This is a genomic window from Arthrobacter sp. 001422645, from assembly GCF_059816125.1.
The window spans coordinates 1-56,922 of the sequence record NZ_JCBANT010000001.1; the positions used below are offsets into that span (position 1 = coordinate 1).

Annotated in this window: 57 protein-coding genes, 1 other RNA gene and 1 riboswitch (1 of these 59 only partly in view); of the genes, 23 read left to right on the forward strand and 35 right to left on the reverse strand. The window is 66.9% G+C overall.

Features of this window, described 5'->3' with window-relative positions; genetic code table 11:
* On the forward strand, positions 1-1,017 hold a 1,017-nt coding region (locus AC6EUH_RS00005), incomplete at its 5' end, for an HNH endonuclease (protein WP_499737467.1).
* Positions 1,018-1,124: 107 nt separating this feature from the next.
* Here AC6EUH_RS00005 and AC6EUH_RS00010 read toward each other — a convergent pair.
* The gene (locus tag AC6EUH_RS00010; RefSeq protein ID WP_499737468.1) at positions 1,125-2,054 is read right to left on the reverse strand and encodes a sulfurtransferase; all 930 of its coding nucleotides are present in this window, start codon (positions 2,052-2,054) and stop codon (positions 1,125-1,127) included.
* 49 nt (positions 2,055-2,103) lie between these two features.
* Here AC6EUH_RS00010 and AC6EUH_RS00015 point away from each other — a divergent pair, with 49 nt between their 5' ends.
* Complete coding sequence (locus AC6EUH_RS00015; protein WP_499737469.1) at positions 2,104-3,210, forward strand: PLP-dependent cysteine synthase family protein; 1,107 nt, start codon at positions 2,104-2,106, stop codon at positions 3,208-3,210.
* 12 nt (positions 3,211-3,222) lie between these two features.
* On the opposite strand, the gene AC6EUH_RS00020 is transcribed toward AC6EUH_RS00015, so the two are convergent.
* On the reverse strand, positions 3,223-3,879 hold the full coding sequence (locus tag AC6EUH_RS00020; protein WP_056426027.1) for an MBL fold metallo-hydrolase: 657 nt from the start codon (positions 3,877-3,879) through the stop codon (positions 3,223-3,225).
* 104 nt (positions 3,880-3,983) lie between these two features.
* Here AC6EUH_RS00020 and AC6EUH_RS00025 point away from each other — a divergent pair, with 104 nt between their 5' ends.
* A complete protein-coding gene (locus AC6EUH_RS00025; protein ID WP_056426025.1) occupies positions 3,984-4,442 on the forward strand; it encodes a Fur family transcriptional regulator in 459 nt (152 codons plus the stop codon).
* On the opposite strand, the gene AC6EUH_RS00030 is transcribed toward AC6EUH_RS00025, so the two are convergent.
* The 8 genes from AC6EUH_RS00030 to AC6EUH_RS00065 all read right to left on the reverse strand — a co-directional run bounded on the left by AC6EUH_RS00030 (position 4,439) and on the right by AC6EUH_RS00065 (position 13,971).
* On the reverse strand, positions 4,439-6,064 hold the full coding sequence (locus tag AC6EUH_RS00030; protein WP_056426022.1) for an MDR family MFS transporter: 1,626 nt from the start codon (positions 6,062-6,064) through the stop codon (positions 4,439-4,441). The two genes, AC6EUH_RS00025 and AC6EUH_RS00030, sit on opposite strands and share 4 nt — an antisense overlap.
* Entirely contained in the window at positions 6,061-6,690 is a 630-nt protein-coding gene (locus tag AC6EUH_RS00035; protein ID WP_082492546.1) for a TetR/AcrR family transcriptional regulator, read from the reverse strand. The genes AC6EUH_RS00030 and AC6EUH_RS00035 overlap by 4 nt, the downstream gene beginning before the upstream one ends.
* A gap of 84 nt (positions 6,691-6,774) precedes the next feature.
* A complete protein-coding gene (locus tag AC6EUH_RS00040; RefSeq protein WP_056426017.1) occupies positions 6,775-7,665 on the reverse strand; it encodes a metal ABC transporter permease in 891 nt (296 codons plus the stop codon).
* Positions 7,666-8,481, reverse strand: coding sequence for a metal ABC transporter ATP-binding protein (locus AC6EUH_RS00045; protein WP_200912975.1), 816 nt, complete (start codon positions 8,479-8,481; stop codon positions 7,666-7,668).
* A gap of 141 nt (positions 8,482-8,622) precedes the next feature.
* Positions 8,623-9,588, reverse strand: a complete 966-nt coding sequence (locus AC6EUH_RS00050; protein ID WP_056426011.1) for a metal ABC transporter solute-binding protein, Zn/Mn family — start codon at positions 9,586-9,588, stop codon at positions 8,623-8,625.
* 109 nt (positions 9,589-9,697) lie between these two features.
* Positions 9,698-10,762 (reverse strand): hemolysin family protein, encoded by a 1,065-nt coding sequence (locus AC6EUH_RS00055; protein ID WP_056426007.1) that lies wholly within the window; start codon positions 10,760-10,762, stop codon positions 9,698-9,700.
* The gene (locus AC6EUH_RS00060; RefSeq protein ID WP_056426003.1) at positions 10,759-12,096 is read right to left on the reverse strand and encodes a hemolysin family protein; all 1,338 of its coding nucleotides are present in this window, start codon (positions 12,094-12,096) and stop codon (positions 10,759-10,761) included. Before AC6EUH_RS00060 ends, AC6EUH_RS00055 begins: the two co-directional genes overlap by 4 nt.
* A 384-nt stretch (positions 12,097-12,480) precedes the next feature.
* Positions 12,481-13,971: a GuaB1 family IMP dehydrogenase-related protein gene (locus AC6EUH_RS00065; protein WP_499737470.1), complete on the reverse strand. Its 1,491-nt coding sequence runs from the start codon at positions 13,969-13,971 to the stop codon at positions 12,481-12,483.
* Between the two features lie 336 nt (positions 13,972-14,307).
* On the opposite strand from AC6EUH_RS00065, the gene AC6EUH_RS00070 reads away from it, so the two are divergent.
* From AC6EUH_RS00070 to AC6EUH_RS00090, 5 genes are all read left to right on the forward strand, one after another.
* Positions 14,308-18,105, forward strand: coding sequence for a multifunctional oxoglutarate decarboxylase/oxoglutarate dehydrogenase thiamine pyrophosphate-binding subunit/dihydrolipoyllysine-residue succinyltransferase subunit (locus AC6EUH_RS00070; protein WP_056425998.1), 3,798 nt, complete (start codon positions 14,308-14,310; stop codon positions 18,103-18,105).
* A 132-nt stretch (positions 18,106-18,237) separates the two neighbouring features.
* Positions 18,238-18,837, forward strand: coding sequence for a GDSL-type esterase/lipase family protein (locus AC6EUH_RS00075; protein ID WP_082492545.1), 600 nt, complete (start codon positions 18,238-18,240; stop codon positions 18,835-18,837).
* Positions 18,838-18,966: 129 nt separating this feature from the next.
* A complete protein-coding gene (locus AC6EUH_RS00080; RefSeq protein WP_056425989.1) occupies positions 18,967-19,809 on the forward strand; it encodes a DUF4097 family beta strand repeat-containing protein in 843 nt (280 codons plus the stop codon).
* Positions 19,809-20,429, forward strand: coding sequence for a PadR family transcriptional regulator (locus AC6EUH_RS00085; RefSeq protein ID WP_056425986.1), 621 nt, complete (start codon positions 19,809-19,811; stop codon positions 20,427-20,429). The genes AC6EUH_RS00080 and AC6EUH_RS00085 overlap by 1 nt, the downstream gene beginning before the upstream one ends.
* A 100-nt stretch (positions 20,430-20,529) precedes the next feature.
* Positions 20,530-20,604 (forward strand): 50S ribosomal protein bL37, encoded by a 75-nt coding sequence (locus AC6EUH_RS00090; RefSeq protein ID WP_369299106.1) that lies wholly within the window; start codon positions 20,530-20,532, stop codon positions 20,602-20,604.
* 101 nt (positions 20,605-20,705) lie between these two features.
* Here the strand turns inward: AC6EUH_RS00090 and rsrA are convergent, their stop codons facing one another.
* Together rsrA and AC6EUH_RS00100 are read right to left on the reverse strand one after the other, a co-directional pair.
* Positions 20,706-20,966, reverse strand: coding sequence for a mycothiol system anti-sigma-R factor (rsrA, locus tag AC6EUH_RS00095; protein WP_056425983.1), 261 nt, complete (start codon positions 20,964-20,966; stop codon positions 20,706-20,708).
* A complete protein-coding gene (locus AC6EUH_RS00100; RefSeq protein WP_056426664.1) occupies positions 20,963-21,736 on the reverse strand; it encodes a sigma-70 family RNA polymerase sigma factor in 774 nt (257 codons plus the stop codon). Before AC6EUH_RS00100 ends, rsrA begins: the two co-directional genes overlap by 4 nt.
* Positions 21,737-21,991: 255 nt before the next feature.
* Here AC6EUH_RS00100 and AC6EUH_RS00105 point away from each other — a divergent pair, with 255 nt between their 5' ends.
* The 12 genes from AC6EUH_RS00105 (at position 21,992) to AC6EUH_RS00160 (ending at position 32,247) form a co-directional block, all read left to right on the forward strand.
* Complete coding sequence (locus tag AC6EUH_RS00105; RefSeq protein WP_056425980.1) at positions 21,992-22,540, forward strand: DoxX family protein; 549 nt, start codon at positions 21,992-21,994, stop codon at positions 22,538-22,540.
* A 7-nt stretch (positions 22,541-22,547) separates the two neighbouring features.
* Positions 22,548-23,951, forward strand: a complete 1,404-nt coding sequence (gene aroA, locus AC6EUH_RS00110; protein ID WP_499737471.1) for a 3-phosphoshikimate 1-carboxyvinyltransferase — start codon at positions 22,548-22,550, stop codon at positions 23,949-23,951.
* Positions 23,935-25,050 (forward strand): ribosome small subunit-dependent GTPase A, encoded by a 1,116-nt coding sequence (gene rsgA / locus AC6EUH_RS00115; protein ID WP_499737472.1) that lies wholly within the window; start codon positions 23,935-23,937, stop codon positions 25,048-25,050. Before aroA ends, rsgA begins: the two co-directional genes overlap by 17 nt.
* A 55-nt stretch (positions 25,051-25,105) precedes the next feature.
* The gene (hisN, locus tag AC6EUH_RS00120; RefSeq protein ID WP_056425973.1) at positions 25,106-25,918 is read left to right on the forward strand and encodes a histidinol-phosphatase; all 813 of its coding nucleotides are present in this window, start codon (positions 25,106-25,108) and stop codon (positions 25,916-25,918) included.
* Between the two features lie 104 nt (positions 25,919-26,022).
* Positions 26,023-27,561, forward strand: coding sequence for a glutamyl-tRNA reductase (locus AC6EUH_RS00125; protein WP_499737473.1), 1,539 nt, complete (start codon positions 26,023-26,025; stop codon positions 27,559-27,561).
* 64 nt (positions 27,562-27,625) lie between these two features.
* A riboswitch (SAM riboswitch) is annotated at positions 27,626-27,739 on the forward strand.
* 34 nt (positions 27,740-27,773) lie between these two features.
* Positions 27,774-29,240, forward strand: a complete 1,467-nt coding sequence (locus AC6EUH_RS00130; protein ID WP_056425971.1) for an aminotransferase class V-fold PLP-dependent enzyme — start codon at positions 27,774-27,776, stop codon at positions 29,238-29,240.
* 82 nt (positions 29,241-29,322) lie between these two features.
* Complete coding sequence (locus tag AC6EUH_RS00135) at positions 29,323-30,081, forward strand: class I SAM-dependent methyltransferase (protein ID WP_499737474.1); 759 nt, start codon at positions 29,323-29,325, stop codon at positions 30,079-30,081.
* A 35-nt stretch (positions 30,082-30,116) separates the two neighbouring features.
* Positions 30,117-30,830 carry a metal-dependent transcriptional regulator gene (locus AC6EUH_RS00140; protein WP_056425963.1) on the forward strand — a complete coding sequence of 238 codons (714 nt, stop codon included), beginning with the start codon at positions 30,117-30,119 and terminating at the stop codon, positions 30,828-30,830.
* Complete coding sequence (locus tag AC6EUH_RS00145; protein ID WP_499737475.1) at positions 30,831-31,259, forward strand: fluoride efflux transporter FluC; 429 nt, start codon at positions 30,831-30,833, stop codon at positions 31,257-31,259.
* Entirely contained in the window at positions 31,256-31,630 is a 375-nt protein-coding gene (locus AC6EUH_RS00150) for a fluoride efflux transporter FluC (RefSeq protein WP_056425957.1), read from the forward strand. The genes AC6EUH_RS00145 and AC6EUH_RS00150 overlap by 4 nt, the downstream gene beginning before the upstream one ends.
* A gap of 61 nt (positions 31,631-31,691) precedes the next feature.
* The gene (locus tag AC6EUH_RS00155; protein WP_056425954.1) at positions 31,692-32,063 is read left to right on the forward strand and encodes a hypothetical protein; all 372 of its coding nucleotides are present in this window, start codon (positions 31,692-31,694) and stop codon (positions 32,061-32,063) included.
* Positions 32,064-32,112: 49 nt separating this feature from the next.
* Positions 32,113-32,247 (forward strand): hypothetical protein, encoded by a 135-nt coding sequence (locus tag AC6EUH_RS00160; RefSeq protein ID WP_260982379.1) that lies wholly within the window; start codon positions 32,113-32,115, stop codon positions 32,245-32,247.
* Positions 32,248-32,341: 94 nt separating this feature from the next.
* On the opposite strand, the gene ssrA is transcribed toward AC6EUH_RS00160, so the two are convergent.
* The 15 genes from ssrA to AC6EUH_RS00235 form a co-directional block, all read right to left on the reverse strand.
* Positions 32,342-32,710: a transfer-messenger RNA gene (gene ssrA, locus AC6EUH_RS00165) on the reverse strand.
* A 139-nt stretch (positions 32,711-32,849) separates the two neighbouring features.
* Positions 32,850-33,320 (reverse strand): SsrA-binding protein SmpB, encoded by a 471-nt coding sequence (smpB, locus tag AC6EUH_RS00170; RefSeq protein WP_024367797.1) that lies wholly within the window; start codon positions 33,318-33,320, stop codon positions 32,850-32,852.
* A gap of 108 nt (positions 33,321-33,428) precedes the next feature.
* Complete coding sequence (locus AC6EUH_RS00175) at positions 33,429-34,844, reverse strand: peptidoglycan DD-metalloendopeptidase family protein (protein ID WP_499737789.1); 1,416 nt, start codon at positions 34,842-34,844, stop codon at positions 33,429-33,431.
* A 34-nt stretch (positions 34,845-34,878) separates the two neighbouring features.
* Positions 34,879-35,793: a permease-like cell division protein FtsX gene (gene ftsX / locus AC6EUH_RS00180; RefSeq protein WP_056425951.1), complete on the reverse strand. Its 915-nt coding sequence runs from the start codon at positions 35,791-35,793 to the stop codon at positions 34,879-34,881.
* Entirely contained in the window at positions 35,790-36,581 is a 792-nt protein-coding gene (gene ftsE / locus AC6EUH_RS00185; protein ID WP_056425948.1) for a cell division ATP-binding protein FtsE, read from the reverse strand. The genes ftsX and ftsE overlap by 4 nt, the downstream gene beginning before the upstream one ends.
* A 190-nt stretch (positions 36,582-36,771) precedes the next feature.
* Complete coding sequence (gene prfB, locus AC6EUH_RS00190) at positions 36,772-37,887, reverse strand: peptide chain release factor 2 (protein ID WP_499737476.1); 1,116 nt, start codon at positions 37,885-37,887, stop codon at positions 36,772-36,774.
* Between the two features lie 121 nt (positions 37,888-38,008).
* Positions 38,009-38,419, reverse strand: a complete 411-nt coding sequence (locus AC6EUH_RS00195; protein WP_499737790.1) for a pilus assembly protein TadG-related protein — start codon at positions 38,417-38,419, stop codon at positions 38,009-38,011.
* 56 nt (positions 38,420-38,475) lie between these two features.
* Positions 38,476-38,919: a hypothetical protein gene (locus tag AC6EUH_RS00200; RefSeq protein WP_499737477.1), complete on the reverse strand. Its 444-nt coding sequence runs from the start codon at positions 38,917-38,919 to the stop codon at positions 38,476-38,478.
* Positions 38,900-39,244, reverse strand: a complete 345-nt coding sequence (locus AC6EUH_RS00205; RefSeq protein WP_200912988.1) for a TadE family protein — start codon at positions 39,242-39,244, stop codon at positions 38,900-38,902. Before AC6EUH_RS00205 ends, AC6EUH_RS00200 begins: the two co-directional genes overlap by 20 nt.
* A gap of 57 nt (positions 39,245-39,301) precedes the next feature.
* Positions 39,302-39,550: a hypothetical protein gene (locus tag AC6EUH_RS00210; protein WP_499737478.1), complete on the reverse strand. Its 249-nt coding sequence runs from the start codon at positions 39,548-39,550 to the stop codon at positions 39,302-39,304.
* An 85-nt stretch (positions 39,551-39,635) separates the two neighbouring features.
* Positions 39,636-40,577 (reverse strand): type II secretion system F family protein, encoded by a 942-nt coding sequence (locus AC6EUH_RS00215; protein ID WP_056425933.1) that lies wholly within the window; start codon positions 40,575-40,577, stop codon positions 39,636-39,638.
* Positions 40,574-41,428, reverse strand: coding sequence for a type II secretion system F family protein (locus AC6EUH_RS00220; RefSeq protein WP_499737479.1), 855 nt, complete (start codon positions 41,426-41,428; stop codon positions 40,574-40,576). Before AC6EUH_RS00220 ends, AC6EUH_RS00215 begins: the two co-directional genes overlap by 4 nt.
* On the reverse strand, positions 41,428-42,651 hold the full coding sequence (locus AC6EUH_RS00225) for a TadA family conjugal transfer-associated ATPase (protein ID WP_499737480.1): 1,224 nt from the start codon (positions 42,649-42,651) through the stop codon (positions 41,428-41,430). Before AC6EUH_RS00225 ends, AC6EUH_RS00220 begins: the two co-directional genes overlap by 1 nt.
* Positions 42,652-42,807: 156 nt before the next feature.
* Positions 42,808-43,851 (reverse strand): UDP-glucose 4-epimerase GalE, encoded by a 1,044-nt coding sequence (gene galE, locus AC6EUH_RS00230; protein ID WP_499737481.1) that lies wholly within the window; start codon positions 43,849-43,851, stop codon positions 42,808-42,810.
* A 186-nt stretch (positions 43,852-44,037) separates the two neighbouring features.
* Positions 44,038-44,370, reverse strand: coding sequence for a hypothetical protein (locus tag AC6EUH_RS00235; protein ID WP_499737482.1), 333 nt, complete (start codon positions 44,368-44,370; stop codon positions 44,038-44,040).
* Between the two features lie 19 nt (positions 44,371-44,389).
* Between AC6EUH_RS00235 and AC6EUH_RS00240 the strand changes: the two genes are divergently transcribed.
* Positions 44,390-46,783: a GH25 family lysozyme gene (locus tag AC6EUH_RS00240; protein ID WP_499737483.1), complete on the forward strand. Its 2,394-nt coding sequence runs from the start codon at positions 44,390-44,392 to the stop codon at positions 46,781-46,783.
* A 45-nt stretch (positions 46,784-46,828) separates the two neighbouring features.
* Here the strand turns inward: AC6EUH_RS00240 and AC6EUH_RS00245 are convergent, their stop codons facing one another.
* From AC6EUH_RS00245 to AC6EUH_RS00275, 7 genes are all read right to left on the reverse strand, one after another.
* Positions 46,829-47,974: a glycosyltransferase family protein gene (locus tag AC6EUH_RS00245; protein WP_499737484.1), complete on the reverse strand. Its 1,146-nt coding sequence runs from the start codon at positions 47,972-47,974 to the stop codon at positions 46,829-46,831.
* Positions 47,975-48,053: 79 nt separating this feature from the next.
* Positions 48,054-49,145, reverse strand: a complete 1,092-nt coding sequence (locus AC6EUH_RS00250) for an acyltransferase (protein WP_499737485.1) — start codon at positions 49,143-49,145, stop codon at positions 48,054-48,056.
* Complete coding sequence (locus AC6EUH_RS00255) at positions 49,142-49,540, reverse strand: DUF2304 domain-containing protein (RefSeq protein WP_056425911.1); 399 nt, start codon at positions 49,538-49,540, stop codon at positions 49,142-49,144. The genes AC6EUH_RS00250 and AC6EUH_RS00255 overlap by 4 nt, the downstream gene beginning before the upstream one ends.
* A gap of 4 nt (positions 49,541-49,544) precedes the next feature.
* The gene (locus tag AC6EUH_RS00260) at positions 49,545-50,183 is read right to left on the reverse strand and encodes a glycosyltransferase family 2 protein (protein WP_056425908.1); all 639 of its coding nucleotides are present in this window, start codon (positions 50,181-50,183) and stop codon (positions 49,545-49,547) included.
* 68 nt (positions 50,184-50,251) lie between these two features.
* Positions 50,252-50,746 carry a hypothetical protein gene (locus AC6EUH_RS00265; RefSeq protein ID WP_499737486.1) on the reverse strand — a complete coding sequence of 165 codons (495 nt, stop codon included), beginning with the start codon at positions 50,744-50,746 and terminating at the stop codon, positions 50,252-50,254.
* Positions 50,747-50,748: 2 nt separating this feature from the next.
* The gene (locus AC6EUH_RS00270; protein WP_056425905.1) at positions 50,749-52,086 is read right to left on the reverse strand and encodes a glycosyltransferase; all 1,338 of its coding nucleotides are present in this window, start codon (positions 52,084-52,086) and stop codon (positions 50,749-50,751) included.
* Entirely contained in the window at positions 52,083-53,051 is a 969-nt protein-coding gene (locus AC6EUH_RS00275) for a glycosyltransferase family protein (RefSeq protein ID WP_499737487.1), read from the reverse strand. The genes AC6EUH_RS00270 and AC6EUH_RS00275 overlap by 4 nt, the downstream gene beginning before the upstream one ends.
* A 124-nt stretch (positions 53,052-53,175) precedes the next feature.
* Between AC6EUH_RS00275 and AC6EUH_RS00280 the strand changes: the two genes are divergently transcribed.
* Complete coding sequence (locus tag AC6EUH_RS00280; RefSeq protein WP_235500089.1) at positions 53,176-55,053, forward strand: ABC transporter ATP-binding protein; 1,878 nt, start codon at positions 53,176-53,178, stop codon at positions 55,051-55,053.
* 43 nt (positions 55,054-55,096) lie between these two features.
* On the opposite strand, the gene AC6EUH_RS00285 is transcribed toward AC6EUH_RS00280, so the two are convergent.
* A complete protein-coding gene (locus AC6EUH_RS00285) occupies positions 55,097-56,170 on the reverse strand; it encodes a glycosyltransferase family protein (RefSeq protein WP_499737488.1) in 1,074 nt (357 codons plus the stop codon).
* A gap of 55 nt (positions 56,171-56,225) precedes the next feature.
* Between AC6EUH_RS00285 and AC6EUH_RS00290 the strand changes: the two genes are divergently transcribed.
* Positions 56,226-56,922, forward strand: partial view of a glycosyltransferase family A protein gene (locus tag AC6EUH_RS00290; protein ID WP_056425899.1) — the 5' portion only. Its footprint extends 449 nt past the window's final position; only the first 697 of its 1,146 coding nucleotides appear in the window; it begins with the start codon at positions 56,226-56,228; its stop codon lies off the right edge, out of view.

The window sequence follows — 56,922 nt, forward strand, 5'->3', positions numbered from 1 at the left end:
GACACCGGGACGTTCGACGGCGCCGGGGACCGGCGCATCATCGCCGCGGCCCGGGCCGCGGCCTACCGCCGGGACCCGCGAACCGTCACGCAGCGGGCCAGCCACGCCGCCACCGACCGGCACGTCAGTCTCCGCCCGGCCCCGGACACCATGTGCTACTTCACCGCCCTGCTCCCCGTCTCCGCCGGCGTCGCCGTGCAGGCCGCCCTCACCCGTCACGCCGACACCGCCCGCGCCGCCGGAGACCCGAGGACCCTCGGGCAGCTCAAAGCCGACGCCCTGGTCGAACGCATCACCGGCACCCCCGGCGGGATCACCGGCATCGAAATCCAGCTCGTTCTGACCGACCACACCCTCCTCCAAGGCCACAGCGAACCCGCCAGGCTGCCCGGCTACGGCATTGTTCCCGCCGGTTGGGCCCGGCAACTGCTCAAAAGCGGGGGAAAGGCAGCCGGCACAGGCCCCCTGACAACGGATGCGGGAAAGGAACCGGGAACGGAAACAGGCCCCGATACCGACCCGCACGAGGACCTGCGCATCTGGCTCCGGCGGCTCTACACCGCCCCCGGCACCGGGGACCTGGTCGCGATGGACTCCCGCGCCCGTATCTTCCCGCCGGGGTTGCGCCGTTTCGTGACCGTCCGCGACGCCACCTGCCGCACCCCCTACTGCGACGCCCCTATCCGGCACCTGGACCACATCAACCCCTGGCACAACGGCGGCCACACCACCGGCACCAACGGCGCCGGACTCTGCGAAGCCTGCAACCACACCAAAGAAACCCCCGGCTGGACCACCAAATCCCGGCCCGGCCCCAGACACACCCTCGAAACCACCACCCCCACCGGCCACACCTACCACTCCACTGCCCCACCACTGCCCGGCACCCAACTGACCGGCTCGCCACCGCTGCCAAACACAGCCGCGGCCACCGACACCAACCACCACCGCCGCAAACTTAGACACCACGCCAAAACCCTCAAACGCGCACGACTGGCAGAGTTTCCGGCCGCATGAGCGAGCCGTCATTCCGGAGGCTGCGTCCGAAGGCCTTGGATCACACGAAGCGTCCTACCAATCGGGGTGGGCGGTTCACAGGACCTTCCGAAGAACGGGCGGCGCCTCTATGGTGCAGCGGCCTCATCCGGATCAGTTGCGGCTCCTGCCCCGTCCGGATACGGCGCAGCCCCGGTCACGACTTCGTTGGCGTCGTTATTAGACCACTCGGAGAACGACCCGGGATAGAGAGCGGCAGGGAATCCGGCGATTTCCAGGGCCGCAATTTCGTGGGCCGCCGTGACGCCGGATCCGCAGTAGACGGCGGTGGGGACATCGGCGCGCACTCCGAGACTCGTAAAGCGTTCGCGCAACGCCTCCGGTGAGAGGAACCTGCCGTCCACACCAACGTTCGCCGTCGTCGGGGCGCTCACGGCCCCCGGGATGTGGCCCGCCCGCGGGTCCACTGGTTCGAACTCGCCGCGGTAGCGCTCCCCCGCCCGGGCGTCCAGCAACAGCCCGCGCCGGCCCCACGCGGCAGCCTGTCCGGCGTCGATCACGGGCAGGGCGCCTCCCGTCAGGGCTCCTCCCGTCAGGGCGTCGTCAGTCAACTCAACGTCGCCAGGTTCCGCCTGCCGCTCGCCGCTTTCGACTTTGAAGCCCGCGTCGCGCCAGGCGGCCAGACCGCCGTCGAGCAGGTAGACATCCGGAAAACCCGCATTCCGCAGCATCCACCAGAGTCTCGCGGCGGCTAGATTGCCACTGTCGTCATAGGCCACCACGACGTCTCCGCCGCGAATGCCCCAGGCACGCGCTGACGCCTGGAACTGTTCCAGGGTAGGGAGCGGGTGGCGGCCGCGGCTGGGGTCCGCCGGGCCGGCGAGTTCAGTGGCGAGGTCCACGAAGACGGCGCCGGGGAGGTGCTCCGCGAGGTAGTGCTCCCGGCCGTGCGGGTCCCCGAGCGCCCAACGCACATCGAGCAACACCGTCCGTGGGCCAGCCGTGCCGGCGGCGTCCAGCCGGTCCTTCAAGGTGACAACGTCCATGAGGGTCTTCATCCGCCCACTCTATCGATGCGGAACCTGCCCCCGCCGGTAGGCTGGTGCGGTGATCAGAGAACGACAGCAGGACAGGGCCTGGGCCGACGAGGCCATCCGGAGAATCAACGCCGAGAACAACCGGTCCGCGGACACGCATTTGTACTCCGTCCCCCTTCCGGAACACTGGGGCGTCCAGCTGTACCTCAAGGACGAGTCCACGCACCGGACTGGCAGCCTGAAGCACCGGCTGGCCCGCTCCCTGTTCCTTTTTGGGCTGGTCAACGGCTGGATCTCGGAAGGCACCACCATCGTGGAGGCATCCAGCGGCAGCACGGCCGTGTCGGAAGCCTATTTCGCCCAATTGCTCGGGCTGCCGTTCATTGCGGTGATGGCCCGGAGCACCAGCCGGGAGAAGATCGCCCTGATCGAGCAGTTCGGCGGCTCGTGCCTGCTCGTGGACCACGCTTCAGAGGTCTATGAGGCCGCCGGAGACCTCGCCCGGCGCACCAACGGCCACTACATGGACCAGTTCACCTATGCCGAGCGGGCTACGGACTGGCGCGGCAACAACAACATCGCCGAATCGATTTTCGGACAGCTTGCCCTTGAGGAGCACCCGATTCCGCGCTGGATCGTCGTGGGCGCCGGCACCGGCGGCACCAGTGCCACCATCGGCCGCTACCTCCGGTACCACCGCCACAACACGGAGCTCGCAGTGGTGGATCCGGAGAACTCCGCGTTCTACCCCGGCTGGCTGGAGAGCCGCCGGACGGGAGCCACAACTCACGCGGCCCCGGGTGCCAGCGGCATGCCCTCGCGGATCGAGGGTATCGGCCGGGCGCGGCTGGAACCCAGCTTTGTCCCGGCCGTCATTGACCATATGGTCCCGGTCCCGGACGCTGCCTCGGTAGCGGCCATGCGCCATCTCAAGGACTACGCCGGCCTGCACGCCGGCCCCTCTACCGGCACCAACCTGTGGGGCGTCTGGCAGCTCATCGCCGGGATGATCGCCGAGGGCCGCCGCGGCAGCGTGGTATCGCTGATGTGCGACGGCGGTGACCGCTACGCCGGCAACTACTACAACCCGGACTGGCTGCGGTCCCAGGGCCTGGATCCCGAACCGCATGAAGCGACCATCCGGGATTTCTTCGCCAGCGGGACATGGCCCGCCTAACCGGGTGCGCTCCTATACCTCCACGGTGTCTCCGCTGGACAGGTGCCGGTATTCGGTCCCGTACCTGGCGCCGAACCGGGTCACATGCCCTTCCACCAGGCCGCGCCCGTTCTCATTGAGCAGGGCGTCGTGGATCGGGAAGGCCTTGGGGGCGCGGACACCGATCACGAAGTCCACTACCTCCCCCACCTTGTTCCAAGGTGCGTGGATCGGCACCAGCAGCGTCCGCACGGTCACGCCGTCGGGAACTGTGAAGGAATCGCCGGGGTGGTAGACGTTGGCGTCGACGAAATAGCCGATATTGGCCACCACCGGGATCTGCGGATGGATCACCGCGTGCTGTCCGCCAAAAGTCCGGATGGAGAATCCGGCCGCCTCGAAGTCCTCGCCCGGGGCCACCGCATGGACCCGGTGACCGGCGTCGGGTGCTTTCTCCCGCAGTTGCGCCGCGACCCCGGCCGGGGCAAAGAGCTGCAGCGCATCATCGGCCAACAGGGCGGCGGTGACGGCGTCGGCGTCGATGTGGTCGGGATGCTCATGCGTGATCAGCACGGCATCGGCGCCGGCGAGGGCCAGGTCCGTCTCCGAGAAGTTCCCCGGATCGAACACCAGCGCCTTGCCGTCCTTCTCCAGTCGGACACAGGCATGCGTGAATTTGGTCAGCATCATCCGGCCAGCCTAGGGTTCTAGCAAAGCGCTGTCCACGTGCCGGCTGGTAATCTGGGACCTTGCCACAACCCCTTATCAAGCCCACCACTGAAGCGAGTTCCACGATGTCCCAGGGCGCCACAGCCAACGGCAGCCGGACAACGGCGGCGCCTCCCGCCGCGGCCAAAGAACAGCGTGTCACCAAGCAGCGCGTTGCGGTCAGCGCGGTCCTGGACGAGCTGACCGACTTCGTCAGCACCCAGGAGCTGCACCGCATCCTGCAGGAGCGCGGCACGTCGGTGTCCCTCGCCACCTCCTACCGGATTCTGCAGTCCCTCGCTGATGACGGCCTGGTGGACGTCCTCCGGAATACCGACGGCGAGGCCGTGTACCGCCGCTGCGCCGTCACCGGCCATCATCACCATTTGCTGTGCCGCAGCTGCGGCAAGGCCGTCGAAGTCGAGGCACCCGCGGTGGAGTCCTGGGCCGCGCGAACGGCAACCGAGCACGGCTTCACCGCAGTGGAGCACACCGTCGAGATATTCGGGCTGTGCCCGGAGTGCACGGCCCGGAATACCGCCTAGCTCTTGGACCCCGGGGCCGACACGAGAGCCTCGTCGTCGGCGTCGTCGGCCGTAATCAGGATGTTGCCCTCCGCAATGGATTCGGACAGAACATCGTGCTCGATGGCGGTGGCCAGCGGCTTCTGCTTGACGAAGCACATCAGCACCGCGGCCGCCAGCGCAAGCGGCACCATCCAGACGAAGATGGGCGTCAGCGCGTCGTTGTAGGAGGAGATGATGGCGTCCTTGATTGGCGCCGGCAGCTGGCTGACCACTGCCGGAGTCAGTGAGTTCGATCCGCCCGGAGCGCCTCCCCCGGTTGCCGCGGCCGGCAGGCGCTCGGCGAGCAGCTCGGCCAACCGGCTCGCAAAGAGGCTACCCACCACCGCGGAGCCCAGGGTGGCCCCGATCTGCCGGAAGAAGTTGTTCGACGCCGTTGCGGTCCCGACTTCGCGCAGTGGGAAGGAGTTCTGCACGATCAGCACCATGATCTGCATACTCAGGCCCAGCCCCAGCCCCATCACGGCCAAGTAGGCGCAAATTTCCCAGAGCGGCGCTTCCGGCTTGAGGGTGGAGAGCAGCACCAAGGCGATCGCGACCAGGACGCCGCCGGCAATTGGCATCCACTTGTAGCGGCCTGTGCGGCTGACCAGCTGCCCGGACACGACGGAGGCGACCAGCAGGGCGCCCATCATCGGGATCATCAGCAGCCCCGATTCGGTGGCGTTGACGCTGAAGGCCATCTGCAGATAAGTGGGCAGGTAGCCGATCGCGCCGAACATGGCCACGCCGATCAGCAGCCCGGCAATGGTCGAGAGGTTGAAGTTGAGGTCCTTGAACAGGTGCAGCGGAATGATCGGCTCGGCTGTGCGCCGCTCCACCAGGACGAAGGCAACCGCACTGGCAATCGTGCCGGCGATGAGGCCCAGGATGATCGGATCATTCCATTCGTACTTGCCGCCACCCCAGGTCGCGAACAGCACGAGGCAGGTCGTTGCGATCGCGAGCAGCACCATGCCGCCGAGGTCCAGGCGCGGTTTGCCGCGGTGCTTGGGCAGCTTCAGGAAGAAGACGGCTCCGGCCAGGGCCAGCAGGCCGAGGGGGATATTGATCCAGAACACCCAGCGCCAGCCGGGACCTTCAGTGAACCAACCGCCCAGCAGCGGGCCGGCGACCGAGGCGATGGCGAAGACGCCACCCATCATCCCCATGTATTTACCGCGTTCGCGGGGCGGCACGACGTCCGCGATGACGGCCTGGGAGAGGATCATCAGACCGCCGCCGCCGAGGCCCTGGACCACGCGGGCGGTGATGAGCACACCCATGTCGTTGGCCATGCCGCCGATGACGGAACCGATCATGAACAGGATGATCGCGGCGATCAGCAGGGCTTTGCGTCCCATGAGGTCGCCGAGTTTGCCGTAGATGGGCATGGTGATGGTGGACGCGAGAATAAAGGCGGTGATGACCCACAGCATGTCGCTGACGCCATGGAGTTCTCCCACGATGGTGGGCAGTGCCGTACTGAGCACGGTCTGGTTCAGTGCCGCCAGAAGCATCGAGAGCATCAGGCCCACGAACATCAGCACCATGTGCTGCTTTTCCCCGGCCGGTCCCGTGACGGGGACAGCTTGCATGGTCATGAGAGTTTCCTTAGTAAATGGTGAAGTAGGGCCAACGACGGTTGGAGCGTTTCCGCGGAGATCCCCTCGACGGGGTCGAAATCGGCGGAAGTGAGTTTGAAGCGGATGGGGACGCCGGCGATCATGACCACCATGCGTGCGGACTCCCCGGGGCCGAAGCCTTCGACGCCGTCCGCCCAGTCGGAATCCTCCGCCAACAGGCCGGCGAGCCCCTGGCAGACAAGCGTCTCGGCTTTCACCATGTAGTCCATATGCCGGCGGCCCAGATGGGGATACCGGGCAATCAGCTGGCGGCGCCGCGCGCGGTCTGTGCCTCCGATTGCCGTCCAGGCAACGGTCATCAGCAGACGCGACACCTGGCCCACCAGGTCATCGGCGGTGACGGAGATTTCGGCGAGCAGCGAGGCTTCCAGTACGGGCTCACGCAGGCCAAGGATGGCGTCTTCCTTCGCCTGGAAATAGTTGAAGAACGTTCGCGGGGACACACCGGCACTGGCCGCGATGGCCTCTACCGTGGTCTGTTCGACACCGTGTTGCAGGGCAAGCGACGCGGCCGCCTCGTGGAGGGCCATCCAGGTCTCAGCCTTTTTGCGCGCACGCAGGGGCATCGACACGTCTTCAATCATGGGCTAAATAATTGCACGAGTGCAACGATTGCACAAATGCATACTTGCAGTGATGCACACTTTGGGTTCCCGGGCTGCGGCGTCTTAGGCCGCCGGCACCGCCGAATCACTCAGCACCCGGCCGTTCAACCCGCGCCGGGCACGTACGCCGCCGATCACCCGGCACACGACATAGATAAGGAAGGACAGTGTGGTCACGTACGGACTGATCGGGATCCGGCCGCCGAGGGCCAGCAGGATACCGCCCACCGTCGCCGTCACGGCGAACACGACGCTCAGGATCACCACCAGCCGCGGCGACGACGTCACCCGCATGGCGGCCGCAGCGGGAGTGATCAGCAGCGCCAGCACCAGCAGGGCGCCGACAATCTGGATGGAGAGCGCCACGCTGACGCCGAGCAGCAGCATGAACCCGATGGCCAAGGCCCGCACGGGCACGCCGCGGGCCGACGCCACGTCGGGGTCCACGCTGGCAAAGGTCAGCGGACGCCAGATCGCCACCAGGGCGATCATCACAACGACGGCGGCCACCGCCAGCACCTGCAGCTGGACGGTGCCGACCGAGACGATCTGCCCGGTGAGCAGGCCAAACTTGTTGGCAGCCCGCCCCTCGTACAGCGACAGGAACAGGATGCCCAGGCCCAGGCCGAACGGCATGATGACGCCGATGATCGAGTTCTTGTCCCGGGCACGGACGCCCAGCAGGCCCAGCAGCAGCGCCGCCACGACGGACCCTGCCAGCGAGCCCAGGACAATGTCCGCCCCGATCAGCAGGGCGAAGGCCGCACCGGCGAATGAAAGTTCAGAGATCCCGTGCACGGCGAAGGCCAGGTCACGCTTCATCACGAATGTTCCTATCAGCCCGCCGAGCAGGCCCAGCACCGCGCCCGCCCAGAGGGAGTTCTGGACCAGCACGAGGAGTTCGCCGTAGTTTTCGAAATTGAAGATTGAGTTGAGCAGGTTGTCCAGGTCCATCTAGCCCATCTCCCCCGCCACTGCGTGGGCGTCCTCGTGGTGATGAGTCGTGGCGTCGGGGAGCCCGACGACGATCAGGCGCCCGTTGGCGTTGATCACTTCGACGTGGCTGCCATAGAGGTCGGACAGCACCTCAGTGGTCATGACCTCCTCCGGAGGCCCCACCCGGAACCGTCCGCCGGCCAAGTACAGGACCCGGTCAACATAGTCCATGATCGGGTTGATCTCGTGCGTGACGAAGACCACGGCGCTGTCCCGGTCGTGGCACTGCTTGTTGATCAGGGCACTGACCGCCTGCTGGTGCTGCAGGTCGAGGGACAGCAGGGGTTCGTCGCAGAGCAGCACCTTGGGGTCGGCAGCCAGAGCCTGGGCCACCCGCAACCGCTGTTGCTCCCCGCCGGAGAGCTGGCCCACGGGAACCTTTGCGTATTCGGCGGCTCCTACGAGCTCGAGCAGTTCATCGATTCTGCGGTTAACTTTCGCGCCGCCCAGCCGCACGCCCCAGCGGTGGCCGTCGACGCCGAGGCCCACGAGGTCGCGGGCGCGCAGCGGCGTGTCAGGGTCGAAGGACTTCTGCTGCGGGACATAGCCGATCCCCCGGCTGCCCCGCTCCACGGGCCGGCCGGCAAGCGTGGCTGAACCGGAACTCAGCTCCTGCAGGCCCAGCAGAACCTTGAGGAAGGTTGTTTTGCCGCTGCCGTTGGGGCCAAGGACAGCGAAAAATTCACCCGCATTGATGTCCAGATCAAGGCCCTCCCACAGAGTGCGCTTGCCGAACGCCAGGGAGGCTCCACGGAGGCTCACTACGGGTGTCAACTTGGGTTTCCTCGAATTCTGCGCAAACCGCGGCTCGCGCGCTGCGCCTGGGGTGTCCGGCTGGAGTGTCTGGCTGGTTTGCGCTGGTCCGTCCGACGGGTCTACCTCGCGGGGCGGTCGGCCCACACTGTCCCGCTAATCTTAGGCCAGTGCCTTGCCAATGTTGTCGACATTCCCGGTCATCCACTGCAGGTAGGTCTTACCCTCCGGCAGGGTCTCGCTGAAATTCACCACCGGGACGCCGGCAGCAGTTGCCGCATCCTTGACGTCGACCGTTTGCGGGCCTTCGGTCTGCTGGTTGTAGGCAAGGAGCCTGATCCGGCCCGACTTCATAAGGTCGGTGGTCGCCTGCAGGACTGCCGGCGGAACGTCGGTGTCTTCTTCGATCGCCGCGGTGTACTCATCCGGGGTCTGGTTGTCCAGGCCGGCGGCCTCGAGCAGGTAGAGCGGCACCGGTTCCGTCACGGCGACAGGCGCCGCGCCGGCCGAGGCCTTGATGCCCGCCAGCTTTGCTTCGAGGCCGCCGAGCGACTCCTTGAAGGCCTCGGCATTGCTGCGGAACGTCCCGGCGGAGGAGGGTTCAAGCTCGCCCAGCTTGGCCGCGACGGCGTCAGCCAGCCGGGCCATGGCCGGCAGGCTGTACCAGACGTGCTCGTTGAATCCCGCATGTTCGTGGCCGTGGCCGTGGCCGTCAGCTCCGGCGGATGCGCCGGGAGTTTCTGCCGGGGCCAGCCCGGAAACTTCCACGGCGTTCAGGACGCTGCCCTCGTCGAGCCCCGTGTCTTCGGCCAGCTTGTGGATGAAATCGTCATAGCCGCCGCCGTTTTCCACCAGCAGCTCTGCCTTGGACACCGCCAGCTTGTCCTGGGTGGTCGCCTCGTAGGAGTGCGGGTCCTGGCTGGTCCGATTGATGATGGAGCTGACACGCACCTTGTCGCCGCCGATGGTGCCGACGATGTCCCCGTAAACACTGGTGGAGGCGACGACGTCGACAATGCCGTCGTCGGCGCTTCCCCCGGGGTTCTCCGACGTCGGACCGCAGGCCGTCAGGAGCACGCTCAGGCCGGCAAAAGCGGCAACGATGGCATGGGCAGCAGGACGACGCACGGGAAACCTCGGATCTGTTATTGAGAATCAGGAGCAATAGCAACAGCTTTGAGTGTAGCCCTAAATAGGAATGATTCCTATTTAGGGCTACCTCCGAGCCTGAACGCTGCTACTGGTCCTGCCCGAGCCTGCGGTAACCGGTGGCCTGCGTGGCGTCCCTGATCTCGCCGACGAGCTCCTCGATGACATCCTCGAGGAACAGCACGCCCTGGGTGTTGCCGTCCGGGCCGATCACGCGGGCCAGGTGCGATCCGGTCCGCTGCATCACGGACATGGCCTTCTCGATTTCGTCGTCCATGGACAGGTTCGCCAGGGACCGGATGTGGCTCTCGGCGATCGGCTGGTGGTACGCCGCATCCGGAATGGAGAGCACATCCTTGATGTGGAGGTAGCCGGAGAGCATTCCGTCATCGTCCAGCATCGGGAAGCGCGAGAACCCGGTCCGGCTCACGGCCTTTTCAAATTCCACCGGTGTGGTGGCTGACTTCATCATCACCAGCTTGTCCAACGGCACCATCACGCGCGACGCCGTGTGTTCGGAGAACTCCAGCGCACCGGTAATGAGTCCGGCGTCGTCGTCCACCAGCCCGTGGCGGGTGGATTCCTGCACGATCGACTGGACTTCTTCGAGCGTGAAGGAGGAGGTGACTTCATCCTTGGGCTCGATCCGCATCAGTTTCAGGATGTGGTTCGCGGACCAGTTGAGCGCCACAATCACCGGCTTCACCAGCCGGGCGATGAACATCAGCGGCGGGGCCAGCAGCAGTGCTGCCTTGTCCGCCACGGAGACCGAAATGTTCTTCGGCACCATCTCGCCGATCGTGACGTGCAGGAACGTGACCAGCAACAGGGCCACGGCGAACGCCGCAACGTCCGCGACCTCGGCCGGAACGCCGACTGCCTCCAGCGGCACCACCATCAGGTGGTGGATGGCCGGTTCCGCGACCTGCAGGATCAGCAGCGAACAAACGGTAATGCCCAACTGGGCGCAGGCCAGCATGAGGGAAACGTTTTCCATCGCCCGCAGGGTGGTTTGCGCGCGCTTGGAGCCTGCCTCGGCGAGAGGCTCGATCTGGCTCCGGCGAGCGGACATGACCGCAAACTCGGCGCCAACGAAGAAGGCGTTGCCCAGCAGCAGGACAACAAGCCAGAGGATTCCTGCCCAGTCACTCATGCGGCACCGACCTGGCCGTTGGAGCGCTCATCGTGGTGTACCCGAACGGGTTTGAAGCAGATCCGGTCGATCCTGCGCCCGTCCATCCGGGTGACGGCCAGGGTGCCGCCATGGACGTCCACGGTGTCCCCCACCGCGGCGATCCGGCCCAACTTGCTCATGACGTAGCCTCCCACCGTTTCGTAGGCAGACTCGTCGGGCACGGTCAGGCCCGGGATCTGTTCGGAGAGTTCGTCCGGGCGGAGCAGGCCCGGGAAATACCAGTCGCCGGAAGCGCTCTGCAGCAGGCCGGGCCGGACCTTGTCGTGTTCATCGGCCACTTCGCCAACGATTTCCTCGACCAGGTCCTCCAGGGTGGCGATGCCGGCGGTTCCGCCGTACTCGTCCAGGACCACGGCCAGCTGCAGGTTTCCTTCGCGCAATTCCGCCAGCAGGGCGTCGAGGTGGATGGTTTCGGGGACCCGGAGCACATCGGTCATGATGGCACCGGCTTCCAGCTTGGCGCGCCGGTCCGATGGAACCGCGATGGCCTTCTTGATGTGCACCACGCCGCGGATATCGTCCGAGGATTCCCCGATCACCGGGAACCGCGAATAGCCGGTGCGGCGTGCGGCCTCCACAATGTCGGACACCGGTTGGTCGCCGTCGATGGTCTCAACCCGGATGCGGGGCGTCATGACATCCGCTGCTGTCCGGCCCGAGAACTTGAGCGTCCGGGCGATGAAGTTGGCGGTGCCGGCGTCGAGGGTCCCCATCGCCGCCGAACGGCGCACGAGGGACGCCAGCTCGGCCGGAGTCCGCGCCCCCGAAATCTCTTCCTTGGCCTCGAGGCCGAAGATGTTGAGCACCTTGTTGGAGAAGCCGTTGAGCACCACGATGGCGGGTTTGAAGATGGCCGTGAAGATCAGCTGCGGGCGGGCCAAAGCCTTGCCGACCTGGAAGGACAGCGCAATGGCCATGTTCTTCGGCACCAGCTCGCCGATCAGCATGGACAGGAGAGTCGCGAACGCCATCGCAAGGATCAGCGACACCGAGGAAATAGCGGCTTCAGGCAGCCCCAGGGCGGCCAGCGGGCCTTCGAGCAGCGCGCCGACCGACGGTTCCATGACGTAGCCGGTGAGCAGGGTTGTGATGGTGATGCCCAGTTGGCAGCTGGAGAGCTGCGTGGACAGGGACTTGAGGCATTTGAGCAGGGGGACGGCGGCACTGTCGCCGTCATCAACGGCCCGCTGGACCGTCGCCTGGTCAAGGGCAACCAGCGAGAATTCAACGGCTACGAAGAAGCCGGTTCCGAGGATGAGCAGCAGGCCTGCACCGAGAAGGAGCCACTCCATTTAGCGGCCCGCTTTCGGAGCTGCCAGGAGTGGCTGCTTGGGGAAGATGCTCTTCTTCTGGAAAGTGCCTGGCGGAGGGTGGTCGGCCGGGGCCGACCCTTGATCTTTGTAGGCACTGGCTTCCTGGGAGGCACGGCTTTCCTGGAAAATAAGGGGCCGGTGTGCCGCCGGAGAGTGATGGGCGCGTGAACGGGGTTTGCCGGCTCTTCGGGTGGACTGCGCGGGAAGGGTTTCCGTTCCCCGCTGACAGCCCCCAGGCCGGCACCTAGATTTCCTGTCCATAAGAATGTCAGTCTACAGGAGCGCCGGGCACGGCCGCCGTCGTGTCACTACAAGCGCGGCGTCCGACGGCGGCCGGCTGCGGCCCCGTCTGCCGGCAGCCCCTCACCAGCTTTGCGGGACCGGGCGGCCTTCCTCGTAACCGGCCGCGGACTGGATCCCCGCCACGGCGCGTTCCCGGAACTGCGCAAGGTCTGCGGCGCCGGCGTAGCTCATGGAACTGCGGAGCCCGGCCGTGATCATGTCCAGCAGGTCCTCGACGCCGGGCCGCACCGGATCGATGAACATCCGGGACGTGGAGATGCCTTCCTCGAAGAGGGCCTTGCGGTCCTTTTCGAAGGCGCCCTCGCGCTGGTTGCGGTTCTGCACGGCCCGGGCGGATGCCATGCCGAAGCTTTCCTTGTACTGCCGCCCGCCAGCATCCTGCTGCAGGTCCCCCGGGCTTTCGTGCGTGCCGGCGAACCAGGAGCCGATCATCACCTGGCTTGCCCCGGCCGCCAGCGCCAGGGCAACGTCGCGCGGGTAGCGGACACCGCCGTCGGCCCAGACCCGGCCCCCGGCCGCCCGCGCCGCGGCCGAGCACTCGAGCACGGCGGAGAACTGCGGCCGGCCCACGGCGGTCATCATGCGGGTGGTGCACATGGCGCCGGGGCCAACACCGACCTTGACGATGTCCGCCCCGGCCTGGATGAGTTCGCGGGTCGCATCCGCGGTGACCACGTTGCCTGCCACCACGGGGACGCCGGGGTTGAGGCCCTTGACGGCCGCGAGGGCCTCAAACATTTTCTGCTGGTGGCCGTGAGCGGTGTCGAGGACCAGGACGTTGACCCCGGCGGCGAGGAGTTCCGTGGCCCGCCCGGCGACATCGCCGTTGATCCCGACGGCGGCCGCCACCTTGAGCTTGCCGTCAGCGTCCAGCGAAGGCCGGTACAGCGTGGAGCGCAGGGCGCCCTTGCGTGTGAGGACGCCGGCCAGGACACCGTCCCGCTGCACGGGCGCAAAGTCCGTTCCGGCAGCGTCCATCGCGTCGAACGCGCGGCGCAGGCCGGCCCCGGACCCGCCGTCGGGCGCGCCGTCGGGTGTGCCGTCCGGCAGGGCCCCGTCCAGCGATGCCGCATCCAGCACCAGGGGCTGGTGGCGCATGACGGACGCCAGCGAGGCGAAACGGTCCTGGCCCTCGCAGTCGGACGCCCGGATGATGCCGGCGACGGCACCCGAGTCGTCAACCACCATGATGGCCCCGTGCGGACGTTTGCCCATCAGGTGCAGGGCGTCAATGACCGTGCTGGTGGGCGACAGCGTCACCGGCGTCTCCAGGACGGGGTGGCGGGTCTTGATCCAGGCCGTCACGTCGCGGATCACGTCCAGCGGCACGTCCTGCGGCAGCACCGCCAGCCCGCCGCGCCGGGCCATCGTCTCGGCCATGCGTTTGCCGGTCACCGCCGTCATGTTGGCGGCGACCAAGGGGATCGCGGAGCCGGTCCCGTCGTCCGCGGCCAGGTCCACGTCCAGCCGGGACGTGACGTCGGAACGGGACGGAACCAGGAAGAGGTCCGAATAGGTCAGGTCGGTGGTGGGGTCGGTCAGGAAACGCACGGCTGCTCCTTAAAGTAAGCAAAATAAGCATTCCGGTACTCATCGGGTTCTCAGGGTGATTCTAGCGAGCCGTCGAACGGCCGCGGCACCCGCCCGGCGCGGTGACGGCGGGTCTTGCGGGCCCTCCGGCGGCTGCCCTCCGGGGCCCGGATGACGTGCCGCGCGGGTGCTTTGAGCCGACTTGATGATTTGAGTCACCCTTATTGGCGGTTTGGCAAGAATCGTCACTAGACTGGCATGGGTCTGGGTTCACTGGACGCGGAGACTGGTTCAACTGTTGTGCTGAGGCACCGTGAAGCCAGTGGGAATCAAACTCATGGAAGAGGCGTAATTCAAGTGCCAGAGCAGCCTAGCCACCGTCTACCAGAGGAATTTGGCGGAAACGAGTGGCTCGTTGACGAACTGTACGAGCGTTATCAGCAGGACAAGAACACGGTGGATGCCAAGTGGTGGCCTTTGTTCGAATCCTTCGACGCCGGTGACAGTTCCTCCACCAACGGAGCCTCGGGCGCAGCGGCTGTTGCGCACCCCGCCACCCGCGAACTTCCCGTTGTAGCTCCGGCTGCTGAGCCAGCAGCGCAGCCAGCGGCGCAGCCGGCCGCGCCCGCCCCGGCTGCAGCGGCCCCCGCCCCCGCCGTCAAGAAGGCCCCGGCCACCGTCGCCCGCGACGGCGCCAAGACTTCGGAAGCCGGCCCCGGCACCCAGCCGATCCCGGCCCAGCTGCCCAAGAACATCAAGGCCCCGACCGCCCCCGAGGAAGACGTCGTCTCCGTCCTCCGCGGCCCGGCCAAGGCGATCGCCACCAACATGATCACCAGCCTGGAGGTTCCGACCGCCACCAGCGTGCGCGCCATCCCCGCAAAGCTGCTGATCGACAACCGCGTGGTCATCAACTCCAACCTTGCCCGCGCCCGTGGCGGCAAGGTCTCCTTCACGCACCTGATCGGCTACGCCGTCATCCGCGCCCTCGCCCAGTTCCCCTCGATGAACGTCTACTACGACGAGGTGGACGGCAAGCCGGTGGCGGTCCAGCCGGCGCACGTGAACTTCGGCATCGCCATCGACATGCCCAAGCCCGACGGCACCCGCCTGCTGATGGTCCCGAACATCAAGAAGGCGGAGACCCTCAACTTCTCCGAGTTCTGGCACACCTACGAGGACCTGATCAAGCGGGCCCGCGCCGGCAAGCTGACCGCGGACGACCACTCCGGCACCACGGTGTCGCTGACCAACCCCGGCGGCATCGGAACCGTGCACTCCGTGCCGCGCCTGTCCAAGGGCCAGGCCGCCATCATCGGCGTCGGCGCGCTGGACTACCCGGCCGAGTTCCAGGGTGCCAGCGCGAAGATCATCGCGCACAACGCCATCAGCAAGGTCCTCACCCTGACCTCCACCTATGACCACCGCGTCATCCAGGGTGCCGGCAGCGGCGAGTTCCTGAAGCTCGTGCACCAGCTCCTGCTGGGCGCGCAGAACTTCTACGACGAGATCTTCGAGTCCCTGCGGATCCCCTACGAGCCCGTCCGGTGGAGCCCTGACCTGCAGGTGGACCCGGCGGACGAGATCAACAAGGTCGCCCGAATCCAGCAGCTCATCCACGCCTACCGCGTCCGCGGCCACCTCATGGCGGACACCGATCCGCTCGAGTACGTCCAGCGCAAGCACCCGGACCTCGACGTCCTGACGTACGGCCTGACGCTGTGGGACTTGGACCGCGAGTGGCCAACCGGCGGCTTTGGCGGCAAGCCCATGTTGGCATTCCGCGACATCCTCGGCGTGCTCCGTGACGCTTACTGCCGCACCACGGGCATTGAATACATGCACATCCAGGATCCGGAAGAGCGCAAGTGGTTCCAGGACCAGCTGGAGCACCCGTACTCCAAGCCGAGCCGCGACGAACAGCTGCGCATCGTCTCCAAGCTCAACGCCGCCGAGGCCTTCGAGACGTTCCTGCAGACCAAGTTCGTCGGCCAGAAGCGCTTCTCGCTCGAGGGCGGTGAGTCCCTCATCCCGCTGCTGGACGCCATCATCTCCGATGCGGCCGACGACGAACTCGACGAGGTCGCGATCGGCATGGCCCACCGCGGCCGCCTTAACGTGCTCACGAACATTGCCGGGAAGACCTACGCCCAGGTCTTCCGGGAATTCGAAGGTACCCAAGATCCGCGCTCCGTGCAGGGTTCCGGCGACGTGAAGTACCACCTCGGCACCGAGGGCACGTTCACCTCGGACAACGGCAAGGAGACCAAGGTCTACCTCGCTGCCAACCCGTCGCACCTCGAAGCCGTGGACTCCGTCCTCGAAGGCATCGTCCGCGCCAAGCAGGACCGCCTGGACCAGGGCGAAGCCTTCCCCGTGCTGCCGATAATGGTGCACGGCGACGCCGCTTTCGCCGGCCAGGGTGTGGTGGCGGAGACGCTCAACCTCTCCCAGCTGCGCGGATACCGCACCGGCGGCACCATCCACATCGTGGTCAACAACCAGGTCGGCTTCACCACCGCGCCGTCCTCGTCACGGTCGTCCACCTACTCCACGGACGTCGCCAAGATGATCCAGGCGCCGGTGTTCCACGTGAACGGCGATGACCCGGAGGCCGTGGTCCGCATCGGTCAGCTCGCCTACGAGTTCCGCCAGCGGTTCCACAAGGACGTTGTCATCGACATGGTCTGCTACCGCCGACGCGGCCACAACGAGGGCGACGACCCCTCGATGACCCAGCCCCTGATGTACAACCTGATCGAGGCCAAGCGCTCGGTCCGCAAGCTGTACACCGAGTCCCTGATCGGCCGCGGTGACATCACCGAGGAAGAGGCGGAGCAGCTGCTGCGCGACTACCAGGAACGCCTGGAGCGCGTCTTCGCCGAGACCCATGCGGCGCAGACCTCCCCGATTCCGATCATCAAGGCGGATTCCGCCGCGGTGTCCGATCTGGAGCGTCCGTTGGCCCAGCAGTCCGATTCCGGCATCAACGCCCCGGCGTCGACGGCAATTTCCGCCGAGACACTGGCGCGCATCGGCAAGGCGCACGTCGACATCCCCGAAGGCTTCACGGTCCACGCCAAGCTCAAGCAGCTGCTGGAGAAGCGCGAAGTCATGTCCCGCGAAGGCGGCATCGACTGGGGCTTCGGCGAACTGGCCGCCTTCGGTTCGCTCATTATGGAAGGCGTTCCCGTCCGGCTCGCCGGCCAGGACTCGCGCCGCGGCACCTTTGTGCAGCGTCACGCCGTCTTCCACGACCGCGCCAACGGCGACGAGTGGCTGCCCCTGGCACACCTCTCCGATGACCAGGCCAAGCTGTGGATCTACGACTCCCTGCTGTCGGAATACGCGGCCATGGGCTTCGAATACGGCTACTCGGTGGAACGGCCCGATGCCCTGGTGCTCTGGGAAGCGCAGTTCGGTGACTTCGTCAACGGCGCGCAGACCATCATCGACGAGTTCATCTCCTCGGCCGAGCAGAAGTGGGGCCAGCGTTCCTCGCTCGTGCTGATGCTGCCGCACGGCTACGAGGGCCAGGGACCGGACCACTCCTCCGCCCGGATCGAGCGCTTCCTGCAGATGTGCGCCGAAGAAAACATGATCGTGGCCAACCCCACCACGTCGGCGTCGCACTTCCACCTCCTGCGGCGCCAGGCTTACAGCCGGCCGCGCAAGCCGCTCATCATCTTCACCCCGAAGCAGCTGCTCCGCCTCAAGGCCGCTGCCTCCTCCGTGGAGGACTTCACCACCGGCACCTTCCGGACGGTCATCCCCGAGCACGAGGAACTGCAGGCCGACGCCGTCGAGCGTGTCCTGCTGGTCTCCGGCCGCCTGTACTACGATCTGCTGTCCACCCGGCAGAAGACCGGCGACAAGACCACGGCGATCGTCCGCGTCGAGCAGCTGTACCCGCTGCCCGCCGCCGAGATTGCCGCGGAGCTGGCGAAGTACCCGAACGCCGACGTGGTCTGGGCGCAGGATGAGCCCGCCAACCAGGGCCCGTGGCCGTTCATCGGCCTCAACCTTCCGGACGCGCTGGACCGCCGGGTCCGCCTCGTTTCCCGCCCCGCCTCGGCTTCCACCGCGGCAGGATCGATGAAGCGCCACGCGGCCGAGCAGGACGCACTGCTCAAGCAGGCATTCGCACGTAAGTAAGGTCAACGCTGCCCGGCCGGAGATTGAAACACGCAACTCCGGCCGGGCAGCCTTGTTTAACCGGCATTGTCCCCCGGCAGCGTGACCGTCCGGGGGCGGTTTCAATGGACGCTCTGGAGTGAAGAGGTAGTCGTGGAAGATCGAAAGCTGCGGATCGCAGCCGTGGGCGATGAACTGCTGGCCGGCCTGGGTGATCCCCGGGCGCTCGGCTGGCTGGGCCGGGTGCTGGCACGCACGCCGCAGGACGGGCTGACGCTCGAATGCTATTCCCTCCCCTGCCCGCAGGAGGGAACGGAAGGCCTGGCCTCCCGCTGGCTGGAGGAAGCCGGCCGCCGGTTCAACAACCACCATGAGAACCGCCTGGTCATCGGCCTCTCCGGCCGCGACATCGAGTTTGGGCTGTCGACCGCCCGCAGCCGGCTCAACCTCGCGAACATCCTCGACTCGGCCTCGCAGAACAAGATCGAGGTCTTTGTCGTGGGCCCGCCGCCCTCCCTGGACCCGGCCCAGAACCGCAGGCTCGGCGAGCTCAATACCGCCTTCGCCGACGTCACAACCCGCCGCAAGCACCTCTACGTCGACACGTTCTCCCCGCTGCTCAACCACGAGCAGTGGCGCCAGGACCTAGCCGCCAACGGCGGGACGCCCGGCCAGGCCGGCTACGGCCTCATGGCGTGGCTCGTGCTGCACCGCGGCTGGTTCCAGTGGCTCGGCATGGACACGCCGGAGTAGAGCCTCCCGAATCTCCGCCAGGAAATTCGCGATATATCTTGACCCTCCGAATGCGGCGATATATCGTGACTGTATCGTCACGATATATCGCAAGTATCCGCATTGAAGTATCGCCTTCCCGGAGGAACCATGTCAGAGAACACCAGGGCAGAGGACAACTGGACCGTCACCGGTCCGCAGACCATCGACGTCGACGGCGTCCGTTCGCTCAAGCTCGGCATCGTCCGGGGACGATTCGACATTGTCACGCATGAGGAGGCAGTCGCCCGGATCGAGGTCTCCGAGGTCTCCGGCGACCCGCTGGCCATCAGCCTGGTCAACGGTCGCCTTGAGATCCGGCACCAGCTGCATGGCCCGCAGGGCTGGTTCAAGAACCTGATGAACACCGTCAACAACGGCAGCAGCAACTCGGTGGTCATCAGCATTGCCCTGCCCGCCGGCGTCGAGGTCGAGGCCGGCACGGTCAGCGGGGACGGCATGGTGTCCGGGATCAGCGGGCACACCCGGCTCAATACGGTCTCGGGTTCCGTCCTGGCCGACGGCACGTCCGGGGATCTGGCCGTCAGCACTGTCAGCGGCGAAGTGATCGCCCGCAACCACCATGGTGTGCTGACAGCCAAGAGCGTCTCGGGCGAAGTCACGGCCTCCGGCGAGTTCAGCCACATCCGCGCCAATACGGTCAGCGGTGACCTGAGCTTCGACCTGCACGGTTTTACCCAGGACTTTGGCGCCAATTCCGTCTCGGGCGACGTCACCATCCGCGTGCCGTACGACGTCGGCGTCGACATCATCGCCAAGTCCGCCAGCGGCGCCGTCGTCATCAACCACACGAAGTACAACCAGCCCGGCGGCGCCGTACAGACCATCGCCGGGCCGGATACCCAGCTCATGCTGGTCCGTACCAACTCCGTGTCGGGCAAGACGTCGGTCTTCCACGGCCAGCCGAGCACGGACACCGAAACGAGGCCCTGATGCCTCCGGTCTTTGCCCACGGGGCCCTGCGGCTCTATCTCCTCGCCCTGCTGGAGACCGGTCCCAAGCACGGCTACGAACTCATCAAGGCGCTCAGCGAACGGTTCGGTGGCACCTACTCCCCCAGCGCCGGAACGATCTATCCGCGGCTTGGCAAGCTCGAGGAGGAAGGGCTGGTGGCCACGCACGCCGAGGGCCGGCGGACCTACTACAGCATCACCCCGGCAGGACTCGCGGAACTCAACAGCCGGCGGGACGAGCTGGCCGGCGTGGAAAACGACATTTCCGCCTCGGTCCGGCGGCTCGCGGACAATCTGCGGCAGGACATCAAGGACAACATGCGCGGCCTCCGGGCGGACCTTGCCGCAACGGCCGAGGCCGCGCGTTCCTCGGCCCGCGCTGCCGGATCAACCGTGGCCTCACTGGCTGGCCAGCGCTACTCGCAGGAGGGCGACAGCCGGCTGCGGGAAGCGGAGATGCTGGTGCAGGCGTTCCGGGACGACATCCGGGTGGAATTGCGCCGCCACGGCGGCCGGCATCCGATCACGCCCGTAACGCTGGAGACGGTCAAGACGGTGCTGGACCAGGCCAGGATCTCCATCCGGAATTCCCTGGAGTGATGCACTCCCCCGCGCCCGGTCGGCCGGTTCGCGGCGGGTGCCCTGATGTGGGAGACTTGAGGGCAGCTCTTTTGAGTACCAAAAATTAAGGAGGCCAGCTATGAGCAAGCGTGCACGTAAACGTCGTGACCGTAAGCGTGGCGGCGCGAACCACGGCAAGCGCCCCAACACCTAAGCAAAGCTTGGAATACGGCTTTAGGCGAATGACCCCGGAAACCTCACGGTTTCCGGGGTCATTCGTTTTCTGGAACGTGGAGACGGGCGGAGCCCGCCGGGTCAGGCCTCTACGGGGTTGCTCGAGTGAATCCGGTCAAGGATTGAATTCTTGAGGTTCTCCGGGGCGGCCTCGGTGCAGGAACGCTTCACCATCACGCGGATCACACACTCAAGGTCGTACTGCTCAAAACATTCGGGGCAGCCGTCCAGGTGGTCCTTGATCTCGGAGATGTCCTCGTGCGTAAGGGCACCATCCAGATACTCGTAGATACGTTGCATCCGGGCGTCGTCGCAATCGCCCAGTCCCTGGCAGTCGCTCATTTCCTGTTCTCCTGTTTGTTACTTCCGGCCGCCGCGGTGGCATCTGCAGCCTTGAACCCGCGCTCGGCGGCGTAGTCGGCGAGCATGTCCCGCAGCATTTTCCGGCCCCGGTGCAGGCGGGACATCACGGTCCCGATCGGGGTGTTCATAATGTCGGATATTTCCTTGTACGCAAATCCCTCGACGTCGGCGAAGTACACCGCCAGCCGGAATTCCTCCGGGATGGCCTGCAGCGCACGTTTGACGTCCGAATCCGGCAGGTGGTCCAGCGCCTCGGCCTCGGCCGAGCGCAGCCCCGAGGACGTGTGCGACTCCGCGCGGGCCAGTTGCCAGTCCTCGATGGTGTCGGAGTTCGACTGCAGCGGCTCACGTTGCCGCTTGCGGTAGAGGTTGATGTAGGTGTTCGTCAGGATGCGGTACAGCCAGGCTTTGAGGTTGGTGCCGGGCTTGTACTGATGGAATGCGGAGAACGCCTTGGTGTACGCCTCCTGGACCAGGTCCTCGGCATCGGCGGGATTCCGGGCCATCCTCATGGCCGCGGAGTACAGCTGGTCGACATACTGCATGGCGTCGCGTTCGAACCTTACCCGGCGTTCCTCCGGGGTTTCAGTCGCAACGTCCAGTGCCTGCCCGTCCACGATCGTCTCTTGGGCGGCAGCCTCGTGCATGGCCGCAACGGCCGGATCCATGGTGCTCATTGCCTTCAAGTCTACTGTCACGTTCCGGCGGGCGGCCGGAATTGCCGGCACGGCGCCATCCTGCATGGCCATGGACCACAACTCCACCGGTTCCGCAGCACGCTGCGCGTCCTCCACAAGAATCAAATCTCCACCTTTCTGTCTGTCGTCCGGTTGGTCGTTGGGCCCCTACTCCAGCCGCCCTCCAGATCATCGTCAGGCCGCAAACCGGCGGCCGGGACCTGTCTTCCACAACCCCCTCGGGCAGGCAAATATTCCACAAAAGTGCAAGACTAGAACCGGTTCTCCCGCATTGATTCCGCGGCTCGTCCATCCAGGAGGAAATTCATGTCCTTTGTCCGCTTTCTCGCCCGGCCCATGCTCGCCTCCAGTTTCGTCCTTGCAGGCATGGACAAGCTCAAGAATGCGGACGACACCGCGACGCAGCTGTCACCCCTGCTGCGCCGCGCCGCCGAGTCCCTGCCGTTCCAGACCAACGAGAAGGTCCTGGCCCGCGTTATCGGCGGAACCCAGGTGGGAGCCGGCGTCCTCTTCGCGCTCGGCAAGTCAGCCCGCATGGCCGCCACCGTCCTGGCCGTCATCTCCGCTCTCAACGGCTACGTTGAATGGCGCAGCGCGGACATCACCTCCAAGGACGGCCGCGATGCCCGCCGCAAGCAGCTGCTCAAGAACGTCTCGCTGACCGGCGGCGTGCTCCTGGCCGCCGTGGACACAAACGGCCGGCCCAGCCTGGCCTGGCGCGCCGAGCACCTCGCCGCGGATGCCAAAAAGAACGCCAGCCACCTCGCCGCGGACGTCCGGAAGACCACCGGCAAGCAGTGGAAGAAGGCCGACAAGGCCGTACGCAAAGCCGTAGACCACACCGCTGGAGCCTAAGACAGCAATGACAGGCACCACCCCCTCCGCAGCCGCCCACCCCGTTCCGGCCGGCACCGCTCCGCTCTGGCGGGCGCCGTTCGCCGGAAAGCCCGTCGACGCGACGGTCACCGTCCCGGGATCGAAGTCCCTGACCAACCGGTACCTCGTGCTGGCGGCCCTCGCAGACGGACCCTCCAGGTTGCGTGCTCCCCTGCACTCCAGGGATTCCGCCCTCATGATTGAGGCGCTGCGGCAGCTCGGGGCCACCATCACGGAGGTTCCCGGCGACGGCGCCTTCGGTCCTGATCTGGCCGTGACGCCCATCCGGCTGGATGCCTCCGGGGCGAGGACCGGGATCGACTGCGGCCTGGCCGGGACGGTCATGCGGTTCGTGCCGCCCGTCGCGGCCCTGCGCCGGGGAGCGTCATTGTTCGACGGCGATCCGCACGCGCGCAAGCGCCCGATGGGCACCATTATCGAGGCGCTGACCGGGCTGGGCGTCGCCGTCAGCGCGCCCGACGGCGGTCCGGCGTCGTCGCTGCCGTTCGCCGTCGAGGGCACGGGCGAAGTGCGCGGCGGGCACCTCGTGATCGACGCCAGCGCCTCCTCGCAGTTTGTGTCCGCCCTGCTGCTGGCCGGAGCCCGCTTCACCGAGGGGCTCCACCTGGAACACCGCAGCAGCGAAGACTCAGGCAAGCCGGTGCCGAGCCTGGACCACATCAACATGACGGTGGCCGTGCTGCGCGGCGTCGGAGTGGCCGTGGACGATTCCCGCCCGAACCACTGGGTTGTCTCCCCCGGTCCGATCCGCGCCTTTGACCAGCGGATCGAACAGGACCTCTCCAACGCCGGGCCGTTCCTCGCTGCGGCCCTCGCCACCCGCGGGACCGTGCGGATCCCCAACTGGCCGGCGGAGACCACGCAGGTGGGTGACCTCTGGCGCGGCATCCTCGCCGCCATGGGCGCCACCGTCACACTGACGGACGGCACCCTGACCGTCACCGGCGGCCCCGACATCAAGGGCGCCGACTTCGACGAGACCAGTGAACTCGCCCCCACCGTCGCCGCCCTGTGCGCCCTCGCCACGGGACCGTCACGGCTGAGCGGCATCGCCCACCTCCGCGGCCACGAAACGGACAGGCTCGCCGCCCTCGTGGCCGAGATCAACCGGCTGGGCGGCGACACCGAGGAGACCAGCGACGGCCTCATCATCCGGCCCGCGCCGCTGCACGGCGGCGTGGTCCACAGCTATGCCGACCACCGCATGGCCACGGCCGGCGCCATCCTTGGCCTGGCCGTACCGGGCGTCGAGGTCGAGGACATTGCCACCACGGCCAAGACCATGCCGGACTTCCCGCAGCTGTGGGAGTCCATGCTGGCCCAGGGCGCACCCGCAGGGAAGGACCCGGCCGGTGGCCCGCAGCACTGATTCCTGGGACGAATCCGACGTCCGGATCCGCCCCAACAAGAAGGGCACCCGGCCCCGCACCAAGGACCGGCCCAGCTACGACGACGCCGTGACCGGGCGGATCATCACCGTTGACCGGGGACGCTACACCGCCGTCGTCGCCGAAGGCACACCCGAAGAGCGCAAGATCATCGCCGCCCGCGCCCGGGAACTGCGCCGCAACCCCGTGGTCGCCGGCGACTTCGTCTCCCTGGTGGGCGACGTCACCGGTGAACCCGACACCCTGGCCCGGCTGGTCAAGATCCAGGACCGCAAGACCCTGCTGCGGCGCAGCGCCGACGACACGGATCCGATCGAGCGCGCCGTCGTCGCCAATGCCGACACACTGGTGATTGTGGTGGCGGCCGCCAATCCGGAGCCAAGGACCGGCTTCATCGACCGGGCTCTCGTGGCCGCGTACGACGCCGGAATCGAGCCCCTGCTGCTCGTCACCAAGGCCGACGTCAAGGATCCCGCGGAACTCCTCTCCAACTACCAGCACCTGGCCTTCCCGGTGATCATCTCCAAGACGGCGGACTCCGCCGCCTCCGGCATCGATGCCCGTTCGGACGACGGACTGTCCGCCCGGCTGGACAAGGATGCCGTCTCACAGCTGCGCGGCCACCTCGACGGGAAGGTCACCGTCATGATCGGCCATTCCGGCGTCGGGAAGTCCACGATGGTTAACGCCCTGACGGGCGCCGAGCGCGCCACCGGCGGCGTCAACGCCGTCACCGGGCGCGGCCGCCACACGTCCTCCTCGGCCCTGGCGCTCAAGGTCAACGATGCGCCCTCGGGCAGCTGGATCATCGACACCCCGGGCATCCGATCCTTCGGACTGGCCCACGTGGACCCTGACCGGATCCTGCGGTCCTTCCCGGACCTCGAGCCGGGCACCGACAACTGCGAGCGGGGCTGCAAGCATGATTCCAGCGCCGTCAACTGCGGCGTGGACGCCTGGGTGGCCGCCGGCCATGCAGGCGAATCCGGCCCGGCCCGGCTCGCATCCCTCCGCCGCCTGCTGGGGACGGACCCGCGGATGGAAGCCCAGGACGTCAAGGAACTGGGCACCGTCTCGTAGCCGGCCGCGGTGCCGCCTACCGCTCCCCCGCACGCTTTGACGGTAGTTTGGAACCATGAGTCAACCCGCTTCAAGCTACAACGATGACCTGCGCCTTGCCCATGTACTGGCAGATTCCGTAGATTCCCAGACCATGAGCCGCTTCAAGGCGCTCGACCTTCGGATCGAGACGAAGCCGGACCTGACGCCGGTGACCGACGCCGACAAGTCGGCCGAGGAAGCTATCCGCGGCCAGCTGTCCCGCTCCCGTCCGCGCGACGCCGTGCTCGGCGAGGAGTTTGGCAGTTCCGGCCACGGCTCCCGCCGATGGATCATCGATCCCATTGACGGGACCAAAAACTTCGTCCGAGGCGTCCCCGTCTGGGCCACGCTGATCGCCCTCGTCGACGAAGGCGAGCCTGTGGTCGGCGTCGTAAGCGCCCCCGCGCTGGGCAAGCGCTGGTGGGCCGCCAAGGGCGCCGGGGCCTACACGGGCCGTTCGCTGGCGGCCGCCACCCGTCTGAAGGTGTCCAACATCTCCGAACTCTCGGACGCCTCGCTGTCCTACTCCAGCCTGGGCGGCTGGAAGCAGCGCGGCAACCTCGATGAGTTCCTGGGCCTGACCGAGGAAGTCTGGCGCACCCGCGCCTACGGGGACTTCTGGTCCTACTGCCTCGTGGCCGAAGGCGCCGTCGACATCGCCTGCGAGCCCGAACTGAACCTCTACGACATGGCGGCGCTGGTGCCGATCGTCACCGAGGCCGGCGGGCGCTTCACGTCCCTGGAAGGTGAGGACGGCCCCTTCGGCGGGAACGCCCTGGCCACCAACTCCATCCTGCACTCCGAGGTCCTCAAACGGCTCAACCCGGGGCTGGACGACCTGCTCTAGCAACTGTTCCCAAGGATTCCCCAACCTCCCTGCACAATTCTGTCCAAGACGGCGGCCCGACGGCGGCCTCTAGGGTAGGGCATCTTTTTGGGAGGAGAGCAGCCTTGTCTAACGCACTTCACGCCTCGAATCGTGGCACTGCCGGGACCGGCCCCATACTGCTGGTGCTCGTGGCGAAATACCGGGACCTGGGCCCGGAATCCGCCGCCGCCCTGCATAGCGCGTCCGCCCGACTTGCGCCGCACCTTGTTTCCGAGCCTGTCTCCGGTCCTGTCTCCGGTCTTGTCTCCGGTCTTGTCTCCGACGGGGCGCGCATCTCCGCATCCGTAGTCCTGTCCACCTGCAACCGGTTCGAAATCTATTGCGAGCTCCCGTCCCTGGCGGGCCTCGACGCCGCGCGCGGGGACATCCTCGATGCGGTCGTCCTCTGCTCCGGGCTGCCGATGATCCATCTGGCGGCCCTTTTCGAGGAGCTCCGGGGAGCCGCCGCCGTCGAACATCTCTTCGCCGTTGCCGCCGGCCTGGATTCGGTAGTGGTGGGTGAGCGTGAAGTCGCAGGCCAGGTCCGCCGAGCCCTCGCCGACGCACAGGCCGCCGGAACCGCCAGCGGGCGGCTGGGCAGGCTGTTCCAGGCCGCGTCCCGAACGGCCAAGGACGTGGGGGCACAGACCGCGCTCGGCAGCGCCGGCAGATCCATCGCTGCTGTTGCCCTGGACCTTGCCGCCGCCGGAACGTCGGCCGTTCTCCTCGGTACCGGTGCTTACGCCGGGTGTGTGGTGGAGCTGCTGAAAACCCGCAGATATTCCGACATCTCGGTCTTCTCCCACTCCGGCCGCGCGGATGCTTTCGTGGCAGCCCGGGGAGGCCGCGCCGTCTCCGCCCGGCAGCTGCCGGCAGCCGTTGCCGGGGCTGACCTTGTCATTGGCTGCAGCGGTTCAGGGGCCCGCATCGATGCTGCCGCCCTCGCGCGCTGGCGTGTGGGTGCGGACCGTCCGCTCACCGTCATTGACCTGGCGCCCAGCCATGATTTCGACCCGCAGGTGGCGGAACTGCCGGGAGTGGAGCTCATCACGCTGGAATCAGTCCACCTCGCTGCTCCCCCGGCCGACGCCGAAGCGCTGCGCCACGCCCGCGCCCTGGTCCGGCAGGCGGCCGTCCGCTTCGAGGAACAGGATGCGGTCCGCGCCGTGGACTCGGCCGTCGTGGCCCTGCGCGAGCACCTCCATCAGGTCCTCCGCAGCGAAATGGAACGCGTCGGCAAACAGCGTGGCCGGGTCGCCTCGGCTGACGACGTCAACCTCGCCCTCCGGCACCTGCTCCGGCGCCTGCTCCATACCCCGACGGTCCGCGCCCGGGAGCTCGCCGCCCTCGGCCGGCAAGACGACTACACCGCAGCGCTCGAGGCGCTGTTCGGCCTCAGCGTCCAGGCCGACAGCCGGAGAACCGCTGTGAGCGGGAACCCGGCCGGGCCGGCCCGTGTGCCCGCCGAAGCGACTGAAGAAACGGCGCCCGAACCAGCCGCTCCGGTCTGCGGCGGAACCCGCGGCCCGGGCGCCGGATGCCCCGGAAGCTGTTCAACCTTCCAGCTCCTGATGCGGCCGCCAGCCGGGATCGCTGCTCCCGCCGCGACCTGCCGCGCGTAACAAACAGCTTCACATTCAGCCGGCTCCTTTCCGCCGGAACGGGGAATGTCCTAGGCTCGAAGCAGGTCACGAGTGCCAGCGCGAAACCCCGGTTTGCTGGCCGGCAACCCTCCTTTCGCGGCGGGGTGCCCCGGGTGACGACCTGGCCGGTCCGGAACGGACCCGGCAAGCGCGGATCCCCGGCATGTGGGGTCCTTTTCGAGCGAGGTCCCATGACGACTGCCACCATTCCCGCCACCACCGAACGCCACGCCGCCGACGCCCAGGCCGGCCCCGAGACACGGTCCGCCATCGCCCGCCGGCCGCTGGCCGCAGTGACGGGCGCCGAGATCCAGGCGCCGCTCATCCAGGGCGGCCACATCCGCTACGCGAACCTGGACTACGGCGCCTCGGCCCCCGCGCTCTCCGTCGTTTCGGCCTACCTCAACGAAATCCTGCCGTTCTACGCCAGCGTCCACCGCGGGGCCGGCTACGCTTCCCAGATCAGCACGTCCGTTTACGAGAATGCGCGCACTATTGTCCGCGATTTCGTGGGCGGCCGCCCGGACGACGCGGTGATCTTCACCCGCAACACCACGGATTCCCTGAACCTGCTGGCCGGCTGCCTGCCCGTCGTCGACGGCGTGCACAGCGGCGACGTGCTCTACCTCGACATCGAACACCACGCCAATCTCCTGCCGTGGCAGGGCGTGCCGCACCGCAGTGTCATTGCCGCACCCACCCTCGCCGGCACGCTGGACCTCCTCCGTGGGGAACTCGCCCACGGCGGCGTCAGCCTGCTCGCCGTCACCGGCGCCTCCAACGTCACCGGTGAGGTCCTGCCGATCCGGGCACTGGCAGCCCTGGCCCACGAATACGGCGCCCGGATCGTCGTCGACGCCGCCCAGCTGGCGCCGCACCGGCGGATCGACATCGCCGCGGACGACGTCGACTACCTCGCCTTCTCCGGGCACAAGCTCTACGCACCTTTCGGCGCCGGGGTGCTGGTGGGCCGTCCGGACTGGCTCGACGCCGGCACGCCGCACCTGGCCGGCGGCGGAGCCGTGCAGGACGCCCGGATCGACACGGTCAGCTGGACCACCGGGCCCGCCCGGCACGAAGGCGGCTCGCCCAATGTCCTCGGCGCGGCCACCCTGGCCCGGGCCACCCAAGTGATCGCCGATCTTGACGTGGACCAGTGGCACGCGCACGAAAACGCCATCCGGTCCTTCCTGGTCGAGGGCCTCGCCCGGATCGACGGCGTGACCGTGCACCAGATCTTCTCGGACAGTGCTTCTTTCGACGCTCCAACAGTCGAGGGGCCGGGGGGCGGTGCTGGCACCGGCACGATCGGCGTCGTCAATTTCTCCCTCGAGGGCTACGACGCGGGCCTGGTCGCGGCGTACCTGTCGGCCGAACACGGCATCGGGCTGCGCGACGGCCGCTTCTGCGCGCACCCCCTGCTCCGGCGGCTCGGTCTGCCTTCCGGTTCGCTGCGGGCAAGCTTCGGCCTGGGTTCCCGGCTGGAGGACGCCAAGCGGCTGCTCACCGCACTCCAGCAGCTACGCCAGACCGGCCTGGGCTGGGACTATGTGGTGGACGCGGGACGCTGGGTCCCGTCCAACGACACCCGCACCTACCCGCACTGGGCACCCAACACGCCCGGCACCGCGGGCGCGGCCCCCTGCACCCTGGACTGACTCTGCGGTGAGGAGCCGCGGCCCCTGCCGCGTGCGGTAAATTCGAAAGGTACCCATCCGGACCTGCCGAAGGAGATCGCACGTGGCGCGCGGTGGCCCCAAACTGCATCAGGAACGCCGCCAGGAGCTCGGGCAGAGCTTCCGGGACGGCGGGGAACACTACGAACGCGTCCGCCCGGGCTACCCCGGCGATTCCGCCGACTGGCTGATTCCCGCCGGCGCCAAGGATGCCGCGGACCTCGGTGCCGGAACGGGCAAGTTCACGGCGCTGCTGGCCGGACGCGGCCTGCACACGGTGGCGGTGGACCCGTCCACAGACATGCTGGAGCAGCTGCGCAGGACGCTCCCGGACGTCACCGCCGTCGAGGGTACCGCGGAGCACACGGGACTTCCCGCCGGGGCTTTCGACCTCGTCACCGTCGCCCAGGCGTGGCACTGGTGCGATCCGGTCCCGGCCAGCACGGAGATCGCCAGGATCCTCCGCCCCCACGGTGTCCTGGGGCTGGTCTGGAACCAGCTGGACACCTCCGTTCCGTGGGTGCACCGGCTCTCGCGCATCATGCACGCCGGCGATGTCCACAAACCGCACTTCACTCCGCCGGTGGGCCCGGAATTCGCCGGCCTGGAGAGCCACCTCACCCGATGGGAAGATCCGGTGCGCACCGCCGACATCATGGAGCTGACAAAGTCCCGCAGCTACTACCTGGCGGCCGGCGAGGCCACCCGCGCCAAGGTGCTGGGCAACCTCGACTGGTACCTCCACGAACATCTGGGCCACGACCCCCGCGAGCTCCTCCCGCTCCCCTACCTGACACAGAGCTGGCGGGCAGTCAGGGCCTGACACCGCCGGCGCCGCCTGACGGTAGGCTTGAGGCTGTGAAGACCAGTCTGCCCTCCTCCTCGATCGAGGACTACGTCAAGGTCATCTACTCCTTCACGGAGTGGCAGGACAAGCCCATCACCTCCACGCAGCTGGCCCAGCGCCTCGGCGTCGCGAACTCCTCGGTCTCCGAGATGGTCCGCAAGCTCAAGGACCAGGGCCTGGTTGACCACCAGCCCTACAGCGCCATCACGCTGACGTCCGACGGCGTCCGGCTGGCACTGTCCATGGTGCGGCGGCACCGGCTCATTGAAACGTTCCTCGTGCGGGAGCTCGGCTACCGCTGGGACGAGGTCCACGACGAAGCCGAACTCCTGGAGCATGCCGTCTCGGACACCTTCATCGAACGGATGGCAGCGAAGCTCGGGAACCCGGCGAGGGATCCGCACGGCGATCCAATCCCGGCCGCGGATGGTTCAGTCCAGATGCCCGCGGCTCACCGGATGAGCGAACTCGATGACGGCCACACCGGCCTGATCACCCGCATCAGCGACGAAAACCCCGAGCTGCTGCGCTACCTTTCCGCCGAGGAAATCGCGCTGGACGCCGACGTCGAGGTGCTGGGCCGGAAGCCCTTCGGTGGCGCCCTGATGGTGCGCATCGGTTCCGGGACGGCCCGGCGCGAGTTCGACCTCCCCGAGGAAGTCGCCTCCGCACTCTGGGTCCACAGCGAGGCGGTCCATCCCGGCTGCAGTCTGGAGCTGCGCTGAATGCGGACTGCACTGCCGGCTGGACTGCCGGGCTGGCGGGCGTGGGCGGCGGTCGCCGTCGGCGGGCTGATCGGGACGGAACTGCGCTACGGGGCCGGGGTGGTGTTCCCCGAGACCGCGGGCAGCGTCCCCTGGACCACCCTGGTGATTAACGTCGTCGGAAGTTTTGTCCTCGCGACCCTCACCACAATCTGGATCGCACGGCCCAAGACCGCCTTCTGGCTGCGCGCCGGCCTTGGCCCCGGGCTGTTGGGCTCCTTCACGACCTTCTCCGCGGTGGTGTTCACCATTGACCAGCAGATCCGCGGCGGCTTCCATGCCAGCTGGCTGGCCTATCTTGCGCTCTCTCTGGTCCTGGGCCTCGGCGCCGCGGCCGCCGGGTGGAAGACCGGCAAAACCCTCGCGGACGTGGCCGGCGGGGCATCGTGATCACCGCCGTGCTGGTGGGAGCCTTCGGCGTCGCGGGCGCCCTGTTGCGCTTCGCCGTCGACTCCTGGTTTGCGCACCACCCGGGACGCCATCCGCACTGGCCCTGGGCGACGCTCGCGGTCAATGTCGCCGGCTCTTTCATCATCGGCGCCGCAGTGGGGCTGACAGCCCGGCTGGGGCTGGGCGCCGAATGGCAGACCGCTCTCGCGACCGGATTGGCGGGCGGCCTGACCACCTTCAGCTCCTGGACCACCGCCACCGTGCGGCTGGTGAGTGAGACGCGCTACCGCGCCGCCGTCCTCAACATCGCCGCCAACCTCACCGCAGGCCTGGCCGCGGCAGCGCTCGGGCTGGCCATCACAGCTCTGTGACGAGGGTAACCCCGGCCCCCACGGGCGGATTACGTCCCCTCCCATCCCGTATCGTTGAAGGATGATTACCCGTCGTGTTGCTGCCCAGATCCTTGATATTCCGCTGGAAATGGCCCACCGTCACGGCATCCCGCCCCGGCTCACCGACGCCGAGCTCGGCGACCTCCTGGACAACCCGCCGGCGTGGCTGGTGCAGTCCAAAGCCAACCGGACCGGCAAACGTCCGGTCTGGGTCCAGCTGACGTGCGCGGTCTGCGGGTTCTCGGAGGCGGCCCGGCCGAAGAAGTGGTGGCCGGACTTCACCTATGTGTGCTGCGCTCACCACGCCCCGTACGAGGTTCCCGGCGTCGGCTCCGGCCTGGTCCGCAGCGAGTACGAGGGCGTCGGCAGCCGCTTCGTCGGCATCGTGGACGTTGCGGTGCCCGAGGCGTAACTTAGTAGCACGGGGCCATCCCGGCCCCCTGCTGTTAGGGAGCGCCCACATGCCTGACAAAACGCCGCACCGGAGCGCGGTCAAGAAGCCCGTGAAAACCATCAAGGAAAAACGGGCCGAGAAGAAGTCCAAGAACGTCGCGGAGACGCACGCGGACCCCGTTGCCCACATCAAGAAGCGCTGATTCAGCGCCAGGGCAAAGCAAAAGGCCGGAAGCTGAGGCTTCCGGCCTTTTGTGTGTGACTTTACGGGGTGGAGCACCGTTTCCGGGGCTCCGATGGTGGAGATGGGGGGAATTGAACCCCCGTCCGATGTCGTGTTGTCAGGGCTTCTCCGGGCGCAGTTTGCGTCGGATTTTCTCGGCCCCGGCCATGCTGCAAACAGCTGGCCGATCCGGGCCCAGTCATCTAAGAGTCCCGTTCACCCCGATGACGGAGGTAAACAGCAGTGGCTATCTAAATGACGCCAGGATCCGGGGCAATAGCAACCTCGGGCTGACGGACTGTCTTACTGCTTAGGCAGCGAGAGCGAAGTCAGTGCGTTTTGATTCGGCACTTATTGGTTTGCAGACAGCGTTTACGAGATAATTCTGCATCCTCGGCCCGCTTCACCTGTCGCGACTAACATCGTCGAAACCGATCATCCCCGTATTTTTTTATCAAACCGGCCAGGTCTGCCGCTGAACCCTGGTGCAGCTGTGCTGCGGATCCTGCGCCGGACCTTCCCGGACTATCAAGCATAACGCACCCCTGCGGGAAATCATTCCCGCGGCCCGCGGCAGGTCCGTCAGCGCCGGTTCCGCTCACGCATAACGCGCAGGGCCTCGCGCTTGTCCTGCTGCTCGCGCAGGGTCTGGCGCTTGTCGTATTCCTTCTTGCCGCGGGCGACGCCGATCTCCACCTTGGCCCGGCCATCCAGGAAGTACAGCTGGAGGGGGACGATGGTGAAGCCTGATTCGCGGATCTTGTGCGAGATCTTGGTGAGCTCGTCGCGGTGCAGCAGCAATTTCCGGCGGCGGCGTGCGGCATGGTTGGTCCAGCTCCCCTGGTGGTACTCGGGGATATGGATGCCCTCCATCCACAGCTCGTCGTTGTAGAAGGTGCAGAAGCCGTCCACCATGGAGGCGTGGCCCTCGCGGAGGGACTTCACTTCCGTCCCCATGAGCGCGATCCCGGCCTCGTAGGTATCGAGGATGTGGTAGTCGTGCCGGGCCTTGCGGTTGGTGGCCACTACCTTACGGCCACTTTCTTTCGGCACGGTAGAACTCCTTGGATCGATGGGTGGGCCCTATGCCGGGGCGGCGCAGGCTCTCTCCAGTTTACGGCAGAGGAGCCGGGCTGCCGGGAGGCGTCCGCTCCGGGCTGATCAGAGCAGGTTCATGGGGTCAACGGCCCGGCCGTTGAGCCAGGTTTCGAAGTGCGAGTGGCACCCCGTGGAGTTGCCGGTGGTTCCCGAATAGGCGATCAGCTGCCCCTGGCTGACCTGCTGCCCGGCGGAGACCACCACGCTGGAGTTGTGGTAGTAAACGGTGGTCAGCGAGTTGCCCTGGACGACGCCGTGGGAGATCTTCACGTTGTTGCCGCCGCCGTCGTTGGCCCAGCCGGCAGAGAACACCGTACCGGCCGCCGCGGCGTAGACGGGCGTGCCGCAGGCGGCGGCAAAGTCGATGCCGGTGTGCATGTAGCCGCCCTGGCCGTAGAAGTCGATGGTGCCCGGCGGGGTGGCGCGCCATCCGAAGCCGGAGCTGATCGGGACGCCGTTGAACGGGTGGCGCAACCCGAAGGCTGACGGGGGTCCCGGCGGGGCGGGGACATACGGGGCCGGCTTGGCCGCAGCCTGGCCCCGGGCCCTGGCAGCCGCAGCGGCCGCGGCAGCGGCAGCCTCGGCGATGCGGCGCTGCTCGGCTTCCCAGGCTTCGCGCAGCTTGCGGTCACGTTCGACGATTTCGGCCGCGACAGCATCCTGCCGAGTCTTGACCTGGGCGAGCTGGCGCTGGATTCCCGGCTTCGCGGCCTGGAGCTCCCCCTCAAGCCGGGTGGTGTCGGCGATCAGCTTGTCCACCTGGGCCTTCTTGGCTTCCGCCTCGTCACGGGCAGCCTGTTCGCGTGCCAGCGCGGCATCGGCCTTCGCCTTGAGGTCCTTGATCTCGCCTTCCACCGCTTCGAGGCGGGCCTGCGAGTTGACGTTGGTGGCGTTCTGCTGGGTGAGTTTGTCCATCGCGGCGTTCTGGCTGCGCATCGCCTGGTCGGCGAGGTCGATGGTGTCCGTGAGGCTCCCGCCCTCGTTGGAGCCGAAGAACAACGAGAGGTTGGAGGGCACGCCGCCGGACTTGTAGGCCTGGGTGGCGATTTGTCCGATCAGCTTCCTGGTGCCGGCAATCTTCTTCTGGTCCGTCTCGAGCTGCTGGGTGATCTTGGCCTTGTTCTGCTGAGCCAGATCCACGCGAGCGGCGAGGGCCTCGGCTTCCTTGACCGCGGTGGCGACGCGGCCCTGGGCGTCCAGCAGGGCCTGCTGCGCACCGGGAAGCCTGCCCTGGTAAACGACGAGGTCCGAGGCGGTCTTGGCGATCCGGGAGTCCACGAACTCCAGGGAATGCTGGACCTTGGCGGCTTCGTCGCGGAGGGCGGCCTGCTGGTCCTCGAGGGTGTCGGCGAACGCGACCGGGGATGATGCGCCCATGCTCGCCGCCAGGACGAGCGCCAGTGTGGCGCTGACGAGGCGGCTGCGGCGGCCGGCCACGCGGAGCCGGGCCGAACCCGGGTTAGGGGCGGGCTGGTGCATCGGTGTCATGGGCATTCCCTTTTCGTTGCGCACGCTAGACCCGCAAGTATCGACGGAGGGTCAGCAGAGATGATACGCCTGCCAGCAGAACACCGAGGCCGATCAGGGCCGGCACCAGAATCAGCGTCTGACCTGCGGAGATGAAGGCGGTGTCAGGATACTGCTTGGACAGATAGCCGCCGAGGAAGAAGTGCGCCACGGCCCACAGCGTTCCCGACGCCAGCGCGGCGCCAATCACGGCGGCAATCACCCCCTCGAGGATGAACGGCAGCTGGATCACCATTTTCGACGCCCCGACGAGGCGCATGATCCCGGTTTCCCGTCGCCGGCTGAAGGCCGACAGGCGGATGGTGGTGGCGATGAGCAGGATGGCACAGACGATCATCACGCCGGCGACGCTCACGGCCACGAGGGAGGCGGCGTTCATGACGGAAAAGAGCCGTTCCAGGAGCTGGCGCTGGTCGATCACGGTTTCGACGCCGGCCTGCGACGAGAAGGTCTCGCTGATGATCTGGTACTTCTCCGGATCCTTCATGTTGATCCGGAAGGAAGCCGGGAGCTGGTCCGGCGTCACCGAGTCGACGATCGGGGAATTGGAGAACTGTTCCTTGAAGTGCTTGTAGGCGTCGTCCTTGGACTCAAACTGGAAGTCGTTGACGTACTGGGCCACCGCGGGGGAAGCCAGGACCTTCCGCAGGTTTTCCTGCTGTTCCGCGGTGACGGGGCCGGTGGCGCAGCCGGCCGCCGTCGAACCGTCACTGCAGAGGAAGATGGCAACCTGGACTTTGTCGTACCAGTAGCCCTTCATCTGGTTGATCTGCAGCTGCAGCATGCCGGCGGCGCCGACGAAGGTCAGGGACACGAACGTCACCAGGATGACGGAGACCACCATGGAAAGGTTGCGGCGCAGGCCGCTGGCGATCTCGGCGAGGATGAACTGGAGCCTCACAGCTGGTGCTCCGCTGCGGCGCGGGCTTCGGCCCTGGTGGTGACGGGTTGGGCGTCCCGCCCGCTGGCGTCGCGCAGCCGGCGTGACTGTCCCACCACCGGAATCATGGAGGTGTAGAGGGCCTTGGCCTCGTCGCGGATGATGACGCCGTTGCGGAGTTCAACAACGCGTTTGCGCATCTCGTTGACAATGTCATCGTCGTGGGTGGCCATGACCACAGTGGTGCCGTTCTGGTTGATTTTGTCCAGCACACCCATAATGCCCATGGAGGTGGTGGGGTCCAGGTTGCCGGTGGGCTCATCCGCCAGCAGGATGCCCGGGCGGTTGACGACGGCGCGGGCAATCGCCACGCGCTGCTGCTCACCACCTGAGAGTTCGTGCGGAAGGCGGTTTTCCTTGCCTTCGAGGCCGACGGTCTTGAGGACCTCCGGCACGGTCTCGCGGATGACGCTGCGGCTCTTCCCGATGACCTGCATGGCGAAGGCGACGTTGGCGAAGACGGTCTTCTGCGGCAGCAGGCGGAAGTCCTGGAACACGACGCCGATCCCGCGGCGGAGCCTGGGGACGCGCCAGCTGGAGATGTTGGCGACGTTCTGCCCGGCCACGTACACGGCGCCGGAGGAAGCGCGGTCCTCCTTGAGGACGAGGCGCAGGAAGGTCGATTTGCCGGAGCCCGAGGCCCCGACCAGGAAGGCGAATTCGCCACGGTCGATCTCAAGGTTGATCGCATCCAGCGCGGGTCGCGCCTTCTGGTCATAGACCTTGGTGACATTTTCGAAACGGATCATGGCCCTAAGTACCCTGCAGACGTGGACGGGTACGGCCCAGTTCTGCTGCCGGTGCGCGGGCTTTCTAGTGGGGGAAGTAGAGCTCCGGCTTCTCGACTATACGCACGGGCCCCGGCGGATCGGCCCGAGTGCGGGGGCGTGTCGCAGGATTAGACCGGAGGGACAGGTGTGACGCAAGAGGCGGATGGTGCTACTTGTTCGCGTTGCGGTTGTCGGTCCGCCAGCGGATGCCGGCGTCGATGAAGTCGTCGATCTCGCCGTCGAACACGGCCGAGGTGTTGCCCACCTCGTGTTCCGTGCGGAGATCCTTAACCATCTGGTACGGGTTCAGGACGTACGAGCGCATCTGGTCGCCCCAGGAGGCCTTGACGTCGCCGGCGAACGCCTTCTTCTCGGCGTCCTCCTGTTCCTTCTTCAGCAGCAGCAGCCGGGACTGCAGCACGCGCAGGGCGGCCGCACGGTTCTGCAGCTGGGACTTCTCGTTCTGCATGGACACCACCGTGCCGGTGGGGATGTGGGTCAGGCGCACGGCGGAGTCCGTGGTGTTAACGGACTGGCCTCCCGGGCCGGAGGACCGGAAGACGTCGACGCGGATCTCGTTGTCCGGGATGTCGATGGAGTCGGTCTGCTCGATCAGCGGGATGACCTCGACGGCGGCGAACGAGGTCTGGCGGCGGCCCTGGTTGTCGAAGGGACTGATCCGGACCAGCCGGTGCGTGCCGGCCTCGACGCTGAGCGTGCCGTAGGCATAGGGGGCCTTGACCTCGAACGTGGCGGACTTCAGTCCGGCTTCTTCGGCGTAGGAGGTGTCCATGATGGTGGTCGGGTAGCCGTGGCGTTCGGCCCAGCGCAGGTACATCCGCATCAGCATCTCGGCAAAGTCCGCGGCGTCCACTCCCCCGGCGCCGGCGCGGATGGTGACCACCGCTTCGCGCTCGTCGAACTCGCCGGACAGCAGGGTCACCACTTCAAGGTCTTTCAACGCCTTGCGGATCGATTCCAGTTCGGTGGCGGCCTCCCCCATGGAGTCGGCGTCGTCCTCGTCCTGGCCCAGCTCCACGAGGACTTCGAGGTCGTCGATCCGGGCCGTGAGGGAGTCCAGGCGGGCCAGCTCGGACTGGCGGTGCGAGAGCCTCGAGGTGATCACCTGGGCGGCCGCGGGGTCGTCCCACAGATTGGGTTCGCCGGCCCGTTCGCTGAGTTCGGCGATGTCTTCCTTCAGCGCCTCGACATTCGAAACGTTCTCGATCGAGGCGTAGGTGGCGCGCAGGGCGCGGATTTCTGCGGGAAAATCAATGTTTGCCATGGTTTTTTAAGCCTACGCTATCGGCGCGGGCCGCCCGGACTTGAGGCAGGGCCGGGTCCGGCCGGGTCCGGGTTGGCCGGGTCCTGGCCGGGTCCGGGTTGGGTCCGGGCCGGCGGCGGGGCTACCGGGTGAGCCGGGAACGCGCCGTCGAGCTGGCCTCGATCCTGATCCCGTCGGGAACCAGGAAGCTGACCACGGGCGGGTGCACGGCGGCACTGAGCACCACAACGGCGGTGGAACCGTCCGGGCTGCCCGTCCCTGGCCCGACGGCCAGGCCGCTGAACCGTGCGAACGCGCTGCTGCGGTCCAGGAACTCGACGGCGGCGCCGCGCACACGCGCGCCGGTCAGGACGGCGGTGGGACTGCCGCCGGCGGTTTCGAGCTGTCCGAGGGTGAAACTGTCCGCGGCCGCCACGGAAGCGCTGTCGGCCAGCGAGAGGAGCTTCTTGTGCTCGATGTAGACGCTGGAGGCAGCCGTGACAACGGTGGCCAGCAACAGGGCCAGCAGGACAAAGCCGATGATCAGCACCATCAGTTGCCCGTCCTCGGTGCGGGCTGCCGGGTTCCGCGGCGGACGCAAGGACGCCGTCACCGGAAGCGGCCCACCAGTTGCGTGGCCGAGGCGCTCAGCTGCCCCGCGTTCAGGTGGAGGGCCTCGCTGAACGGGACGAACGGCAACGGCACCGTCAGGTGCACAGTGACCGTGACCGCCGAGCCGGCAGCCATGCAGTCCGCCGGGGCGCAACTCGTCTCGACCCGGGCATTCGCCGCGGGGTGCCCGTGGTCGGCGAGCGCCACGAAAACGGCCTGCTCGGCGGCGGCCCGCCCGCCGGCGGCGTCAGGCTGGGCAACGAACACCTTTGCGGCCTGGTCCGCGGCGCCGACCACCGCGAAGGAGCCGCCCTGCAGCTGGCCCATCGTGATGATGAAGTAGACCAACGGCACCATCAGCAGGAGGGACAGGAACGTGAATTCGACGACCGCGCTCCCTTGCTCCCGCCGGTCCGTTGCGTCAGGGCTGGATGGCCGCATGCCCCTTCACCTCCAGGACGGCGCGGGGACCAATCAGCCCGATGACGGGCAACGGCGCGCGGACTGTGACCTCCAGGGTCCGGATTCCTTGGTATGTGACTTCGCCCGTGGTCACGTCCGTGGCGAACTCAGGGTTGAGCGCCACCCCGATCAGCTGCGCGGTCCGGTCCCTGGCATCCCCGGCGCCGCGGTCCGCGAGGGTGCCGTATCTGGCGCCCGAGGCCGCGGCGTCGATCAGGGTGTTCCGAACATGGAGCACCAGGGTGAGCTGGACGATGGCGAGGAAGAACAGCGTCAGCAGTCCGCCCACAAGGACGAAGTCCACCACCGCCGAACCCCGTTCGTCCGTATGGCCCCGGCAGGCGGCGGGCCGCCGCACGTGCTACTGCCCCACCTTGTCCATGGCCTGGTTGAAGAGTCCTTCCAGCGCCGGGCCGGCGAGCGCGAGGAGGGCGGCGACGAGGACGGCCGACATCAGGGTGATCATCACCCAGCCCGGCACATCGCCCCGCTCGCGGTGATCGCCGGGCCGTCCGGACTGTGGTCCAGTGGCGGCGTGCACCCGGGCCTGCCCGGGCACGAGGTTGATAGTGCAGAGCACCAGCGCCATGCGGTTCAGGATCTGTTTCACTGTTCTCCCTTTTCTCGGTGGTTCGGTGGTTCGGTGGTTTGCCTGCTGTTTCCGTGCGGTTCCCGTTCCCTATTACCCCGTGCTCTTACAACCCCATGCTGATGGCGGCCAGGCCGGGAAAGACCGCGAACACGACCGTCAGCGGCAGGACGCCGAAGACGACGGGCACCATCATGCCGATTTCCTTCTTTCCAGCCGACTCCATGAGCTCGCGCTTTGCCGTATCGCGGACGTCCTGGGCCTGGGCCCGCAGCACATCGGCGAGGGGCGTCCCCCGCTCCACTGCCACGATCAGCCCGTCCACGAAGCGGAGCAAGGGTCCGAGCTCCGTCCGTGACGAGAACTCCTGCAGCGCTTCCACGAGCGGTTTCCCGGCCCTGGTCTCCGCCAGCACGCGGGTAAAGTCTTTGGACAGCTCACCCCGGGCGCTGCGGCACACCCGGTCCAGGGCGCCCGTAGCGCTCTCACCTGCGCTGACAGCGAGCGCCATAAGCTCGGCAATGCTGGGAAACTCCGCCATCATGCGCGCCTCGCGCCTCCGGACCTGGGCGCCCAGCAGGTAATCGCGCAACATGTAGCCGCCGGCCGCGCTGCCAAGCACCAGCACAACGGCGAGAAGGGGGCTGAAACGTCCGGCTGCACCGAAAAGTACAACTGCTCCGACCGCCGCGACAAAACCGCCCGCGCCCCACAGGAGCTGTTCTGCCCGGAAATCGGCAGGCGACTTGTCGGTTCCGGCCCTTGCCAGCCGGCGGCTCAAGGCCGTGGATCCGGGGTTCAACCTCCCCAGCCACGTCACGGCATCGCCGATGACCGGCCGCAGGATCCGTTCCAGGGGTCCGAACGGCGTGATGTTTCCCGGCACCGTGCGCAGGAGCCGTGATTCCAGGTTGTGCGACTTCAACTGCGGCGCGATGCGGTCAACAAACGTGGTCGGCCGCATAAACGGCAGCCTGACCAGCAACAACCAAACACCGCTGCCAAGGATTACTCCACAGGCCACTGCGGCGGCCATGAGCGCGGTCACCGGAGCACCCTCTCGTCTTCCGGCAACGCCCCGATGCGCAGCATGACGGCATAGGAGATCAGGGAGACCGACAGGCCGCCCAGCAGGACGGCGGTGCCGACCGGGGTATTGTAGGCGGCCACTGCTTCGGGCCGGCTTGCCAGGAGCACCAGGACGATCCAGGGTGCGGCGACCGCGAGCCGGGCGGCGTTGACGGTCCAGGACTGCCGGGCTTCCAGTTCGCTTCTGGTGCGTGCACTCTCCCGGAGGAATTCCGCCAGGGTGCCCAACAGCCGGCCGAGATCCGAGCCGCCCACTTCCCTGGTCAGCCGGAGCGCCTCGACGATCCGGTCGGCCACGGGATCCGCCAGACGGTCCTTCAGCTGCGTGAGTGAGGGATCGAACTGCCCTCCCGAACGGTAGTCGGAACCGAAATCGCGGAACACGTCGCGGAGTTCCTCCGGACCCTTGTCGCCCAACTGGATGAGGGCTTCCGGCAGCGAAAGACCGGCCCGGATGGCCGAGCGCAGGTGATCGACGACGTCGGGCCAGAGTTGGCGCAGCACGGCGGCGCGCTTCCGCGCCCGCCATTTCACGATGGCCATGGGCAGCCAGCCCCCAAACAGTCCAAAACAGCCCGCGATGGGCCACGACTTGGTCACGGCGAAGAACACCAGCGTGGTGAACACGCCGACGCCGACGCAGCTCGCCAGCAGGCCGGGGCCGCTGACCTTTTCGATTCCCGCGGTCCGCAGCAGGTCCTCGAGACGGCTCCGCCGCGGGGCAGACCGGAACTTCCCGGGCCGTTCCCACGCGGACCACCAGATCAGCAGGAGGCCCGCGCCGGCGAGCATTCCGAGCATCGCCGCCATCAGCGCGGCTCCAGCAGGCGCGCGACGTCGTAGCCCGAACGGGCGAACTTTTCCGCCGACGGCATCGAGTTGGCCTTGGGTTGCAGCTGTCCGTCTGCCAGGGCGAAGACCATGGAAGACTCGATGATGCCGTTTTCCACCCGTCGGCCCAACGACAGGATCTCCGTCACCTCCCGGCGTCCGTTGGCCTGCCGGGCGCAGTGGACCACGAGATCGATGCAGGAAGCAACCGTCGGCACCACGAAGGCGCTGGAAATGTTTTCGCCCGCAAGCAAGGGGAGGGTGCAGATCTTCGTGACGGCGTCGTGGGCCGAATTCGCGTGGACCGTGCACATCCCCGGCAGGCCCGAATTCAAAGCGATCAACATGTCCAGGCTCTCAGCTTCCCGGACCTCGCCCACCACCAGCCGGTCGGGGCGCATGCGCAGTGCTTCCTTGACCAGGCGGCGCATGGGAATTTCGCCTTCGCCTTCCAGATTTGGCTGCCGGCACTGCAGTCCCACCACGTCCCGCAGCGGAAACTGCAGCTCGAAGATCTCCTCGACGGTGATGACGCGCTCGCGGGTTCCGATGCTTGCGGCCAGGCAGTTGAGCATGGTGGTTTTGCCGGCCTGGGTCGCGCCGGAGACCAGGATGTTCAGGCCGCTGGCCACGGCGGCGCCGAGGAACCGGGCAGCCTGGGACGTCAGCGTGCCCAGCTCCACGAGATGTTCGAGCCGGCTCGCCCGCACGACAAACTTGCGGATGTTGATGGCCCAGTGACGCCGCGTGACATCCGGGATCACCACATGGAGGCGGGAACCGTCGGGCAGCGCCGCATCCACGAACGGGGACGACATATCGAGGCGGCGCCCCGAACTCTTGAGCATCCGTTCCACGAGGTCCCGGACCTGTTGGTCCGTGAACGAGACCGACGTGAGCTCAGATTCACCGTTACGGGCTACGTAGACCTCGTTGGGAGCGTTGAGCCAGATTTCCTCGATGGCGGGGTCGTCGAGGAGCGGTTGCAGGGCGCCGAATCCGGCCACGGCATCGAAGACGAATCTCCGGGCGGTCTCCAGCGGACCGATGGGCGGGAGAGGCGCCAGCAGGGCCCGCTCGTCATAGTCCATGACCGCTGCTTCGACGAGGCGCCGGACTTCACCGGCCTGCCTCGAGGGGTCGAGGCCGCGCCGGCGAATCAACTCGCGGACTTCGTCCTCGACAATGCGCACAGCCTCCACGATGGCCCCCAATATGACTGCCGCCCTGTCCCTGGGCGCTGCAATTGGGTTAAAGCTAGAGGAGCCGGGGCGCGCGGGCAAGGGTGCCCGTCGCCGTATGTGGATAAGCCGCGGGCAGCGGCGCCGGCCGGGCGGCGGACGCCGCTGCCCGGAGCGCTACTTCGCCATTACCCCGGCAGTTTCGGGAACAGTGGCGTAGCCCTGCGGGTTGCTGCTCTGCCAGCGCCAGTGGTCCTCGCACATCTGCGCCAGGCTCCGGTGCGCGGACCAGCCCAGGTCGGCGAGCGCAGCCGACGGATCGGCGTAGCTGACGGCCGCGTCGCCGGGCCGGCGCGGGGCAAATTCGTAGGGCACGGCGTGGCCGGCGGCCTTGCCGAACGCCTCGATGACCTCAAGTACGGAGGAGCCGCGGCCGGTGCCGAGGTTCCAGCGGAACACCCCGGCTTTGTCGCGCAAATAGCCCAGCGCGGCCAGATGCCCGGCGGCCAGGTCCATCACGTGGATGTAGTCGCGCACCCCGGTGCCGTCCGGCGTCGGGTAGTCATTGCCGAACACCATGACCTTCTCGCGGCGCCCCACGGCCACCTGGGCCACGAAAGGCAGCAGGTTGTTGGGGATGCCGCGGGGGTCCTCGCCGATCAGGCCGGACTCGTGCGCTCCCACCGGGTTGAAGTAGCGCAGCAGCGCGATGCTCCAGCGCGGGTCTGCGGCACCCACATCGGTAAGGATGTCCTCGATCTGTTCCTTGGTGCGGCCGTACGGGTTGGTGGCGTCCAGGGGGGCCTTCTCGATGAGCGGCACTTCCTCCGAGGCGCCGTAGACGGTGGCCGAGGAGCTGAAGACCAGACGGCGGACGCCCGCCGCGTCCATGCTGTGCAGCAGGTTCAAAGTTCCCACCACGTTGTTCTGGTAGTACCAGAGCGGTTTCTCCACCGATTCCCCGACGGCCTTCAGCCCGGCGAAGTGGATCACGGCATCGAAGCCTCCCTCGGCGAAGACCGCGTCGACACCCGCGGCGTCGAGCAAATCGACCTCGCGGAAGTCCACTTTCTTGCCCGTGAGCTCCTCCACCCGGTGAAGGGATTCCTGGTTGGAGTTCATCAAGTTGTCGAGGACTACAACGTCGTGCCCCTCCTCGAGGAGACAAAGCGCCGTGTGGGATCCGATGTAGCCGGCGCCGCCGGTAACCAATACCTTCATGGGTTCCAGTCTAAGTTGCTTCGCCGTGGTCGCGGCGCGGCGGGCGCACAACGGAATGATCACAAGTCACACAGTTAACACTGGCAACTCTGGCATCACTGAGATGCCGGTGCTACCGTGGCCGCGTCAAGACCCACCGATATTGACTTTTCGGTGTCCGCTGAGCGGACCACCGGTCATCGTGAACTAGATGACGTGTTTTCCGGAGCGCGTCGTTGCTCCGGAGAGACACATGAAGCCGAACCCGACCCTGGCAAAACGACGCACGTCGCTGTTCACATCCCTGGCAGCCCTGGTTGTGGCCACCGTTTCCGTGGTGGGCCTTCCGGCGCCGGCGGTCGCCACCGCGCCGGCCCCCACGCCGTCGCCCTCAGCAGGCAGCGCAGCGCCGACGTCGGCACCCGCTCCGACGGCGACGACGACGTCGGTTCCGGCCACGACGGCGTCGGCGGTTCCTTCTCCGACGGCGACCCCGCCGGCCGCCACGACCGAAGCGGCCCCGGCGCCCGCGCCAACCACCACAAGCTACCGGGATGCCATGGCAGCGGCGGCCGGACCTGCTGGCGCCGAGATGGGCCAAAGCCTCAAGGACGCGCGCGCCGCGCAGGCCGAGTCAGCGCCGGCGACCGAGGGGACCTGGTCACCCACTTTTGGCGTCAAAGGCCTGGACGTCAGCAAGTGGCAGGCGGACGTCAACTGGCAGACACAGTGGAAACTGGGCGCACGCTTCGCCTACGTGAAGGCCACGGAAGGCAACTACTACACGAGCGCCACTTTTGCTGCCCAGTACAAAGGTGCCCGCCAGGTGGGCATGATCCGGGGCGCCTACCACTTCGCCAACCCGCTGGCCTCGTCGGGAGCTGATCAGGCCAGGATCTTCGTCCAGAACGGAGGGGGCTGGAGCGCGGACGGTTATACGCTCCCACCGGTGCTCGACTTCGAGGCCAACCCGTACGCCGGGCAAACGATCGACGGGTTCTACCAGGGCAACAGCTGCTACGACCGGTCTGCCAGCCAGCTGACGAGCTGGGTGCGTGACTTCGGAAACACCATGAAGGCGCTGACCGGACGGCTCCCGGTGATTTACACCAACACCAACTGGTGGAAGCAATGCGTGGGCGATGCCGCGGGTTTCGGCGACTACCCCCTCTGGACCGCGTATTGGCCGAGTTCGGCCAGCAACTACGCCGGCCCGCTGCCCTCAAGCTGGAGCGCCTACTCCCTCTGGCAGTACAGCGAGTCCGGCCCGTTCGCCGGCGACTCCAACGTCTGGAACGGCGACTACGAAGGGCTGCGGCGCTTCGCCGATAACTCCGGCGCCAGCCTGAACACCCCGGTGGATGATTTCAACGGCGACGGACGCAACGATCTGCTGAGCATTGCCGCTGACGGCACGCTCTGGTTCTACCCCGGCAACGGCCAGGGCGGATTCACGAGCCCCGTCCGCATCGGCTCAGGCTGGAGAATCTACTCCCGCATCGTCGGCGTCGGAGACTTCAACGGCGACGGCAGGAACGATTTCACCGCCATCAAACCGGACGGTTCCATGCGGTTCTATGCGGGAACAGGGACGGTTGGTGCCGGAAGCCAGGGCTATGCTTCGGCCATCAAGATGGGCACGACCAACTGGAGCGCCTTCAGCCAGGTCGCGGGCGTCAGGGACTTCAACGGCGACGGCAGGAACGACCTTGTCGCTTCCAAGAAGGACGGGACGCTGTGGTTCTTCGCCGGCACACGGGCCGTGTCATCGACGCAGAGCGGCTACGCTCCGGAACTAAAGATCGGCTCGTCGGGCTGGGATGCGTACATCAGTATCGTCGGCGTCCGGAACTTCGGCGGCAAACCGACCAACGATCTGCTCGCCACGAAAACCGACGGCAGCCTGTGGTTCTACGACGGAACAGGCGCTGTCTCAGCGACGAACCCGGGCTACGCCCCGGGCACCCGGATCGGTACCTCCGGCTGGAACAATTTCCTGGACGTGCTGGGAGCCGGCGACGGCAACGGCGACGGCAAGGCGGACCTGCTGACCCGCCGTCGTGACAACGCGCTGCTTTTCTACGCGGGAACCGGCATGAATGAAGCGGGGTACAAACCGGCCGTCAACATCGGCACGTCCAGCTGGAACAACTTCCCCATCGTGGAGTCCGTTCAGGACTTCAACGGTGACAAGCGGCCTGATCTCCTGGCGGTAGCCAAGAACGGCGCTCTCTGGTTCTACGCCTCAACCGGGACCAACGGATATGCCGCCGGCCGCCAGATCGGGACCGGCTGGAACGCCTACACCAAGCTCGTCGGCACTGGCGACATCAACGGCGACGGGAAAAGTGATCTCCTCGCCGTCAGGCCCGACGGAAGTCTCTGGTTCTACGCGGGCACCGGGGATCTGTCCGCCGGCCGTGAGGGCTATTCGCCCGGCCGGAAGGTGGGCACGGGTTGGAATGTGTACAGCAAGCTCGTCGCAACCCGTGACTTTGACAAGGACGGCAAGAACGACCTGGCCGGTATCCGCCCGGACGGCACGCTCTGGTTCTACCACGGCACCGGGAAGGTGTCCGCAACAGATGAGGGGTACTCCCCCGCCGTCAAGGTCGGATCCGGGTGGTCAAGCTTCCATTCCGTCGCCGGCGTCGAGGACCTTGACGGAGACGGCATCAACGATCTCGCCGGCATACGTCCCGATGGAACCCTGTGGTTTTATGCCGGAACCGGGAAGGTCTCGGGCACCAGCCCCGGCTACCGCCCCGGGCAGAAGATCGGCACCTCCGGGTGGAATGCTTACTCCATCCTGCTGGGGGCGGGCCGGCTCAACGCCGACGGGACCCCGGACCTGGCAGCTGTGAATCGGAACGGAAGCCTGTGGTTCTATGCCGGGGCGCCCGGGCGCAACAGCGGCTACTGGCCTGCAACGCAGGTGGGCGCGCTGCCCTAGCAAGGGACGGGCGCCCGGGCACCAGCCCCGGGCACCAGCCGAGGCTCAGGAGGCCGCGGACTCCGCGGCAGGCAGCAGGTCGCGGATCGCAGCTTCCCAGATTTTCACCTGCGACTCCGCCGCCAGCGGTCCCGCGGCACGGTCCGCCGCCCGCTTCCACTCCATGATCTGCTCGCGGTCCAGCGACTGGATCGTCGTGGCCAGCGCGGACGGTGAGAAGTCCGGGGTGACGGTACCGAAGCCGTATTCCTTGACGATTTCCACCATCGAAGGCGAGGGTCCCACCACCACGCCCAGCCGGGCTTGCACCGCCTCAAAGAACTTGTTGGGCAGGGCGTTCTCCATATTGAAGTTGGTCGGCGGGAGGAACACCAGCGAGACGTCGTAGCCGCTCAGGGTCTTGACCAGTTCGGCGTACGGCACCGGTTCGCGGAAACGCACCGCAGGGACGTCAGCCGCCGCCTGCTTCAATTCGGCGACGTAGGCCGGCTCGTTGGGCATCACGATCATGTCCAGTTCAACGCCCGACGGCGCGCTGCGCATCGCCTCGATAAGGTTTTCCAGTTTCCGGTAACGCTGGCCCGCGGCGCTGTGGATCAGCCGGATCGTCTCACCGACAGGCTTCGGGGTTCCCGGCGCGAAGGGAGCCGCATTAGTGACCACCTGCGCCGCAACTCCAAAATCTGAGGTGTACTGCGCCGCGATGCCGGGAGCCACGGTGGTGAGCGAGCGGGCCTGGGGCAGGTAGGTTCGGCAAAGCCACCGCATGAACGGTGCCACGAACAGGCGCCACTTGAGGTCGTCGTCCTTTTCCTTCGGCGCAAACTCGTGGAGGTCGGAATGCACCCCGTACTTCGGCTTCAGGTCCACCGCCACCGGCAGCGTGTTCAGGTCGTTGGCGAGCACGACGTCGACGGACAGTCCCGCGAGCAGCTGCCGCGCTTGCTGGACCGCGGACATCTTTTCGTAGGCGCGCCGGTAGCGGCGCCCGAGCAGTCCGAGCCTGTCCGAGGGCCACCCGACCGCATCCGCCGACAACGCAAAATGTTCATCGGCGCCTTCCGGTGCAGCACCGTAGCCGCACGTGATGAGGTGGTACTTCCCGCGGAAGAGCGCCACCTGCTTGAGCACGCGGGGGTCAGACCGGATCGGTGAGAACGAAATGATGAGAAGTCGGGGCAAGGCTGTCATGCCTCCATCATTCCAGACCGGGAGGCCGCCCCTCACGTCCGGCCGCTCCTCACGAGCACCGGGGCGCCGAAGCCTGCGGCTAGAAAATACTCCGCACGAAGCGAATGCGGGAGGCAAGGACGGCTACGGCGAAGCTCAAGGCCAGCGTCACCGCGTAGCTGGCGAAGCCCGCCACGATCGACCTTCCGTCGTAGACTGCGGGCACGTTCAGCCTGATGATCTCGAAGATCAGCAGATGGACCAGGAACACTCCAAAGGAAGCGCTGGAGAGGGTGATCAGCATCCGCCCCGTCACCCGTCCCGGCGTGAGCCGGCCGAAGATGGACGTGGCGGACAGAAACACGGCCACGGCAAGCAACATAACGGTCAGCGAGACGTAGCTGACGGGCGCCACCGCGTTCAGCACGCCCGCTTGTCCCCGGTGTCCGTACTGCCACAGACACAGCGCCGCCAGGCCGGCGACCGCCAGGAGGGCCACGAACAGCGACCGGCCCCTCAGCCTGACGTCCCGCAGCGCGCGGCCAGCCACGAAGTAGCCGACGTAGGGCAGCCAGTGGGTGAAGATGTTCAGGCTGATCGGCCGGGCGAAGCCCAGTGACGCGGCAATTCCGGGCACCATATACACCAGCGCCGTGGCAGCCAGCAGGAAGGCCGCGAGGGCCTGGGCACGTCGCGGTCCCCCGTCCTGCAGGAAAGCCGAGATAAGTGGAGCGACCGCATAAAGGCCGAGAATCAGCCAGAGGAAATACAGCTGGGTGAAGACGGAGCCGTCGAGGAGCAGCTGGACCACCCTGGCCGGCGATAGGTCTTCGCCGCGCATGAGCCCCCGGACGCCGATCAGATAGACCAAATGCCACACGATCAGGGCGGGCAGCAGCCTTACCGCGCGTTTCCGGTAGAAAGACCGGGGCTCCAGGGCCGTGTTCCGGGGCGCCAGCAGGAGGGCGCCGGAGATCATCACGAAGACCGGGACGACCCAGATGAAGGGGATGTCCAACCCGGCCGCCAGCCACCAGTTGCGTGACTGGGGCGCGGAGTGCCCTAGGACGTACCCAAAGAGGTGGATCGCGACGACGCCACAAATGCTCAGAATTCTCAGGATGTCGAGGGAGTAGTCACGCGAGGCGGCGATGGCCTCTTGTTTGTCCGAACGCGTCCCGAGGTCCGTCATTCAGTTTCCTGCACTCGTTCCGAGAACACGGTCGACGGCGTCGCCGGCGCATCCTTGAGCCAGGGACGCGGGGTCTCGTCGATAGCGATCCGCCGGGAAAGCTGCGTCAGCGTTGTCTCCATGTGCCGGAAGCGCTGGTAGGTCGTGGCCATAAAGACCATGAAGCTGACGACGAGTCCGTAAAGGACCAGATCGGTTCCGCGGCCGATTCCGAGGGACCGGGCGAGCATGGTGAGTAGCTCCGGAAAGAAAATCGACAGGGCGGCCACAACCGCGAAAATCACCAGCATGATCCGGCGGATAGCCAGGTGCCGGGCATTTGAACCGCCCCGCATAAGCGCCAGGGAGACGACGATGACGGCAAGGACGAGAACTATTTGGACGATGATTTGCAATTTCTCACCTAAACAGGAGGTCAGCGATGATGTTGACGGAGTTCAGCAAGGACTGGCCTTTTGCCTTTGAGTAATCGGTGTAGATGATCTCAACGGGGTGTTCCACCCACCGAGGGCTGATCTCGGACACCTGGTGGATCAACTCGGAGGCGTGCGCCATCCTGTTCTGAGTGAGGTGGATCTTGCGGGCCACATCGGGCCCGATGGCGCGCAGCCCGTTGTGCGCGTCAGTAAGCGCCATTCCGGTGGCCATGCGGGACTGGACCGCAGCGGTCCGCAGCACCAGCCGCTTCGCCGGGGAAAGTTTCGTGCGGCCGTCGAGGAACCGTGAGCCGAGTACGAGGTCGGCTTCGCCGGTCCGCACGCGGTCGGCCATGGCCTTGGCGTCCTCAACCCGGTGCTGCCCGTCGGCGTCGAACGTTACGATGCAGTCGAGTTCGGGATCCTGCAGCGCATACTCGAACCCTGTCTGGAGCGCAGCGCCCTGGCCCAGGTTGACCGGGTGTTGGACAACTACCGCGCCGGCCTGCCTGGCCACTTCCTGCGAACCGTCGCTGCTTCCGTCATCGACGCACACGACGTGCGGAAATTCCTTCCGGAGTCCGTCGATCACCCCGCCAACGACGGAGGCCTCGTTGTACATAGGTATGACTATCCAAGTGCGACTCACCCATCAAGTATTCCACAGACGGCACGTTTGACTGGGGCGGCTCAGCGTTCCGCTATCCGGCGCAGGGCGTGCATCATGGCAATCGGGCCGTGTACGAGCGGGGCGGCCGTGCGGCGCCTGAGCTGCCAGACGGCCCGGTTGGCGGCGACGTCGGCGGCGACGACCACATCGGCTCCGAGCAGCGCCGTCTGCAGCCCGGCGCTGCGCGCTATGGCCTTGGCCAGCTGACGGGATTCCCAGTTGTCCCTTGCCAGCCTCCCCGCGATCCCGAGCGGACCACCTTTGCGGGACAGGGCATCGAGGACTGCCGTGAGACGTCCCGGCCCGGCCGGCACCACGGGCACCAGTTCCAGTCCGGGGGCGGACGGCACCAAGGCCGGACCGGCGCCGGCAACGTAGGCGGCGGTGACGCTCAGCTGACGGTCCGCTGGTTCAACGGACTCCAGGGCACGGCTCCAGAGGTTGTCCAGCGTGGCCTGAGGGTGCGAGCTGCGGCCTACAACGATGCCCAGGCGGAGATTTCCGGTTGGTTTCATGGCTAGGGGTTACTCTTTTCTTCCGCCAGCGGCCTCTGGACCGGGTGGCCCACGAGGTCGCGCAGATCCGAAATGACGGGTGCCAAGATGGCGCTGCGGGCAAACTTCTGGCCGTATTCCCAGGCGGCATCCCACACGGCGCTGTCCGGATGAGCCAGCGCGTCGGCACATTCCTGCAGGGCTGAGGCAATGCTCCCCGGAGAGAGGTCCTTGGCCGGAAACCACAACGGATAGTCGCGGAGCAGCTCCGTGGCGGCATTGCCCAGATCGTGTACCGAGACGATCGGCAGCCCGGTCGCCAGGTACTCGGCGGTCTTGCCTCCGGTCACAAACTTTCCGGTGGACAGCAACAACAGGAGCGCGTCTACCGAGCCGTAGAAGCGGGCTACGTCGCGCTTCGAAATCGGCCCCTCGTACGTCAAGCCGTTCCGCGACGCGGACCCGAAGGTCTCAAGGACCTCGGCGCCAGCCGCTCCCGAGGCACTGAGCTTGCCACGGAACACCGCCTCGGCCTTGGAATCGGGACCAGGAAATGCTATGCCCCACCCCTGCAGGAACTCGGCCATCGGCATGTTGACGTACTGCAGGGTTCCCAAATACCCGAAGCGCGGGTGTTGGGTCCGCCGGATTCCGGGCGCGGCGTGTCCCGGCTGTGGGTCGAAGCCGTTGGGCACCACCAGCATTGTCGCTGCGGATTCGGGGTACCTGGAGGCGTATTCATCCCTGATCTGGTCGTTGACGAACCACGAACCGGCGGCCTCGGCCAGGAACTGCGCTTCCAGTTTTCCGCGCTCGCTCCCTGTGTCGAAGTCTTCCGCCCCCGTGATGGTGTTGAAGGCCCAGGCATCGCGGTAATCCATGATGTAGGGGACCCCCTCCAGGCAACGCGCGACCCCGAACGCCACGTAAGGGCTCGCCGACGCCATCACGAGATCGACCGGTTTGTCGGCGTGGACTTCCCGCGCGGCCTTGCTGGCGGGGGCCAACCACGCGCCATGGAAGTCTTCCGGGAAGTCCCTCCGCCCGCGGCGCCGCATGACTTCCTTCCAGACGTAGGGCGCTTCAATCCGCAGCCGGGAGAACCGGCGAAGGTCGCCGCGGGCAGGCTCCTCCGATCCGCCGTCGTCCACCTGGACAATGCGGATCCGGGGATCCACCGAGTCGGCCAGTTTCTGGTCAACTCCGGAAATTTCGGACCAGATGTTGCTGTCCAGGGTCAGCACCGTGACGTCCCAGCCATCCTCGGCGAAGGCATTGGCCACCGCCGTGCAGCGGTAGACGGACGAGGCGGTGCTCGGCGGAAACGCGAATGCGATGTACAGCAGGTGCGGCTTGCTCATGCGGACCTGCCCAGAACCTTGGCATAGCCCGCCTCGAGCGTCGGGATCATGCCCGCGGCTCCGTGGTGGACCCGGATATATTCCGGACCCTGCAGCTTCTGCGACGTCGTCACGGGATCGGCCAAGGCCTCGCGCGCCGCCTGGCCGACGTCGGAACGGCTGACACTGATCGTGGCCAGATCCGCGTTGTAGCCGTCCACTTGGTCTGCGAAAATCGTCGGAACGCCGATCCCCATGGCCTCTAGCTCACTCGTGGCCAGGATGCCGGCCACCTGCCCCACCGCCACATGGGCCTGCGCGATTTCCTGCAAGAACTGCTGCTTGGGCATCTTGGGAATGAGTCTGACTCCCAGTTCCGCGGCCTCGGCCGCCCGGTCGCCCCAATCCAGGCCGACGATGTCCGCCCCGTTGGGGCCCCCGACGGCGGCGACGACGTCGGCCGCGACCTGCAGCAGCGTGTCCCCTCCCTTGGAGGCGTCCCAGCGGGACGGGAAAATGACCCGCGGCCGGGGCGCCGGAACCCACGCCGGCAGCTCCGCCATGTTGACGGGGATCGGCAGGTACTCCGCGTCCGGCCGGGCACGTTCGGCCTTCTCGCGCAGGTCCGGGGTGGCGTACCAGACGTGGCCCGCGCCGTCGATATCGGCTTTCATCGCCTGGTGGTGCTGGTCCTGCCAGTAGTTTTCCCTGATATCGGTGCCATGCAGGGTCAACGCATAGGGCCGGGACAGGGCGCCCCGCGCCCAGACCGCACGCCCGCCCATATTCACGTGCCACATGCTGGTTCCCGGGTACGCCAGAAGCTGTTCGGCCCGGAACCGGTAGTAGGCGGCCTTGCCCCCGCCGCGCGTCCATGGTCCCTGGATGAGCCTCCACGGCTGGCCCTGCCTGCGGCCTTCGGCCACGAGCGTTTTCGCGACGTCGGCGCAGTCGAACAGTTGGGTGACTCGGATCTTCTGACTCATGATGTCCATCATCTCATTTGGCCGCGGGTGGCCCGTCAGGCCCCTCCTGCAGCGGATCCGCCACTGTTTCACAGCGGCACCCGTCCCTGACGGGAACGGGGGCCGCGGCAGCACGCCGCGTAGTATGGGATGGATTCTTCCCACCGCCGTCTTGGAGTACTCCTTGAAACACCTGCGCCGCACGATGCGCGAGCTGCTGCCTCTCTTGCCCGCCAACGCCAGGCGGTTCCTACTGCTCTTTGGTGTGCTCTCGGCGGTTCTTTCGCTCCTCGACGCGGCAGCATTGGGCGTTTTTGCGCTTGTCCTGAATCAGATCCTCAAGGGCGGAACGATGACCCTGCCGGTCTTCGGTGACGTCACCCAGGAGTTCAGCCTGCTGATCCTGGTCGGATCCGCACTGGTGATGATCCTGAAATCCGTGCTGAATATCTGGCTCCAGTGGGTGTCCACCCGCAAGTTCGCCGACTATGAGCTGGAGATTGGCTCCATTCTCTTCCAGAGCTACATCCGCGCCCCCTGGACGGAACGGATGAAGCGCTCCACCACGGAACTCGTCCGGATGATCGACGTCGGAATCGCGAACACCGTCTCGGGCGTCCTCTTCCCTGCGGTGACGCTTCCGGCACAGGCCCTGACCTTCGTATCAGTCCTGATCGTCCTGGTCGTCGCGTCGTGGCAGACCGCTCTGGTGACGGTCATCTACCTCGGCATCATCGCCGCGTTCCTGTACTTGTGGCTCTCCAAGAAGTCGTATGAGGCCGGACGGGTGAACCGTGATGCTGCGATGCGCATGTCCACCCTCGTGGCCGAAATGCTCGCTGCCCTCAAGGAGATTACTCTCCGCGACAAGGCCCAGGAAGTCGGCAACATCGTCCTGCACAGCCGTGAACGGGCCGCCCGGTCGCGGTCGAATATCCGGTTCATGAGCGCGGTCCCCAAGTTCGTCATCGATATGGCCCTGATTGGCGGCTTTTTGCTGATCGGCGCGGTCGGCTTCATGATCGGCGGCATGGAAGCCGCGATGTCGTCCGTGGCTATCTTCGGCCTCGCGGGCTTCAAACTGGTGCCCGCCCTGACCACGGTCCAGGGACAGCTGACCCTGGTCCAGTCGACCCTCCCCTATACCGAGACTGTGATGCGCGACATCAAAGACGCTGCGGTACTGCGGGAGAACGCCGAGAAACTCGGTAAGACTCCGATCACCAACGAACCGAAGCTGCTTGAGCTGAAGGATGTTGAGTTCACCTACCCGGGTGCCGAAACCCCGGCCGTCACCAAGATCAATCTCAGTCTGCCCATCGGCTCGTCCGTGGGAATCGTGGGGCAGTCCGGAGCCGGCAAATCGACCCTGATCGACATCTTCCTCGGTTTGTTGACCCCGTCGAAGGGCAGCATGACGCTCGACGGCGTGCCGCTCGAGGAAGTGCTGGCTGACTGGCGCAAACGGGTGGGCTATGTACCCCAGGACGTGGCGATTTTCGACGGCTCCGTTGCCCAGAATGTGGCCCTGAGCTGGGGCGGCGACATCGACGAAGAGCGCGTCCGGACAGCCTTGGAACGCGCCCAGCTCCTCGAGACTATCGATGCCCGCGCCGGCGGAGTCCATGGCCGGGTGGGCGAGCGGGGCCTGGCATTGTCAGGCGGTCAGCGTCAGCGCCTGGGCATCGCCCGTGCACTGTATATGGACCCCCTGGTGCTGGTGCTCGACGAGGCCACCAGTGCACTGGACACGTCCACGGAAGCCGCGGTTGCGAACGCGATCAGCGAACTGCACGGTGAGATCACGGTCATTTCGGTGGCACACCGCCTTTCCACCGTCCGGAACAACGACCGGATCTGTTTCATGAAGGACGGCAGCGTCATTACCCAGGGAACGTTCGAGGAAGTCATCCGCGCCAATCCCGACTTCGCCCAGCAGGCCGCCCTCGCGGGTCTCCACGACCCGGCGGCGGGCTCCCCCGCGGCGGGGGAATCGGCACGCCCGGAGGCACGCGCGCTGTAAGCGTCCGTGGCGTTAGCGCCGCTCCATCCGCTGCGAGGATTCCTCAGCGGCCCGCGATCCCCCGGTAGAGATTCTCCAGGCGGTCCACGTAGGCTGCCGCGTCGTAGCGGGGCAGCGCCCACGCTGACCCGCCGAGCGTGCTCGCACACCCCCGGGGGTCCTTGAGCGCTTCGAGGACCTGCGCCACGACGTCGTCCTCTGTTCCCTCCAGGACCGGGGGCGTGGAGCCGTCGTCCGGCCGGGAAAGGCGTGTCCCCACTGCGGCGAGCGGCAGCCCCATACAAAGGGCCTCGAACTCGCTGGTGGCGAAGTTGTTGGTGGCCTGGCCGACGGCGACATGCGCACCGGACATCACACGGTGGTATTCCTCCTGCGACATACGGTCCAGCAGCGTCACGCCTGCCTCGGCCGCGCGCCCGGCACCCGGTCCCCAGTTCAGTCCAAGGATTCTCACGTCCGGACCGGCGGCCCGGCGGAGCTGGCGGACGAGGCTCAGCTGCCGCTCCATCCCTTTGTCCTCGTCCCAGCGCGAGACGAACAGGATGTTCGGGCGTGCGTCCGGCTGCCAGGCGGGGAGGCTGGCCGCATCGACCAGCGCAGGCAGGAACTCGGCATCCGGCCGTGCGGCCACCGCGTTTTCGGCGGTGTCATTGTTCGCATAGAAAACGTATGCGGCGCCGTCGATGGCGCGCTGGATCTCATCGTGGAAGTGGGGGTCGGCCCACTGTTTGCGGATGTCGGTACCGTGCAGCGTGAGGGCGTAGGGGCGCTTCGGCATCCCCCGTTCGCGGAGCAACCGCGCGCTGGTGGCGTAGTGGACGTGGACAACATCCGCCGTCCACAGCTTTGCCGCCCGCCGGGCAACGTACGGAACAAAGCGTGCCCGGGCCAGGACCGGGTTGGCGGGCGCGGCCGTCATGGGGCGCACCTGCTCCGGCGGCAAGTAGTCCCATTTCTTGCCGGCCCGGGCGGCCGCCCGGACCATGTTCCGGGCCACAAAAGCGCAATCGTTGAATTGCAGTACCCGGGGATCGGGTGTCTTCCCAGCCTCCGCGCTTCGGACAGCGGGGGACGTTCCCCGGGCGGCGTGGACGGAATCCCGAGTTTCGTTTTGCACCCAGTAAGGTTATCGCGGGACTCCCCAAATACCCTCGCTCAGGAGTTTGTAGTCCATGACCCAAAGCATCGAAGTCGTCATCCCGGTCCATGACCCGGCGCGGCCGGTAGCGCGCGGAATAGCGTCCGTCCTTGACCAGCGCGCTGCGCTGGCCGCCCGCGGTGTCGATGTGCACGTGACGGTGGTGCTGCACAACCTTGCCGCGGACAGCCTGTCCGGCCCCGGGTTTCAAACCGGCGTCGACGGCGTCACCTATCTCAGCCATTCCGACGGCGTGGCGTCACCGGCCGGCCCCCGCAACTACGCCCTGGGCCGCAGCGGCGCGGCCTACCTTAGCTTCCTTGACTCGGATGACTACCTGGAACCCGGTTCGCTGCTGGCCTGGTGGGAGGTGGCCGAGGCTCATACTGCCGCGGCCGTGATCGCACCGCTGCGGACACCTGCAGGCAACATTCTCCCGTCGCCGCGAATTAGGCCGTCGAAGCCCCTGGTACTCCACCCCCTCCGCGACGGGCTGGCGTACCGCAGTGTCCCCTACGGCCTGTTGCGCCGCGAGAGCCTGCTCGCCCTTGGGTTCGGCTACACCGAAGGCGTCCCGACCGGCGAAGACATTGAACCTACCTTGAGGCTGTGGTTCCGCTCCGGAGCCATCTGCTACCCGTACGGCGCACCGGCATACCGGCAGACCGATGACTCCGGGCCGGCCCGCGTGACGAGTTCCATCCGGCCGCTACAGCAGGAGTTCGCGTGGC

Excerpts from the sequence above, each read along its gene's own strand:
- AC6EUH_RS00010 (WP_499737468.1), bottom strand. The coding sequence starts at position 2,054 with ATGAAGACCCTCATGGACGTTGTCACCTTGAAGGACCGGCTGGACGCC.
- AC6EUH_RS00280 (WP_235500089.1), top strand. The coding sequence starts at position 53,176 with ATGGGATGGATTCTTCCCACCGCCGTCTTGGAGTACTCCTTGAAACAC.
- AC6EUH_RS00100 (WP_056426664.1), bottom strand. The coding sequence starts at position 21,736 with ATGGCCATGCAGGATGGCGCCGTGCCGGCAATTCCGGCCGCCCGCCGG.
- AC6EUH_RS00220 (WP_499737479.1), bottom strand. The coding sequence starts at position 41,428 with ATGGCGGCGATGCTCGGAATGCTCGCCGGCGCGGGCCTCCTGCTGATC.
- AC6EUH_RS00160 (WP_260982379.1), top strand. The coding sequence starts at position 32,113 with ATGCCTGACAAAACGCCGCACCGGAGCGCGGTCAAGAAGCCCGTGAAA.
- AC6EUH_RS00055 (WP_056426007.1), bottom strand. The coding sequence starts at position 10,762 with ATGAGTGACTGGGCAGGAATCCTCTGGCTTGTTGTCCTGCTGCTGGGC.
- AC6EUH_RS00025 (WP_056426025.1), top strand. The coding sequence starts at position 3,984 with ATGTCCCAGGGCGCCACAGCCAACGGCAGCCGGACAACGGCGGCGCCT.
- AC6EUH_RS00275 (WP_499737487.1), bottom strand. The coding sequence starts at position 53,051 with ATGAGTCAGAAGATCCGAGTCACCCAACTGTTCGACTGCGCCGACGTC.
- AC6EUH_RS00260 (WP_056425908.1), bottom strand. The coding sequence starts at position 50,183 with ATGTACAACGAGGCCTCCGTCGTTGGCGGGGTGATCGACGGACTCCGG.
- AC6EUH_RS00265 (WP_499737486.1), bottom strand. The coding sequence starts at position 50,746 with ATGAAACCAACCGGAAATCTCCGCCTGGGCATCGTTGTAGGCCGCAGC.
- AC6EUH_RS00155 (WP_056425954.1), top strand. The coding sequence starts at position 31,692 with ATGATTACCCGTCGTGTTGCTGCCCAGATCCTTGATATTCCGCTGGAA.
- hisN (WP_056425973.1), top strand. The coding sequence starts at position 25,106 with ATGAGTCAACCCGCTTCAAGCTACAACGATGACCTGCGCCTTGCCCAT.
- AC6EUH_RS00035 (WP_082492546.1), bottom strand. The coding sequence starts at position 6,690 with ATGATTGAAGACGTGTCGATGCCCCTGCGTGCGCGCAAAAAGGCTGAG.
- AC6EUH_RS00245 (WP_499737484.1), bottom strand. The coding sequence starts at position 47,974 with ATGACAGCCTTGCCCCGACTTCTCATCATTTCGTTCTCACCGATCCGG.
- prfB (WP_499737476.1), bottom strand. The coding sequence starts at position 37,887 with ATGGCAAACATTGATTTTCCCGCAGAAATCCGCGCCCTGCGCGCCACC.
- AC6EUH_RS00175 (WP_499737789.1), bottom strand. The coding sequence starts at position 34,844 with ATGCACCAGCCCGCCCCTAACCCGGGTTCGGCCCGGCTCCGCGTGGCC.
- AC6EUH_RS00145 (WP_499737475.1), top strand. The coding sequence starts at position 30,831 with ATGCGGACTGCACTGCCGGCTGGACTGCCGGGCTGGCGGGCGTGGGCG.
- AC6EUH_RS00020 (WP_056426027.1), bottom strand. The coding sequence starts at position 3,879 with ATGATGCTGACCAAATTCACGCATGCCTGTGTCCGACTGGAGAAGGAC.
- AC6EUH_RS00060 (WP_056426003.1), bottom strand. The coding sequence starts at position 12,096 with ATGGAGTGGCTCCTTCTCGGTGCAGGCCTGCTGCTCATCCTCGGAACC.
- AC6EUH_RS00130 (WP_056425971.1), top strand. The coding sequence starts at position 27,774 with ATGACGACTGCCACCATTCCCGCCACCACCGAACGCCACGCCGCCGAC.
- aroA (WP_499737471.1), top strand. The coding sequence starts at position 22,548 with ATGACAGGCACCACCCCCTCCGCAGCCGCCCACCCCGTTCCGGCCGGC.
- galE (WP_499737481.1), bottom strand. The coding sequence starts at position 43,851 with ATGAAGGTATTGGTTACCGGCGGCGCCGGCTACATCGGATCCCACACG.
- AC6EUH_RS00030 (WP_056426022.1), bottom strand. The coding sequence starts at position 6,064 with ATGACCATGCAAGCTGTCCCCGTCACGGGACCGGCCGGGGAAAAGCAG.
- ftsE (WP_056425948.1), bottom strand. The coding sequence starts at position 36,581 with ATGATCCGTTTCGAAAATGTCACCAAGGTCTATGACCAGAAGGCGCGA.
- rsrA (WP_056425983.1), bottom strand. The coding sequence starts at position 20,966 with ATGAGCGACTGCCAGGGACTGGGCGATTGCGACGACGCCCGGATGCAA.
- AC6EUH_RS00250 (WP_499737485.1), bottom strand. The coding sequence starts at position 49,145 with ATGACGGACCTCGGGACGCGTTCGGACAAACAAGAGGCCATCGCCGCC.
- AC6EUH_RS00040 (WP_056426017.1), bottom strand. The coding sequence starts at position 7,665 with ATGGACCTGGACAACCTGCTCAACTCAATCTTCAATTTCGAAAACTAC.
- AC6EUH_RS00270 (WP_056425905.1), bottom strand. The coding sequence starts at position 52,086 with ATGAGCAAGCCGCACCTGCTGTACATCGCATTCGCGTTTCCGCCGAGC.
- AC6EUH_RS00105 (WP_056425980.1), top strand. The coding sequence starts at position 21,992 with ATGTCCTTTGTCCGCTTTCTCGCCCGGCCCATGCTCGCCTCCAGTTTC.
- AC6EUH_RS00080 (WP_056425989.1), top strand. The coding sequence starts at position 18,967 with ATGTCAGAGAACACCAGGGCAGAGGACAACTGGACCGTCACCGGTCCG.
- AC6EUH_RS00085 (WP_056425986.1), top strand. The coding sequence starts at position 19,809 with ATGCCTCCGGTCTTTGCCCACGGGGCCCTGCGGCTCTATCTCCTCGCC.
- AC6EUH_RS00195 (WP_499737790.1), bottom strand. The coding sequence starts at position 38,419 with ATGGTGCTGATCATCGGCTTTGTCCTGCTGGCCCTGTTGCTGGCCACC.
- AC6EUH_RS00240 (WP_499737483.1), top strand. The coding sequence starts at position 44,390 with ATGGCAGCGGCGGCCGGACCTGCTGGCGCCGAGATGGGCCAAAGCCTC.
- AC6EUH_RS00200 (WP_499737477.1), bottom strand. The coding sequence starts at position 38,919 with ATGCGGCCATCCAGCCCTGACGCAACGGACCGGCGGGAGCAAGGGAGC.